This window comes from Clostridium muellerianum, assembly GCF_012926525.1.
Taxonomy (GTDB): domain Bacteria; phylum Bacillota; class Clostridia; order Clostridiales; family Clostridiaceae; genus Clostridium_AM; species Clostridium_AM muellerianum.
On sequence record NZ_JABBNI010000065.1, the window covers coordinates 157,846 to 215,516 of the forward strand.

Here is a 57,671-nt window from a genome sequence, read left to right on the forward strand (position 1 = left end):
TGCTAGACCTAAAGAACTAAATTTAAAGCTGGAAAATATAAATGATATAGTTATGAATGTAAAAAAAGTATTAATTAATGAAACACAATATAATAATATAAAGTTATTTACTGATTTAAGTAAAGTGCCAGATACATTAATGGACAGAGATCAAATATATCAGGTGATACTTAATATAGCACTTAATGGTATTCAATCTATGCCAGATGGTGGAACTTTAATTATGAGCACAGGATACATAAAAATTTCAAAAATAATTTATGTTGACATAAAAGACACAGGAATTGGAATATCAGCTGAAGATTATGATAAAATATTTGAACCATTTTTTACTACTAAAGATAAAGGTGTTGGATTAGGACTTCCTATTTGCTTAAGGATAGTACAAAATCATAATGGATTTATTGAAGTTGGCAAGAATGAAAAAAGTGGTACAAAATTCACTATAAAAATTCCAATATGACATATGTAAGGTAGGGGATTTTATGCTAAAAACTAGTATATTAATAGTAGATGACGAACTAAACGTTACTAAATTGTTAGAAAAAGTTTTTATTAAAGAAGGATATAACACATATATAGCTTCCTCTGGCAAGGAAGCTTTAAGCATTATAGACAGCCATTGTATAGATATAATAATTACTGATATAAAGATGCCAGGAATGACTGGCATAGAGCTTTTAAGTGAAATAAAGTCAATAGATCCTTGTATAGAGGTAATATTAATTACAGCATTTGCTACCATGGAAACTGCCATAGAGGCATTAAAAATAGGAGCCAGAGATTACATAACAAAACCTTTTAGTTTAAAAGAGGTGCTTTTGTCTGTAAAAAAAATATCTAGAGGCAGTGCAAAATTACAACAATTAGAACCAATAGACAATTACTTTTTTAGTGAAAGCAAGATCATGGAAAATGTTCTCCAACTTATAAAACAGGTAGCAGATACTAAAGCTACAATAATGATATATGGAGAAACGGGGACAGGTAAAGGGCTAGCAGCACAGGCATTGCATAATTTAAGTGGTAGAAGAGATAAACCATTTATAAAAGTAAATTGTGCGGCTATACCAGAAACTTTATTAGAAAGCGAATTATTTGGGTATGAAAAGGGTGCATTTACAGGAGCTATTATAAATAAACCAGGAAGATTTGAATTAGCTCATGGAGGAACTATATTTTTAGATGAAATAGGAGATATTACACCTCTTATGCAGGTAAAATTACTAAAAGTAATGCAGGAAAGAGAATTTGAAAGGCTAGGTGGAACAAAAACCATAAAAATAGATGTTAGAATTATAGCTGCTACTAATAAGAACTTAGAAGAGTTAGTAAGAGAAGGAGTTTTTAGGCAAGATTTATATTATAGATTGAATGTAGTACCTATGAAAATACCATCACTTAGAGAAAGAAAAGAAGATATAAATTCCTTAGTAGATTACTTTTTGCTAAAATCTTCTAATATATCTGGCAAAGGCAAAAAAGAAATTACAAAAGAAGCTTTAATGCAGCTTATTAATCATAATTGGCCAGGAAATATAAGAGAATTAGAAAATGTAATTGAAAGATGTGTGGTAATAACTACCTCGAAAGTTATAGATGTAAAAGATCTTCCAGAATACATATGGAAATCACATGAATATGAAGACGATATACAAGGTAAATTAAATGATGCAGTAGATATAGCCGAAAAGAATATTATAATTAAAACTTTAGAAGAATGTGATGGCAATAAGACCAAAACATCTCAAATATTAGGTATAAGTAGAAGATCTTTACATAGGAAAATAAGCAAATATAATATAGAAGATTAGCAAAATGGGACATTTGTGTCACACAGTGACACAAATGTCCCATTTTTAATTTGCAAGAATGTATTAATATACAATGTAAAACATAAAAAAAAATTAATATAAGTGAAAACGGGATAAATACACACGGTAAACATTTTCATAAGGTGTGGCATGAAATTTGCTATAGATAACTGAGTAGCAATAATTAAATTAAAATATTTAAGGAGGAATTTTAAAAATGGCAAACATTAACACAGGGGATACAGCATTAGTGCTTATAAGTGCAGCATTAGTATGTTTAATGACTCCAGGGTTAGCATTTTTTTACGGAGGATTGGTAAGAAAGAAAAATGTTCTAACTATTATGATGCAAAACTTTATATCAATGGGAATAGTAACATTTATATGGGTATTTGGAGGATTTAGCCTGGCATTTTCAGGAGATATTGGAGGAATTATAGGAAATTTTAAGTACTTTGTATTAAATGGGGTTGGAATGGCACCTAATTCTAGCTATGGTCCAACTATACCGTTCCTTGCTTTCTTTGTTTATCAGGAAATGTTCGCAGTAATAACGCCTGCTCTTATTACAGGAGCTTTTGCAGATAGGATTAATTTTAAAAGTTATTTAAAAATATTAGCCTTATGGAGTATGTTTGTATATGTACCAGTAACTCATTGGATATGGGGAGGGGGATTCCTTGCAAAATTAGGTGTAATAGATTTTGCTGGAGGAATTGTTGTTCATGTAACAGCGGGTATAGCAGCATTGGTTTCTGTTATATATGTAGGCAAGAGAAAAATACTTTCAGAGGAAAGTACAGCACCTCATAATATAGCGTATGTGGCTTTAGGAACAGGATTACTATGGTTTGGATGGTTTGGGTTTAATGGTGGAAGTGCTCTGTCAGCAAATGGGATTGCAGCAATAGCATTTGCAAATACAGATATAGCTGGTTCGGTAGCTATGATAATGTGGCTTTTAATATCCTGGGCACATGAAAAGAAGCCAAGTATGATTGGGGCTTTAACTGGTGCAGTAGCAGGTCTCGCAACAATAACACCTTGTGCTGGATATATAGAGCCGTGGGCAGCAGTAATAGTAGGATTGCTTTCAGCAATTGTGTGTTATATGGCAGTGCAATTAAGAGAAAAATTTGATTTAGATGATGCGCTAGATGTTTGGGGAGTACATGGTGTAGGTGGAATCCTTGGTTCAATACTTGTAGGAGTATTTGCAAGTAAATCAGTAAATGGAATCAATGGACTGATATATGGTAATGCACATCAATTCTATGTACAACTAGCAGGAGTTGGTATAGTTGCAATTTATACTTGTGTGGTCACTTTTGCAATATTTAAGATAGTAGATATATTTGACACTGTAAGAGTTGATGAAGAAATAGAAATAAACGGTCTTGACAAAGGTATACTTGGTGAAGTAGCATATGATTTTGATTTAAAATAATTAGATAAAAGCTTCTTAGGTTATTTTGACTTAAGAAGCTTTTGTTGACATCAAATTGGGAAATATATAATATAGAGATATGTTGATATTGTTTACAAGGGGGATTTAGAATGTCAAATATTAATGTTAGTTTACAGGTACTTCCTGTTGTGAAAGAGAAAGATTTATATGGTGTTGTAGATAAAGTTATAGAATATATAGATTCTTGCGGAGTAAAATATGAAGTTGGTCCTATGGAAACTACCATGGAAGGGGAAATGGATGAGCTTTTAGAAATAGTTAAAAAAGCACAGGAAATATGTGTAGAAAATGGTGCTGAAAGAGTTATGTCTATAGTAAAAATAGATTACAAAAGTGAAGGGGTCACTATAGACGAAAAAGTACATAAGTACAGGAAATAAGTATGTAATTATAAGTGGATTTTTTAAATATTTAAGAAAGTCATTATTTTTTATGCACATAAGGCATATTCAAGAAAATAACAAGTCAGTATGTTAGTATATTTTGCGTCATACTGCGTCAACAGAACCCTTTGATAGAACAACTATCAGCGGAACCTGTTTCCTTGTCCATCGCAAAATATACTAACATCTTTGAGTTGCTATTTTCTTGAATATGCCTAATTTAAGTAATATAAATAAAAATACATTGAAAAAAGTAAAATTATAAGTTAAAATCATAATGAAATAATTTATATGGTGGTGAAACCATGGAAAAGATAATTCTAATTAATGATTCTAAGTTTGAAAGTATTATTATGAAGGATATGCTTTCTAATTTAAAATATGAAGTTATTATTACAAATGAATATGGAGCTTTAGCTAAAATAAAAAACGTTAATCCAGATATAGTTATATGTAATTTGATTATGAAGGATATAACAGGAGATAAGCTTATAAAGAATATAAAAGCTATAAATAAAAATATAATTTGTATATTGTCTTCTTCTAATGAAATAAAGCTAGAAGATTATCCTAAAAAGTATATTGATGAAATTATTCATATACCTGTAAAGAAAGAAGAACTAGTAGCTATTTTAAATAAGTTTTTACATGGGAACGACAATGAAAATTCAGAAAATCCAGATAACAGTAGTGATGGATTTGCTTTTTGTCCGTATTGTGGACAAAAGCTGGATAGGATTAATAATAATTTTTTGTTTTGTCCTTTTTGTGGAAAAAAGATAAAATGACGGAATAAAATCCGTCATTATTGTTATGTTAAATTTCCCCATTCTTCATACAAACTGTCCAATTGATTTTGAGAATCTATTAATTGTTTATTTATAGATTCGCTTTTATCAGCATCAGAGTAAATTTCTTCAAGGCAAAGTTGTTTTTGAAGTTGTTCGATCAGAGCTTCCATATCAGCAATTTCATTTTCAATATTTTTAATCTTTAACCCTTTTTCTTTTTGTATTTTTTCAAGTTCTCTTTTTTTCTTTTTTTCATGCTGTAGCTCGGTTTTGCTTTTACCTATGTTTTCCTCTTCTTCTTGAAATCTTAATGGATTTTTTTTCTTTTCAACATAGTAAGTGTAATTGCCTAAGAATTCTTTTGTTCCATCTTCCACCAATTCGTATATTTTGTTTATAACTTTATTTAAGAAATATCTATCATGGGATATAACAAGTACAGTACCATCATATCCTAATATGGCTTCTTCTAAGGCTTCACGAGAAACTATATCTAAATGGTTTGTAGGTTCATCCAGCAATAAAAAATTAGATTTAGAAAGCATTAATTTTAGTAAATTAACCCTGCATTTTTCTCCACCGCTTAAAGAACCTATTTTTTTAAACACATCATCTCCTGTAAAAAGGAAAGCGGCTAATGAATTTCTAATTTCAGTTGTAGTTAATTCAGGAAAGTCATCCCAAACTTCATCTATTATTGTCTTATCGTTATCGAGATTAGATTGCTCCTGGTCATAGTAACCAATAAAAACATTTTTGCCTAATAATGAAAAGCCCGAATCTGCTTTAATAGTATTCATTATTATTTTAAATAAAGTAGTTTTACCTCTTCCATTTTCACCAATAAGAGCTGTTTTTTCACCCTTTTTTATATCTAAGAATAGATTACTAAATAAAGACTTTTCTCCAAAGCTTTTGCTTAAGTTTTCTATGTGAAGAACATCATTACCACTTTTTATTTGGGTTTCAAATTCAACATGACCTAGTTGCTTTTCTTTATCTGGTGCCTTTATTCTTTCAATTTTATCTAATGACTTTTGCCTACTTTCGGCAGCTTTTATGCTTTTTTCTCTATTAAAAGATCTGTATTTTTCTATTATGCTTTCCTGTCTTTTAATTTCAGATTGTTGCAGATTATATGCTTTTAGTTGCACTTCATAATTTTTTTGTTTTAAATCTAAGAAAGTAGTATAGTTTCCATTATAAGAATTTATATGACCATTTATAAGTTCTATAGTTTTAGAAGTTATAGCATCTAAAAAATATCTATCATGGGAAATGACCACAATGGTACCTTTATAACCTTTTAAGTATTCTTCCAGCCATTCTATAGCATCTAAATCTAGATGATTTGTAGGTTCATCTAAAAGTAAAATTTCAGGATTAATTAGTAATAGTTTACAAAGAGCAACCCTAGTTTTTTGGCCTCCACTTAAAATATTTATCGGCTTATCAAAATCATTTTCCATAAAGCCGAGTCCTTTTAAAACTCTTGATACTTCTCCTTTGTAAGTGTATCCACCTCTATTGGTATATAGTTCAGAACATAGCGTATAATCTTTAATTATTTTGTTATGATATTCTTCTTTTTTAGGGTCATAAGGTTCATTCATTAAATTTTCTAATTTTTTTAATTTGTTTTCCAAAGCTAGTAAATCTTTGAAAACTGTAAACATTTCTTCTTGAATAGTATTGCTTGAATCTAAAGATAGATGTTGTGCCAAATAGCCTACAGTTTTATTTTTATCTATAAATAATTCTCCGGAATCTTGTTCTAATTGATTTGTTAGAATTTTAAAAAGTGTGGACTTTCCAGCTCCATTTGGCCCTATAAGTCCAACTTTTTCACTTTCATTTATATTAAAAGTTACATTTTCAAGTATAACATCTATTCCGTAACTTTTATGAATATCTTTACAACTTAAAACAACCATAATCTCACCTTCCTTAATCATTAATATTTTACTATGTTAAATGAATTTTTTGTAGTCTAATTTGAAAAATTGTTATATAACGAATTATTTATTAAAATTGTTAAAGTGAAACAACAAAATTATTCTATGGGTTAAATGCCTAAGTGGTGTTTAACGAACTTGCTCAGGTAATAGGTATTTTTCATAAGCAAAGTCTATCTAAATCTAAGAATTACCTGATAAAAGTTTATGAATTTAAAAATAAACTATTGACATATTATATAAATAAATAATACTATAAAAAGTAGGATTAAAAAATGAACTAAGATTTTAATTGCGTCATTGCATAAAGTTTAGATGCAATAATAAGCAGGAATACTAGAAAATATATAATAAGAGGTGCGGTATGGATAAGAAAAAAAATATATCAATGGCTGTTATAAAAAGATTACCTAAATACCATAGATATTTAGAGCAATTGATGAAAAATGACGTTGATAGAATATCATCAAAGGAGTTAAGTGAAAAGATAGGATTTACTGCTTCACAAATAAGACAGGATTTAAACTGTTTTGGAGATTTTGGTCAGCAGGGACATGGATACAATGTAATTGAATTGTATAACCAAATAAGTAACATACTTGGACTTACAAAACCATATAAAACTGTAGTAGTAGGTGCAGGGAATATAGGTCAGGCTATATCAAATTATACTAGATTCGAAAAGGTTGGTTTTAATTTAGAAGCTATATTTGATATAAATCCTAAATTAATTGGTATAAAAATACGTGATATAGAGATAAAGGATATAGATTATTTAGAAGATTATTTAAAAGAAAATCCCATAGAAATAGGAATTATATGTGTACCAGCTAATAGTGCACAAAAAGTATGTGATATTTTAGTCAAAAATGGAGTAAAGGGAATATGGAATTTTGCACCTGTAGATTTGGTTATACCAGATAATGTAAAAATGGAAAATGTGCATTTAAGTGACAGCCTATTAACATTAACTTGTCTTTTAAATGATACTGAGTAAATTAGCTTTATATTTAGAAAAAAGACAATGACTGAAGTTTTAGCTTCAATTATTGTCTTTTTTATAGTTTAATTATTAACAAAGTTTTATGTAAACGTCTTAAAAATAATTTTAATGGTGTATGTATAATTAATTTTCTACTTAATATTAATTTAGTGGTTGTACATATGAAGATATCAATGAATTTTACCCAATATAGTAAGTACATAAAAATTAGGTATATTTAATGCATTAGTTGCAATGTATAGTGTAAATTAATGTAATGTTAGTTATTTGGTGCACAATTGTGAAATTTATATACTTAATGTGATATAATGGTATATATGAATTTATATATTTAAGAAACATTTACTAATGGGGGGAATAAAATGTATAAAATTATTGACAAGAGGGAGTTAGCTCCCAATATATTTTTAATGGATATAGAGGCACCAAGAGTTGCAAAATCAGCTAAGCCAGGACAGTTTGTAATAGTAAAAATGGATGAAAAGGGTGAAAGAATACCTCTTACTATTTGTGACTATAATGCTGAAAAAGGAACTGTAACTATAGTATTCCAAACAATTGGTGGATCGACACAAAAAATGGCTGATTATAAAGTGGGACAAGCATTTAGAGATTTTGTAGGACCTTTAGGACAACCTACAGATTTAGTAAATGAAAGTATAGAAGAATTAAAGAAGAAAAATATAATATTTGTAGCTGGAGGAGTAGGCGCTGCACCAGTATATCCTCAAGTTAAATGGTTACATGAACATGGTGTTAATGCAGATGTAATAGTTGGATGTAAATCAAAAGAATATTTGTTATTAGAAGAAGAGATGAAAAAGGTTTCAGGAAATTTATATATAGCAACTGATAATGGAACTTATGGATATAAAGGATTCGTTACAGATTTGTTAACAGAACTTATTGAAAAAAAGGGAAAAAAATATGATCGTGTAGTAGCAATAGGTCCAATGATCATGATGAAATTTATATGTAAAGTTACAAAAGGGTTTGGTATTAAAACTATAGTAAGTTTAAATCCAATAATGGTAGATGGTACAGGTATGTGTGGGGCGTGTAGGGTTACTGTTGGTGGAGAAACTAAATTTGCTTGTGTAGATGGACCAGAATTTGATGGACACTTAGTTGATTTTGCAGAAGCCATGAGAAGACAAGGATTATATAAGACACAAGAAGGAAAGGCATTGATGGATGAGCAGGAAAAGAAAGAAGGACATGTATGTCATGTAGGATTGGATGGTGATAAATAATGGATAATGAGAGGATGAAAAAGGTACCAGTAAGGGAACAAGATCCAAAGCTTAGAGCTCATAATTTTGAGGAAGTCTGTTTAGGATACAATAAGGAAGAAGCAGTAAAGGAAGCTTCAAGATGTTTACATTGTAAAAAACCTATGTGTGTATCTAAGTGTCCAGTATCTATAGATATACCAGAGTTTATAGAACATATTAAGAATGAAGAATTTGAAGAAGCTGCTAAGGTTATAGCTAAATCCAGTGCACTTCCTGCAGTTTGTGGAAGAGTATGTCCTCAAGAAAGCCAGTGTGAGGGGAAATGTGTGCTTGGAATAAAAGGTGAAGCAGTATCTATAGGAAAACTTGAAAGGTTTGTAGCAGATTTTTCAAGAGAAAACAATGTAGATTTATCAGAAAAACAGCCTAGTAATGGTAAGAAGGTTGCAGTAATAGGAAGCGGTCCTTCAGGACTTACTTGCGCAGGAGATTTAGCTAAATTAGGTTATGATGTAACTATATTTGAAGCTTTGCATGAAGCTGGCGGAGTTTTAGTTTATGGAATTCCGGAATTCAGACTTCCAAAGGAGACTGTAGTTAAACATGAAGTAGAAAACGTTAAGAAATTAGGCGTTAAGATAGAAACTAATGTAATTATAGGAAGAACTGTAACTATAGATGAACTTGTAAATGAAGAAGGTTTTGATGCTGTATTCATAGGTTCAGGTGCAGGACTACCAAAATTCATGGGAATTCCAGGAGAAAATTTAAATGGAGTATTCTCAGCAAATGAATTCTTAACAAGAAATAACTTAATGAAAGCATTTAAGGAAGATTATGATACACCTATAAAGGCAGGAAAAAAGGTTGCTGTAGTAGGTGGAGGAAATGTTGCTATGGATGCTGCAAGAACAGCATTAAGATTAGGAGCAGAAGTACACATAGTTTACAGAAGATCAGAATCAGAACTTCCAGCTAGAGCAGAGGAAGTACATCATGCAAAAGAAGAAGGTATAATTTTTGATCTTCTTACAAATCCAGTAGAAATCATAGGAGATGAAAATGGCTGGGTTAAAGGAATGAAATGTGTGAAGATGGAACTTGGAGAGCCAGATGCATCAGGAAGAAGAAGACCAGTAGAAATTGCAGGTTCAGAGTTTGTAATGGAAGTAGATACTGTAATAATGTCTCTTGGAACATCACCAAATCCATTAATATCTTCAACTACTAAAGGATTAGAAATTAACAAGAGAAAATGTATAGTAGCACAAGAAGAAACTGGTTTAACTTCAAGGGAAGGAGTATATGCTGGTGGAGATGCCGTAACAGGAGCTGCAACAGTTATACTTGCTATGGGAGCTGGAAAGAAAGCTGCTAATGCTATTCATCAATATTTAAGTGAGTAAACAATTTAACATAAATAAAACAATAAGTTTAAGTAGTAGAAATTGAGTGAATGTACTCAATTTCTACTATTTTTATCTGTAAGTTTTTTTATATGAATTTTAAAATTTTCAAGAAATTAAAAACGAGATGTATATTTTTAAAGTTATTTTATATATTTATACTGTGGCTATTTAGATATAAATGTCTATTATGAAGTATAGGTGGAATGCATAAAATTCTAGAAAAAAAGAATCATAATTACGCAGTGTAAAAGTAGTAAAAAATAAAATAATTTATAAAAAGGCTGCATTAATTTTTATTGATGCAGCTTTTCTAGATGTAGTATAATTTATTATTTAAAAAAGCCAGATTGTAAGTTATAATTAAGGAAAAAAAGAGGTGCTGAAAAATGTTAAAAAATACGGCTAGAAAATATTATTCAGAAAAGTACAATTTGAATTGTGCAGAAACTATAATATATGCTGCTAATGAAGAATACCATATGAAGCTTGATAAAAAAACATTAAAAACTATGGCTGCCTTTGGTGGTGGTATGGGAATTGAAAGTATATGCGGTGTTATAACTGGTTCGCTAGCTGTACTTGGAATACTTTTTACTAAAAAAAGTGCTCATGAAAGTGATAAAATAAAAGAGTTATCACAGGAATTTTTTCAAAAATTTGAGGATAAACTAGGTACTAATGAATGTGAAAGTTTGAAAGAAAGATATAGAAATGATGAAATTAGGTGCAGCATTATGGTTGATACAGCAGCGGATATACTGGAGCAAATTGTAAAAAGAGAAAAAAGAGAAATGAGAAAAAAGAAGTAGAGCAACATTTTTAAGAGGACAGAGGACAATTGACAGAGGACAGTGAAGGAGGATTTTTCTCCGTTACACTACCCAAAATCTTTAATTAAGTTTTCAATTACTTGTTTCACTAAAGTGAAACATTGCTGATTTATATAAGGCTAAAGTTTCTTTTGCATTAGCAAATAAGCTTTAAATTAGTTTTGTGACGTAAGGAAAAAAACTTACCTTCATTGTCCTCTGTTCTCTGTCAATTGTCCTCTAAAAATATTGATAGATTGAATAGGGGTGTAGAAATGGATTTTAGTTCTATAAAGTGTTTTGAAAATGGGGTAATAGTAAAAGATGTTAAAAATTTTGAGCTTACTCATATATTTGATTGTGGACAGTGTTTCAGGTGGCATAAACAAGAAAATGGTAACTATATAGGGGTAGTTTATGGAAGGGTAATAGAAATAGAAAAGAAAGAAAATGATGTTATAATTTACAATACTAATGAAGAAGACTTTAAGAAAATATGGATAGATTATTTTGATTTAAATAGAGACTATTCTAAAATAAAAGATGTATTAAGTAAAGATCCCATTTTAAGTACTTCAGTAAATTTTGGATATGGTATAAGATTATTAAAACAAGATCCTTTTGAAATAATAGTATCTTTTATAATATCTGCAAACAATAGAATACCTATGATAAAAAGAGAAATTGAAAATATAAGTTCTAATTGGGGAGAAAGATTAGAATACAAAGGTAATACGTATTATAGTTTTCCAACTATAGAAAAGTTAAGTTCTGTTTCAGTAGAAGAATTAGAAAACTGTGGTGTTGGATTTAGAGCAAAATATATTAAAAACACAGTTAATAATATTTATATTAAGGGTGATGTAAAAAATCAAGAGTATAATGAAGAATATGATATTAACTGGATAAAAAGTCAAGAAGCAGAAAAGTGTCATAAAGAACTTCAAAATTTTATGGGAATAGGTCCTAAAGTAGCAGATTGTATAATGCTTTTTTCTATGGAAAAGTATTCTGCTTTTCCTGTAGATGTATGGGTAAAAAGAGCAATGCAGTATTTTTATTTAGCACCAGATGTTTCTCTTAAAAAAATAAGAGATTTTGGGGTGTCTAAATTTAATGATTTAGCTGGATTTGCGCAGCAATATTTATTTTATTATGCTAGGGAAAATGGAATTAAATTTGATGGAGATTAGTTAGTAAGGTTATTTCCTTAATTGTTAATTTTATAACGTAAATCCATATATTTCACAAGGATCCATGTAAATAATTTATAGATAATTTTATTTTAAAACCTGTTACATTAAATAAAGAAATCTGTTATAATAATTAAAGACCATGAATACATAGTTTTGACATCTGTAGCAGTTTAAAAAGTATGCGATTTGATTATGTATTCATTTTAATAAATTTAACAATCTGATTAATATAAATAAAATGTAAGTAATATAAGATCTAGTATATTTAGAAGGAGAGAAAGCGAAAATGATAACTTTTGAAACCCAATTAAAAAAACTTAAGCATTTAGTATTAAAAGAAGTAGCGGTTATGACAAAAGAAAACAGACTTACAAAAAGAGAATTAGAAAAAGTTCCTATGAAAGTAATACAGGGTGATAAAGCACAATATAGATGTTGCGTATATAAAGAAAGAGCAGTAGTTTTTGAAAGAGCTCAATTAGCTGCAGGTTTTTTACCTAATGGCGATACTATAAACAATTTATCTATACCTGAAGATGATAAACAGATAATGTATGTATTACCAGCAGCTTGTGATAAATGCCCTATAGATAAATATACAGTTACAGATGCATGTAGAGGGTGTATTCAACACAAGTGTATGGAAGTATGCCCAGCAGGTGCCATAAGTAGGGTAGCAGGAAGTGCATATATAAATCAAGAACTTTGTAAAGAATGTGGAATGTGTAAGAAGTCATGTCCATATGGTGCTATAGCTGAGGTTATGAGACCATGCAAAAGAGTGTGTCCTACAGGTGCGTTAGAAATTAACTCAGAAAATAAAATGGCAATGATCGAAAAAGAAGAATGTATAAATTGTGGAGCCTGTATGGCAGCATGTCCTTTTGGTGCAATATCAGATAAAAGTTATATTACAGATGTAACTAAGTCATTGATTGATAATAAAAAGATTTATGCAGTGGTAGCTCCAGCTATAAGTGGACAGTTTGGACCTAAGGTAACAGTAGGACAAATTAAAAATGCTTTTAAGAAAATAGGATTTGAAGATATGATAGAAGCAGCATGTGGAGCAGATGCTGTAACTGTACATGAAGCCAATGAATTTGTTGAAAGAATGGGACAAGGAGATAAATATATGACAAATTCATGCTGTTCAGGATTTATGAATTATATCGAAACAAAGTTCCCAGATCAAGTTGAAAGAATTTCTGGTACAGTTTCACCTATGGTTGCTACAGCAAGAATGATAAAAAGTCTTGAAAAAGATGCTCTAGTAGTATTTGTAGGGCCATGTACAGCGAAGAAGACAGAAGTTCAAAGAGAAAGTATAAAAGATGCAGTGGATTATGTTATGACTTTTGAAGAAATAGCTGCTTTAATGGGGGCTTTTGAGATAGATCCTGAAAATTGTGAGGATACCATAGTAGAAGATGCTTCATGCTTTGGAAGAGGTTTTGCGCAGGGTGGTGGACTTACATCAGCAATACAGAATTATGTAAATGACAGGGGAATTGAGCAGGAGTTTAAACCTGTAAAAGCTAGTGGTGCAGATGAAATAAAAAGAACAATGACTATGGCAAAAGTAGGCAAGCTTCAAGGAAACTTTATAGAAGGAATGATGTGTGAAGGTGGATGCATAGGTGGCCCAGCGGCTATGGTTTCAATTATGAAATCTAAAATTCAACTTTCAAAATTTAGTGGACAATCTTCTAAGAAATCAGTACTTTCAAATGAAGAATTGAGAAAGTTTAAAAATATAAGTTTAGAAAGATAATTTAATACTCATAGAAAAAGCAGATTTAAACTTTAGTTGTGTTTAAATCTGCTTTTTTAATTGATTTACTTTTTTTAGATCAATTGATAATATATAATAAGTGTTTATTTAATTGATATAGAGAACTGAGGTGAAAATATGTTTAGAAACTTCCGTAAAAATGTTTTTGGTAAAATAAAAAAATATAAATCATATGTTATTTTAATGATAATATTTATGCTTTTAATTTATTCAGCGTATGAATATTACAATAAGTATTTTTATATGTTTAAAGATCCGGATAAAATAAAACATATAATAATGTCATATGGTAAGTATAGTATTTTAGCATTTTTTATTCTTCAGATTATTCAAGTTGTAGCATTTTTTATTCCTGGAGAAATTGTTCAAATTGCAGGTGGATACATATATGGGACCTTAGGTGGAAGTATTATATCCTTACTAGGAATAACTACTGGAAGTATGATTGTATTTGGTATTTCACATTCCTTAGGCAAGCCTTTAATAGACAAAGTAGTGTCCAATAAAGATGCAAATTTTTTTAAAAGAATTTTAAATTTAGGACATATAAATTTTATGGTTTTTTTATTATATCTAATACCAGGTATACCTAAGGATGTATTAGCGTATATATGTGGTGTTTCAAATGTGACATTTAAGAATTTCATTATATATTCTACATTAGGAAGAGTTCCAGGAATATTTATATCTGCATATTTTGGTGCTAAAATTGATTCTGGTAATAAAGCAGTATTAATTTTTATAGCTGTTATAATGACAATGTTATTTTCAATAGGAGTATTTAAAGGAGAAGCTTTAGTAAAAAAAATTATTAAGCATAGCTCCTCAAAGAATAAATAGGAAAAGTTAAGTTACTTTCTATTTTTAACATTTCTTACATAAATCAATTTTAATATTAAACTTCCTACTATTATAATTGAAATTATTAAAACAGCGCAGTGGAAAAAATATTCTTCAGGTAAAATATTGATTACAGGATCTTTTTCGGGATCAAATAGCCAATAATTATTTTTAAAAATTGCTTCGTGAAACAAATTAAAGCTTTTATTAAAGTTTATACAGCAAGGTATAATAGTAAGTGCGCATACAGATAAAAGTAAATTTGAAGCCAAGTTTAAAATAGAAAAACATTTATACTTATATATGTATAGAATACCTACAGCGCTTATTATAGTTGAAATAAGTAGTATTGAATTTAACCTTCTAAATATATTTTTAACTTCTAAGAAATGAACTTTGCCTTCTTCAGAAGATTTAAGTGTTGGTATATTAAAGGCTGCATTACTTGAGCTATCTACGTAGTTTATTAAGTAGTCATAAGTGGAGCGTATTTCTTTATTGCTTAAAGATGTATAGTTTTCTATATTTAAATGTTTTATATCAAAGTAATAGATGTATTTGAAATTCACAGCAACTTTTATAGAGAACAGCAATAGGAAAACAGATATGGAAAAAGAAAATATTATTTTAAAATATGTATTAAGTTTCATAATAAAAATCCTCCTTTAGGGTTTTTATTTAATTTCTAAGTAATTAGGTATCTTCAAAAAAATAATAAGTCCATCTACTAGTCTATTTTGAGTCATGCGGCGTCGGCAGAACCCTTAGATAGTTCAACTATCTGCGGAACCTGCCTCCTTGCCTGACACAAAATATCCTTCGCATCTGGACTTATTATTTTCTTTCAGATGCCTTTTAAAGAAATTTAATTATCAATTTATAATATGGATGAATATTCTTAGTACTTTTTTGTGTTTTTTTGAAAGTAAGCAATAATTATTGTTTTCTATTTGAATATGATCCTGTAATATTCATAATATAATAATGTATTTTTTAGAGAATTTTGTCCAAATGTTGGAATTACTTGATATTGTGTATTATAACCTCATAAATGGTAAATAACAATGATATACAATTAATTTATTTAAAATTATTTTGAATAATTAGTATATTGATGAAATCTTTAGTAAAAGGCAGAAATACGTATCTATATTGTGATTGTTTCGCTATTCTACAGTAAATAATTTAATAACTATGAAATTCAAATTTGAAAATATAAACATTATTCATTATTATAATAATTGTGTTAGCACTCAAATGAAGTGAGTACTAACAAATAAGCTAATAATTATTTTAAATAAATTAAATTAATTTAAGGAGGGGTTTAAATGAATATTAGACCACTTGGAGACAGAGTTGTTATTAAAAGAGTAGAGGCAGAAGAAACCACAAAGAGTGGAATAGTTTTACCAGGAGCAGCAAAGGAAAAGCCACAGGAAGCTGAAATTGTGTCAGTAGGACCTGGTGGATTAGTGAATGGAAAAGAAGTTAAAATGGAAGTTAAAGTTGGAGAAAGAATTTTATTTTCCAAATATGCAGGAAACGAAATTAAAATTGATGGTGTTGAGTACACTATTTTAAAACAAGATGACATATTAGCAGTAATAGAATAATTATATAGGAGGTTTTAATATGGCAAAAAGTATTTTATTTAGCGAAGACGCAAGAAGATCAATGCAGGCAGGGGTAGATAAGCTTGCTAATACTGTAAAAGTTACACTTGGACCAAAAGGAAGAAATGTTATATTAGATAAAAAATTCGGATCACCACTTATAACTAACGATGGTGTTACTATAGCAAAAGAAATAGAATTAGAAGATGCATATGAAAATATGGGAGCACAATTAGTTAAAGAAGTTGCTACAAAGACAAATGATGTAGCAGGAGATGGAACAACTACAGCAACATTGCTTGCACAAGCAATTATAAGAGAAGGATTAAAAAATGTTACAGCTGGAACTAACCCAATACTTATAAGACAGGGTATAAAAATGGCTGTTGATAAGGCTGTTGAAGAAATAAAGAAAAGTTCAAAAACAGTTAATGGAAAAGAAGATATAGCTAGAGTTGCTGCAATATCAGCTGCTGATGAAGAAATAGGTAAGCTTATAGCTGATGCTATGGAAAAGGTAGGCAACGAAGGTGTTATAACTGTTGAAGAATCAAAAACTATGGGAACTGAATTAGACGTTGTTGAAGGTATGCAGTTTGATAGAGGATATGTAAGCCCATACATGGTTACAGATACAGAAAAAATGGAAGCTAACATAGATGATGCATATATATTAATTACAGATAAGAAAATATCAAATATTCAAGATATATTACCAGTGCTTGAGCAAATAGTTCAGCAGGGTAAAAAATTATTAATCCTAGGTGAAGATGTAGAAGGAGAAGCATTAGCAACTTTAGTTGTTAATAAGCTAAGAGGAACATTTACTTGTGTAGCTGTTAAAGCTCCAGGTTTTGGTGACAGAAGAAAGGAAATGCTTCAAGATATAGCTATACTTACTGGTGGAGAAGTAATATCTGAAGAATTAGGAAGAGAATTAAAAGATACTACAGTAGAAATGCTTGGAAGAGCTGAATCAGTTAAAATCACTAAAGAAAATACTACAATAGTAAATGGAAAAGGTGATAAGACTGCTATTCACGATAGAGTATCTCAAATAAAGAAACAAATAGAAGAAACAACATCAGATTTTGATAGAGAAAAATTACAGGAAAGACTTGCAAAACTTGCTGGTGGAGTAGCTGTAATCAAAGTTGGTGCTGCAACTGAAACAGAATTAAAGGAAAGAAAATTAAGAATAGAAGATGCATTAGCAGCAACAAAAGCAGCTGTTGAAGAAGGAATCGTTGCTGGTGGTGGAACAGCATACATTAATGCAATTCCAGAAGTAGCAAAACTTACTTCAGATGTTTATGATATAAAAGTAGGTATTGATATAATAACAAAAGCTCTTGAAGAGCCAGTAAGACAAATAGCTACAAATGCTGGAGTTGAAGGTTCAGTAATAATTGAAAAAGTTAAAGCTAATGAAGCTGGAGTAGGATATGATGCTTTACATGATACTTATGTAAACATGTTAAAAGTAGGTATAGTTGATCCAACTAAGGTTACAAGATCAGCACTTCAAAATGCTGCATCAGTAGCTTCTACTTTCTTAACTACAGAGGCTGCAGTAGCTGATATTCCAGAAAAGAATAGTACACCAATGCCAGGTGGAGCACCAGGAATGGGAATGGATGGAATGTATTAATATAAATACAAAAATAATCGCTGTGAGAAATCATAGCGATTATTTTATTTTCCATAAGTTTTTTTCATCAACGTTACATAAAGAGTGTATAATTTTATCTGCTGCATCATTGTAGTTATCTTCTAAGGCGAATAGTAACTTTTTCATCTCTTCCCTTGTAGTCTTTTTATCTTCAGGGCAAAGACTTTGTATTACAGGTAAGTTTAATTCTTTAACTAGCTTTTGTATTAAAGGTTCTCTTATATATATTATTGGTCTTATTATGTTTATTTTATTATTTTCATGATATATATTAGGATGAAAGGCTCCTAACTTGCCTACTTTTAACACATTCATAAAAAGGGTTTCTATAACATCATCTGTATTATGACCCAGTGCAATTTTATTTATATTATTAGCTTTGGCAACTCTTACTAAAGCACCCTTTCTTAATTTAGAGCATAAAGAGCAGGGATTTTTTTCTTTTCTTTCTTCAAAAATAACTTCAGCAATATTAGTTTTTTCTATGATTATTGGTATTTTATTTTCTTTACAAAAGGTTACTAAAGGAGACATATCCATTCCAAGTCCCATATCTATATTAATTCCTATAAGTTCAAAATCTTTTATAGCAGTTTGCTGTATTAGTTTGAGACAGAAAAGCAAAAATATACTGTCTTTACCTCCAGAAAGTCCCACAGCTACCCTGTCTCCAGATTTAATCATACTAAACTCTTCTAGTGCTTTTCTTACTTTTTTTAAGAACATTCTGTTATATTTTCTTTCAAAGATTATCATGTGTTGGTATAACTCCTTTGTATTAGATTATGTTATTACTATATATAATAAAATAATTCTAGCATAGTTTGAAAACTTTTACTAATAGGTATTAATTATATTATATAAAATAGAGGCATATTAACATAGTATTTGGATATAATTTTAGACTGGAACAATAAAAAGGAAGTAAAGCAAATATGAATTATTCAGGGTTGTGTAAATCATAAGAACTCCTAAATTATTGAAGATTAAGAGTCTTAGTATCTCTGATTTCTGAAAGAAGTGAAGTGTTATGATAAGCAGACATTGGATAGAATTAAAGAATTTTTAGGTAAAAGAGAGGATAAAAATGAATTGTTTTATAGGTTTATTTATGTTTATATTAGGGATTTTAATAGGTAGTTTTTTAAATGTTTGCATATATAGAATACCTAGAGGTGAATCTATTGTTTTTCCACCTTCTCATTGCACTAATTGTAGAAAAGACATAAAGTATTGTGATTTAATTCCAATTTTAAGTTATATTTTTTTAAAAGGTAAGTGTAGAGACTGTGGAGAAAAAATACCTATACATTATATTGTTGTAGAAGCCTTAACAGGAGTGCTATTTTTGTTAGTGTATTTAAAGTATGGAACTCATTTATATACTGTAAAGTATATTACATTCATATCATTGTTAATCGTTATAGCATGTATTGATCTATATACAACATATATATATACTAGTACTATAATAACGGCAGATATTTTTGCTATTATATTTTTAATATGTGAAGGTAATCCAAGCGTGATGAATTACATATGTGGTGGAGCAATAGGAGGAGGAGTAATTTCATTAATAATCATAATTACCAAAAGTATGGGGTGGGGAGATGCTGAAATTTGTTTTTTTAGTGGGTTATTTCTAGGAATAAAATTTACTATAGTTATGTTATTTCTTTCATTTCTATTCGGATCTATTATAAGTTTAATACTAATGCTTCTAAAAAAGAAGTCTAGAAAGGATTACATTCCATTTGGACCATTCATTGCTATTGCATCAATTTTTACAGTTTTCCTTGGAAATAAAATATTATTTTTATATTTTACTTTATGAATTTTGTAGAATTTTAATATGAAAACGTATATATATAGTTTTAAATAGTATAGTTTTGAAATAAAGTAATTGACAAAGGTATAAAAATTGAATAAAATAATGTAAATAGTTTAAATAATATAAATGAATAAGTTGCAACCTTCATTAACATATGAAATAAAAGTTTCATTCGACTCATATATCCCCTGAATATGGCAGGGAGTATCTACCGGAAGCCGTAAATTTCCGACTATGGGTGAGGTTATTGTGTATAAACATATTAATTTCACTCTTTGGTGATTTAATGTGTTTTTTTTTACAAAAAATCTAAAAATATTTAATGATATGTTTATTAATTATTGTTTATAATAAAAAAGGGAGTTGATTTAAAATGGGAAGAATTTTAAAACAAGCATATACTTTTGATGATGTACTTTTAGTTCCAAATAAATCAGAGGTATTGCCAAGAGAGGTTTCTTTAGCTACTAATTTAACTAAAAAAATAAAACTAAATATACCACTTATGAGTGCTGGAATGGATACTGTAACTAACTCTAAAATGGCTATAGCTATGGCAAGAGAAGGCGGAATAGGTATTATACATAAAAACATGAGCATAGAAGAACAGGCTATTGAAGTGGATAGAGTCAAAAGACAGGAGAATGGTGTAATAACTGATCCATTTTCTCTTTCACCAGATAACAATATAAATGATGCATTAGCTCTTATGAGCAAATATAGAATATCAGGTGTTCCAATTACTGTAGGTGGAAAGCTTGTAGGAATAATAACAAATAGGGATATTGTATTTGAAACAGATTATTCTAGAAAAATAAGTGAAGTAATGACGAAAGAAAAGCTAATAACTGCTCCAGAAGATACTACTATAGAAGAAGCAAAGGAATTACTAAAAAATCATAGAATAGAAAAACTTCCGTTAGTAGATAAGGACAATAATTTAAGAGGACTTATAACTATAAAAGATATTGAGAAAGTTAAGAAATTCCCTAATAGTGCAAAGGATCAAAGAGGAAGACTTTTATGTGGAGCATCCGTAGGAGTTACATCTGATATGTTAGAACGTGTTGCAGCTTTAGTTAAAGTTGGAGTAGACGTTGTAAATTTAGATACAGCTCACGGACATTCTAAAGGAGTTATGGATGCTGTTAAACTAATAAAGGAAAACTATCCTGAACTTCAAGTTATTGCAGGAAATGTTGCAACAGCAGAAGCAACAAGAGATCTTATTCTTGCAGGAGCAGATTGTGTGAAAGTTGGTATAGGACCTGGTTCTATATGTACTACAAGAGTTGTAGCTGGTGTTGGAGTACCTCAGCTTACTGCAGTAATGGATTGTGCAGAGGAAGCAAAGAAATATGGAATTCCGGTTATTGCAGACGGCGGTATAAAATATTCAGGAGATGTAGTAAAAGCATTAGCAGCTGGAGCAAAAGTTGCTATGATGGGATCAATGCTTGCTGGATGTGATGAAGCACCAGGAGAAACTGAAATATATCAAGGAAGAAGCTATAAAGTATATAGAGGAATGGGATCATTAGCTGCTATGGCTTGTGGAAGTAAAGATAGATATTTCCAAGAAGGAAATAAGAAATTAGTTCCAGAAGGTGTTGAAGGAAGAGTTCCTTATAAGGGATATGTAGCAGATACTATATTCCAACTTGTAGGTGGAATTCGTTCAGGAATGGGATACTTGGGATCTAAAACTTTAGTAGAATTAGATGAAAGTGCTACATTTGTAGTACAGACATCAGCAGGACTTAGAGAAAGTCATCCACATGATATATCAATAACTAAAGAAGCGCCAAATTATAGTGTTAATCAATAAGATTTAATAGTTTAGAATTAAAGTTAAGAAATATATAAATACTTTCTTAACTTTAATTAAAATATTTGGAGGTAATTATGCAAAGAGAATTAGTCCTTGTAGTTGACTTTGGTGGTCAGTATAATCAAACAATAGCTAGAAGAGTAAGAGAAAATAATGTTTATTGTGAGATAATTCCTTATACATATACAATAGACAAAATAAAAGAAAAAAATCCTAAGGGAATAATTTTTACAGGTGGACCTAATAGTGTTTACGGTGAAGGTGCTCCAAGAATAGATAAAGAAATATTCAACTTAGGAGTTCCTGTACTTGGAATATGTTATGGAGAACAGCTTATAGCATATACATTAGGTGGAAAAGTTGAAAGCCCAGATGTAAGGGAATATGGAAAAGCAAATGTAAAACTAAATAGTAAATCTGCATTATTTGATGGAATGGATGAAGAACAAAGTTGTTGGATGAGCCATACAGATTATGTATCTCATGCTCCAGAAGGATTTAATGTAATAGGTACTACAAGCCAATGTCCTGTAGCAGCTATGGAAAACACTGAGAAGAAAATATATGGAGTTCAATTTCACCCAGAAGTAGAGCATACTCCTTTTGGTAAAAAGATGTTTTCAAATTTCCTATTTAAAGTTTGTAATTTAAAGGGAGATTGGTCAATGAGTTCTTTTGCGGAAGAGCAAATTAAAGCTATAAAAGAGAAAGTTGGAGACAAGAAGGTTATATGTGCTTTATCTGGTGGAGTAGATTCATCTGTTGCAGCTGTGCTTGTACATAAAGCTATTGGAAAACAACTTACATGTATATTTGTAGATCATGGTCTTCTTAGAAAAGATGAAGGTGATCAGGTTGAAACAATATTTAAAAAGCAATTTGACATGAATTTAATAAGAGTAAATGCTAAGGATAGATTTTTAGGAAAACTTAAAGGTGTAAGTGACCCCGAAAGAAAGAGAAAGATTATAGGCGAAGAGTTTATAAGAGTATTTGAAGAAGAAGCAAATAAGCTTGGAGAAATAAGTTTCCTTGTTCAAGGAACTATATATCCAGATGTAGTTGAAAGCGGAACTAATACTTCAGCTACAATAAAGAGTCATCACAATGTTGGTGGACTTCCAGAAGATATGCAATTTAAACTAATAGAGCCTTTAAGAGAACTATTTAAGGACGAAGTAAGAGCTGTTGGAGAAGAACTTGGAATTCCTCATAAATTAGTTTGGAGACAGCCTTTCCCAGGACCTGGACTTGCAATAAGGGTTCTTGGAGAAATAACAGAAGAAAAATTAGAAATAACAAGAGAAGCAGATGCTATTTTCAGAGAAGAAATAGCTAATGCTAAACTTGATGAAAGTATATGGCAGTACTTTGCATGTTTACCTAATATACGTTCAGTAGGAGTTATGGGAGATGAGAGAACTTATTGCCATACAATAGCTTTAAGAGCAGTAACATCTTCTGATGCAATGACTTCAGAATGGGCTAGAATACCTTATGAAGTTTTAGATATAGTTTCAAGAAGAATTGTTAATGAAGTTCATGGAGTAAACAGAATTGTTTATGACGTAACTTCAAAACCACCTGCTACTATTGAGTGGGAATAATGGTGATATGCTTAGACCCTAGATATATCAATAAAACAAGTTAATTAAAAGTGTTTATGAAATATGCTATTAAGGTAGCAATTCATAGGCACTTTTTTGATGTTTTTCAATAAAAAATAAGGGTGGTCATGAAATTGAAAAAAGGTATATCGAAAGGACAACAATTATTCAAAAATGGAAATCAAATTGTTAAAAAAACATATAAAGAAGCATTTGAGGAATATATTGCTATTGCTAAACTTAAAGGATTAGCTGAGGATACTATAAACACTTATCGTCATCATAATAAATATTTTTGTGAATTTTTAGGAAAGAACAAAACTTGTAGTGGCTTAGATGCTAAAATGGTGGAATCATACGTACTTTATTTACAAAGCAAAGGTATAAAAGGTACAACAATAAATAGTTATTTGCAAAATATATCTCCAATATTAAAGTACTGTGTAAAAAAGGGATACATTTCACAAGATTTTAACATTCCGTATGTCAAAGTACAAGAAGAACTTAAAGAGATTCTTACAGAAGAAGAACTTGATATATTATTACAGCCTCCTAAAAATAAAGATTTTGTAAGTGTTAGAGTATACACTTGTATTTGGCTATTAGCTAGTACAGGATTAAGGGCAAGTGAACTAAGAAATTTAAAGGTTAATAATATAAATATGATAGATAGAGTAATAACATGTAATTACACTAAAAATAAGCGTGCAAGATATTTGCCAATAAGTAGTTCTTTATATAAAGTTTTGGAAGATTACTTAAATTTGAGAAAAGGTACAGGAGAAGAATATTTATTTCCTACTGTATATGGAGATATATTAAGTCGAACTTCTTTACAAAAAGGAATTGTTAAGTATTGTCGAGAAAGAGGTATTGAAAAAACTGGAATTCACATATATAGGCATACTTTTATTACTCGTTCGGTTGAAAAAAATGTATCTCTACTTATATTAAAAAATATTACAGGTCACTCAAGTTTTAAACAATTAAATCATTATTATAATGCAAGAATGTCTAGCATGGTTGAAGTTATAGATAGTATTGCTCCAAAATTAAATAAAAAAGAAAGCAATTTTAAAAAAGGGGGTAGACGATAATGTTGAACCTCCCAAAAGAAGTATATGAAAAAATGAATGAACTATGTGATAATCCAGCACAAATTATTTTTCAAAAACATGAAACTACTTCTGAATCTTTAGAAATGTATATAGTTATAGTTAAGATACCAAGTGTTGATATACCTAGATTTAGAATTTACAAGGGATTGCAATATAGCAACAGTATAACTGTAGAATACTTTACTTTAGAAGAAGATATGTATTTAGCTATGACATCAAGGGAGGTGGCATCTAATGAGTAGTAATAAGTTTATAGAAGCCAACTCAAAAGGTAGCACATATATAGAAAATGCTTATCTTTATGATACTCGTTTAACTTCTACCGAAAAGACTGTGTATGCTGTTCTATGTAGTGCTTGTTACGCTGAGAAATATGAAACCACTGTTGGACAGTTAACTATTGCCAAAGCCATAAATAAGAGCCTTAGAACGGTGCAGAGGGCAATAAAAACATTAAAAAAATTTTTATATATCCAATGTAAAAGACGAGGTTCAATATCAAATATCACAGTTATAGTTGCAAAGCAGATGAGAAATGCTGGCAAAAAAGTAGTTGAAACTGTAAAGAAAGTTAGAGAAAAAATAAATTCTAAAAAGGGTAATGCTTATCCTTCAGCTAAAAAAGAGAGCTTATTCAACAATTTTGAAATGAGACCTTATAATTTTCAAAATTTAGAAGATATGCTTTTAGGATATAAAGAATATAACTCAGAAGAGTTATTAGAATAAATTTGACTTAAAAGTAAAAGAACCTAATGGATAGCGACCATTAAGTTCTCACAAGCACATTAAGATTAAATATGCTTAACACTAATATTATTATAACTTATTTTTAAAGATTTATAAATACACTAATCAAAAAAATCTTAAAAATTAAGGTATATTTCTCATACTTTTTTTTAACTTTAAAAACAAGGTTTATTTGTCATATCCAAAATTAATTACAACTCGTCAAAAGCTATTTGTATTAAGTAATTTATGCTGTACCTTAAATTTAAAGGATAGATTATTTAGTAGAAATAGCTTATTTTTTTCGAATTTTATAAGTTATTATAATTTATCCACAATATTCACAGAATATTTGTTTGCAATTTTATTAATACGACATTACTGATATTTTTTATAAGACTTATATAATTTATAAGTTACGTCAGTGGTTATATACAAAGAAATACAAGTAAAGAATTAATCATACTTAATATAAACCTGTAATGATTTATTTATTTTATATAATCCTGTATAATTTTAGTTAACATTATAATAGTTTCATTTAAAAGGATAAATTAAGAAGAAAAAATATAGACAGGTGATTATAATGAATGAAAATAATACTACAATAGATAAAGTATGTACTAATTGTATATATATTAAAGTTAATTCTAAAAGCAAATATAAAAATCCTGATTTACATTGTACAAGACGTGGAAATTGTAAACTAACTTGTAAGGAAGAAGCAAAATGGTGTGATTTATATAAAGCTGAAAAGATGTGAGGTTTTTAATTTATTATGATATATATTACAGGGGATACGCATATCCCAAATGATATAAAAAAATTAGATGAATGTAATTTTAAAGAACAGGTGGAACTCTCTAAAAATGATTCTATAATAATCACAGGTGATTTTGGAGGGGTATGGAGTAATTCTAAGGAAGAGTTATATTGGAGAAAGTGGTTACAGGATAAAAGCTTCACAACCTTGTTTGTGGATGGCAACCATGAAAATTTTGACTTGCTTAATAAATATGAAGTTAAAGAATGGAACGGTGGTAAAGTACACTTTATCAATGATAGTATAATTCATCTAATGCGAGGGCAAGTATTTAATATTGAAGGTAAAAAGTTCTTTACATTTGGTGGAGCTGAAAGCATTGATAAATACAATAGAGTAGAAGGAAAGTCATGGTGGAAGGAAGAGCTTCCCTGTAAAGAAGAGTATGAAGAAGCATTAGACAATTTATATAAGAATAATTGGGAAGTTGATTATGTCATTACTCATACTGCATCCACAGAATTAATGGAACAAATATGTTGGGTTAAAGAAAATAATCCACTTAATAGTTTCTTTAGTATGTTGCAAAGAGATTTAAAATATAAACATTGGTATTTTGGACATTTTCATGATGATATAGAGATAGATGAGAAACATACATTACTTTTTGAAAAAATAATGAACATATGAAAGGGGTATTATAATGGAAAATATGGATATTAAAAGTATAAAACAAAATTTTGTAGAATTATTGGCACAACTTTTAGAAAATAAAATAGATAGAAATACAGCAGCAAAGTTAATGAGAAAGCAAATTTCGCTTGGTTCTATTTTAGAATTACAAGATAAATTACTAACATATTCTCATTTTGCACTTAATGTATTAGATTATGAATACTGTACTACAACAGATTCTGAGTTGCTTTATTTGCTAGAATGCTTAGAAGGAAAACGTGAATATAGTGATGAAGCAAGATGGGAATTTATATTAAACAGCAAAGAGCCTATTACTAAATTAACACCAACTATAAAAGGTCAAAAGTTGAATTTGGAAGATTATGACAGGTATACGCCGGAAAAATTCGAATACTATAATGGTTACGTATTTGGCGATAAGATAACAACATGTAAACTAATTTCTTTATTAATGGTAAATGTTGGAATAGAAGCAGTAATTAAACTAGCACCTAAAGCAATGTGGGAGGAAGCATTAAAGAATTATAAATAATTAAAACTGAGGTATTTACAATGAAGTGGGAAGAAGTAAGAAAATTATATCCTAACCAATTTGTGAAGTTTCAAATAATCGAATCACATATCATTGATGATAAAAAATATGTTGATGAATTGGCTTTTATAAAAGCTATGACAGATGGAGAAGAAGCAATGAAAGAATTTAGGAATTGCAAGGAAGAACAATTTGTTTATAGCACAAAAAATGAACAATTAGTAATTCAATTGGTTAAGAGGTATTCATGGTGAAAAATTTTAGTTTTTTAAAAGATCCAAAAGCAATAAATGTTTTGGAAATTACTGAAAAAAAGTTAATAAATCTATTAGATAATAAATTACAAGATATTATATTATATGGCTCTTATGCAAGAAATGATTACACTAATGAATCTGATATAGATATTTTAGTTTTAGCTAATGATGAACAGCAAAATTTGAAATTATATGAAGATATGGTAACAGATACTATGGTTGACATATCATTAGAATATGATGTTGTATTGTCTATATATTTACAAAGTGTTCAAGAATATAAGAGAAAATTAGAAATACTTCCTTTTTTACAAAATATAGAAAGGGAAGGTGTCAAAATATATGCAAAAGAAAACAGTTAATTTATATTTAGATGACCTGAGGGATTGTCCTGAAGATTTTGTAATTGCTAGAACCGTAGAAGAAGCAATATATTACTTAGAAAACTATGATATAAATATTCTCTCTTTGGATCATGACCTTGGCGAAGATGAGAATGGAAATTTACTTCCAACAGGATATGATCTGGTAAAGTATATGTGTGAGAATGGGTTAAGAGCTAGTAAAGTGTATATTCACACTGATAACCCACCTGGAAGGATAAACATGTATGAAACTTTACTAGGGGCAAGGAGAAGAGGATTCATAGATTCTGATATTTATAACTGTCCATTTGTTAAAAATAAGTATTCTGAAGAATAGTAATATAGACTTGTATATTGATTAATTTTAATATATGTGGTCTATTTTTTATTGGCAAAATGTATTAAAGAATTAGAAAGAAACTGGTGCTTTAAAAGCTACTGTAGGATATAAACAATAATAATATAAATTAACTAAAAAACATTATATCAGAAAATGAAAATAGAAAAGAATTTACTTATACTGAAAGAATGCAATGGGCTAGTCAATTAGAAGAAATTCAAAAAGTTAAAGCTAAAGAAAGAAGTCAAGCTAATTTAATTCAAAACTCCGATGTGGAAACATTACCACCTCGGGAACAAGGTAAAACTAGAGATATAGTAGCAAAAGAATCAGGTTTTGGTTCAGGTAAGCAATATGATAAAGCTAAATACATATATGAAAATGGTTCTGAAGAATTGATAAAACAATTAGATGAAAAACAATTAAGTATAGATGTTTGTATTAATAATTATTTGGATTATAATTAAAATGTAAGCATTTCTTGTAAATAGGTATGTTATAGGAGAGGTGGGCTATTATGAAAATCAACAAAAATTTAAATCTAATTACTGACATATTTTATATCATAACAATGGTTTTATGGTCAACTACTGTAGATTTTAGACATTTAAAGATTATACAAATAGCAATATTAGCCATAACAGCAGCATGGGCTATAGTTAAGGTAAAGACATATCTAATAGTAAGAAAACTATAGTAAACGCAGAGGTAAATCAATTATAAAAATTACTTTGAATGAATAGGTAAAGTGTGCCTATTCTTTTTTATTTATATAAAGAAATATAGTTTAAAATAATAATAATATAAATTAACTAAAAAACAGCAACTAAAAAAGTACAAGAAGGTTTGTTATGGGAAGAGTTAGAAAGAAAAAAAGCAAGTGAAAGACAAGCAATTTCTGGTTCTAAAAATTTAGGTCTAGTTATGGACACAGTTCCACAACTAGAAAAAGGTTCAACTAGAGATATTATAGCGAATAAGATAAAATTAGGAGCAGGGCGTACGTATACAAGAGCAAAAATTGCAGCATTAAAGAATAATATAAAATTTATAAAAATATTTGACTTATAAGAAATAATAATATAAAAATGGTGACATATTTTACGCTTTTAAAAGCGAAAACTTAAATTTTATGATAGTTGATCAAACCGACCACCTTTCTTTTAAACTAAATATTACTATATATAATGCCTTCCTTTAAAGAAAACCTAATATATATAGGTATATTAGATATATTTAATAATATTATTATTTTATTTAAGAATGAAATAATATAAAACTATCTTAATTAAATATAATTATCCATTACGGACAACCGTTGATATTAGAGGTTTTCCCCTTTGAAGTGGTAAACTCTTTTCCCTTCTGTAGGATGTAATATTTTTATCTACTTGTAAAAAAAGGGGTCACCTTTAAAGGGGACGTTGAAAACACTAAGGTTGTAAACTTAACAAAAACAAGAAGAAATAATAATATAAAATATTGATAAAATGTTAATTAAACAATAAAAATAATATAAAATTATTATAAAAAATGGTTTTATTTTAATATATTGACAAAATACAATATGTGTAATAAAATAAATACAGATATTTGTCGAAATAAACCTAAAAAAGCAATTATTTAAAATATTACTAAAGATGGAGGTACAAAAAATGGGATGGAAAGTAGTTGATATTAGAAATAGAAGAAGAAGAGGTGAAGCTTTTGCGACTATAGCTAATAATAGAGTATCTTTAAATACTGATGCTTGTAAGTTAATAGATATTGAAGAATACAGATATATTCAAATTGTAAAGAATGATGATTCAAAAAATTTAAAGTCTATAGGACTAAAATTTATTAAGGAAAGTAATGAAACGAGTTTTTCTTTTCTCATACGAAAATCTAAGAACGATCATGTCAATGGAGCTGACATAAATTCACGTCCATTAATAGTAGAATTATTTGGACAAAGAGGTATACCTAGAACCAGTAAGTATAGTGTAAGTTTAGATAAAAATGATAAAAGTATAATTGTTATAGATTTAAATAAGGAAATGTAAGATAAAATGAAATGAAGATAAAGAATGGAGAATGTATAAATGGAAAATGACTTTGAACTTGAGTTTTTTCAAACAAGTCCAAACGAATTAGATTTAATAGTATTTAATGATTTTATTAAAATTATAAAAGAAGAAACAAAAGGAAAAGATACTGATACATGTAAAATTACATATGATTATACATATTTATTTGATGATTTTTCTATGGAAAAAATATTAAAAAGTATTTACGATTTACGTTTTTGTATGTTTAATATAGAGAATGATGATGATATCATAATTGGAAACATTATTTCTACTATAAAATTTTGCATTATTGTTGCGGAAGATAATAAAAAGATATATAAAGTTTTGATTAATGCAGTTAATATAAAACATTTAAAAGAAAATTTCTTTATTAATAAAAGTAATTAAGTATTAATAAAAAGGCAGTAGGATCATTAACTAATCCTCTGCCTTTTCTTCATTATCTGTATCTTTAACATTCTCTAAAAGTTCTCCAACAGTTATATCTAATTCATTGCATATCTTAGTTAAATTTTCAAATGTAATTGAAATAGTATCTCCAGCACCAAGTTTTTTAATTGCATTATAAGCTATACCAGTATTTTTAGCTAATTTATATTTACTAACTTTTTTATCTTCTAATATTTTATTTAAATTACATTTAATCATTTAATCATTACCTCTTTCATTAATTATATCTATACAAGTATTATACCTTTAAATACAATATGTGTCAATACTATATATAGTTATTTTTACTACATATTTAAAATTATTCAAGAATTTAATTATTAATCTTGACTTATTATATCTCCGGATATATAATAAGATTATAGAAAACAAACACAATTAAAACAAAATTTTCTAATAATGTAATTTATAGCCTTAGCGTTTGGGTTAACCCAAATGCTCAAAGGGTGGCTACCTTAATAATTAAATATTTGGAGGATGGGAATATGAAAGAAGTAACAATAGTATTAAAAAAAGAACAAGAGGAGGTTATAAAAAATTATCCATTTAAAACAGAAAGTTTTGATGAAAATAATAAGGTTGATATAACAATAGCTATTCACAGAATATTAAATGATTATAATAATTTAGTAGATATTGCAGAAAAAGAATTAGTAAGTGTATTCAATAACGATGAAATGAATCAATTATGTAACGCATCTGAAAATATTGTATATACAGGTGAAATACCAGCTAAAAAATTTTTATATGATAGTGTAGTAGACAGTGAGATTGTATCAGCAGATGTTATAGATAAAATAACAAAATTGAGTAATACCCAAGCATATGTTGTTTTAAGAAAGATAGCTAATTTTTGGGAATAATAATTTATTTAAATAAAAAAGCACCTAACACATCCAATAAGATAAATGTTAAGTACTACCTCGCAAGTAATATTATAACATAATTTTTGTGGAAATCAAATAGGGGGAGGTAAAATTTATGTGTTTGGCACTAGAACACACAACAAAAGAGTATATTCCAAAATATGTTAACAACATAATACAAAATAATTTAAATGAAAAGAATCGATTGAATCATATTATAAAAGAATGCGATTTAAAAACAATTGATCTGTTGCATGAGATAGAACTAAATAATATTAAGGGAATGTATCATGCATGGTTAATTATAATAGAATTAAAGAAGGTTCGAGAAATTAGAAGAAAAGCCAAGGATGTCCTTGAAGTTTGGAGAGTGGCTGATAATTTTAAAAAAGCTCCTGAAAAAATGCAATATAAAAATGTAATGAATGTTATAAGAAAAAGAATTTATGAATTGAAACACAGATATTATTATCCAAAAGCTAAAGGAAAAATATAATTAAATTTGAGGAGGAATATATTATGAATAAAAAAGTTCAAAAATTATATAATTTCGGATTAACAAATGGGATGTATGGCTTGGCTTTAAAAAGTGAAATTGATGAAATGGTACAAGACTTAAATACTACAGTTTATAAGCAAAGTTTAGCGACATTTGAGGATGTACAAGATTATATGTGTTTGATGGGTGATGTTTCGGTAGGAGTGTACCAAACAAGTGATGGGGTTATAGAAGTTTGTGGTGAAGATGAAGGATGGGAGATTGTATTAATAAGCAATTTGAAATTAGTTTCGTAAACGCAAATAAACTACTTGACTTAAATTCCAAATAGTAGTAATATAAGATTATGACGTATTTATTACTGCTTAATACAGAGGACAAATCGCACTTGTTCTCTGTACAACAAATTTATATTAATTTTATATCATTCAATATTGTAACCAACAATTTAAAACTTAATCACAACCACGAAGGGAGGAAGAAGTAAATTCTTGTTTATGTACTAAATTATATCACAAAAATTAAAAATGTCAATAGTCTTATTTAAATTTAAATGATTGGGGTCACTCTCTGTGACCTTAAATGAAAGGTGGAATTATTTATATGGAAAATAAAAATGTAAAAGAAATGGAAGCTAAATTGGAGGAATTAAGAGTAGAACTTAAAAGTATTAAAGAAGAAATTGGACAAGGTAAAACTAATGAATTAGTAGATAAATGTATTGCTAAAAGTAAAGAATTTAGAGATATATGCATTTCAATACAAATTGGAAAAGGTGAGTTAGGAAAAGATGAAATACCATTGTAAGAATTTAGGACTCACCTTGTGGTCATTGGGCCATAAGCTGAAAAAGGTAAAACTAGAGATTAATCACTGAAAATATGAAGGGAGATAGGGAAGTATGGCAAAGAAAAAAACTAATGAAGCTAAAAATTTTAAAAAAGGGTATGAAAGTGTTTTTGATGAAATTGATTTTTTATTCAAAAATATCGGGAAGGAGGTAATAGAAATGGAAACTAAAAAAATATTTAAACGAGCAATAGCACTAGAGTTAATAGCTAGTAAGAAACATAACTTTCTCTATACAGAACCTAATAGAAATAAAACTGGATTTTCAGTATTTATTTTTGAAAAAACTCCAGAATTATTAACAGATTTAACTAAGCTTACTCAACATAATTAAATTTATATCAAAATATCAAATAAAAATCGAAAGGTGGAATTATTTATATGGAAAATAAAAATGTGATGATTTTAAATGTACAAGCAAAAGATGTTATAAATGGGGGATATATAGTAGATAAAACTTCTAAGAAAGACATAGATGAATTATATAAAGCTAAAAAGAGGGTGTTTCGTAAGTATCGTGGCAGCATGGATTATAGTCTACTAACAATATATCTACAGAAAAATCATAAAAAATTTGTTAAATATAATAAGAATAAAAATAGGTTATATAGCAATAACATAATTACCGTCAATTTTGATTACAGTTACGAAAGTGAAGATTTGCAGGAGACTAAGACTAAAATATCTGAATTGTATAAAGAGTTAAGAGGTATTAAGAAGAATAAGACTAATACTCCTATTATACAAACTAAAAAAGATGAAATAGCAAATCTTAAAGAACATAAAAAAAGTAGTGAATTATCTACGCAAGAGTTAAGGCAAAAATTATACAAAGATGGTTTTACATTAAATGTTAATGATAAAGAGATTACTTATGTAAGATTATACAGATCCTCTGGAAGTGCCAGAGATGGGAAAATCAACTTTGTAAATAAAGACTATTATAAAGACATAATTACATATGCTATGGCTGGACTAGAGTATAAAGATAAGAATGATTTAGATTTACCGTCAATAGAAGCCTATATTTCCTTAATTGCTAGTTCGATAACCGATACATTTCAAATGTCACCTAAAAATGTTTTGTTTATCGATGATATTACATCAACTTTTACAGATACGGTTATGGGTACAGAATTAACAAATATTATAAAAAATGAAAATGGAAAAATAGTAAAAGGTGATTTAAAAACTGATATTTTAGAAACAAAAATTACTAATAAAATAACAGATGGAGAAGCTCTATTAGATAAATCTATATTTTTAGATACAGGATTAGAAGATAAAGCAGTAATGCAAATAAGAAACAGACATTATAAGGGAACAGGTATAAATACAGATATACAAGCATTTTTCAAAGAACATGGTATTACAGATATAAGCCAATTAAAAGGTAAAACATTAGCAAAAAAAATTGAAGATATTAAATTAATAACAACAAAATCTTCTATTAAATATCTTAAATTTAATAAAACCTTTGAAGATTGGTGCAAAATTGCTGATGATACTTGGGGTATATGTAAAACAGATAAAGGACAACACCATAATTTTAATGAAATGGCATCTACACATTATCAATTATTAAACACACTTGGAATGTCTTATAAAGAGATGGAACAATTTTTAAAACCAACTATTGAATATATTAAATTATTAAAAAATGATGTAACTGTATTTAAACTACACTTAGGCCTATTAGTAGATGGAACTCTTAAGGAAATTCTTATAAATTCTGATGAAAATTTTGATACTACAGAATTAGATGATTTTAAATCAGATAGTGAATTTATACTAAATATGTTAAAGATAAACGAAGATTTTATAAATACTCCTATTTGCAAGAAATTTAGAGAAGAAATTATAACTAACTATAAAAAGAATGTTAAAAAAGGACATGTATTAATAAATGGTACTTATGCAACTGTAATTTCTAATCCATATGAATACTTATTAGCTTCAGTTGGTAAATACAAAAATGTTAGCGAAACATTACAACCTCAACAATGCTACTGCAAAAAATATACTGAAGGTGAGGATATATTGGCTGTAAGAAGTCCTCAACCAACTATGAGCAATGTAACAGTTATGGAAAACACATATTGCAAAGAATTTGATACATATTTTAACTTTACAGATAATGTAATAGTTATTAGTTCAATTGGCTGGAACATAATGGAACAACTAAGCTCTTTAGATTTTGACGGGGATGCTTGTTTAATAACTAATTCTAAATTACTAACACAAAAATGCAAACAACTAGAAGAAGATAAAATAACAGTAAATGGAAAGTTAGTTAAAAGATTTTTAGTATCTACGGATTTCACAACAAAATCTTCTATAGATAGAAGTTATACTCCAGAAAATTTGTGTGATACAGATATAAAATGTGCAGAAGGCAAAATTGGAGAATGTATAAATTTAGTTCAAATGTTAAATTCAGTTTATTGGGATAGAAAATATAAGGGAGAAAAAGAAATAAAAAAAGGAATATTAACAAAAGAAGATTTAGAAGAGGGATTATTAGAACTCTATAAAGATATATCCAACCTTAATGTGTTAAGTTGTATAATAATAGATTCTGCTAAGAAAGAAAGTCCTATTACTGCTAAAACCGAGATGGATAAAATTCGTCAAAAAGGTTATTTAGGTAGAGAAGAAACTAAGATATATAACAAAGAAACTAAAGAATGGGAAGAAAAAGAAGTAGGAATAAGACCTTATTTTTTCAAATTTTTAAATGGTGGAAAAAAATATAAATTTAATAAATATGATACTGGTATGGATTATTTAGTAAAAATAATGAATAAAGGTAATGATAGAAAAGCTGAAAATGACAAAACAATTCCTCTTAAAAATATACTTGTTAAACAAAAAATAAATAAAGCTAATAGGAAGAAAATACAACGATTTATTAATCTAGTAGAAAAAGAACGTGAAAAGATAAAAGCAGTATTTACTAAAAGCGAAGAAAATGCTCAAAAATCTGATGAAGAAAAATATAAAAAATATAAGGAAATTAAGGATGAATATAAGCAGAAAATAGAAGAAGGAATAGAACTAACTAGTATAACAGTTTATGCAATAATTAAACGACTAGATAAAGCAACTGCAATATTAGAAGATAATAGAAAAATCCTTAATCAAAAACTAAAAGATACAAAAAAATCTGGTGTGAGTAAAGAAGAAATAAAAGATTCTATAGAATTACTTAAGAACAAATTTGTTATAGATAATGAAGAATATATAACATATAAAAGAATAGGAAGATTAATACTAAGGCATCTACATAATATAGATTCTGTTCAATTTCTAAGTTGCTTTATAGTTAAGCCTAATGCAACTACTACTATATACAGGTCTAAAGATGGAGATATAGAAATTTATGGAGTCAAGTATAAAAAGTTATAGCACATATTAAGGTTTGACAGGTAATTTAATTACCTGTCATCCTTAACTAACTAATATAAGAAAGGATGATAATTAATGAAAAGATATATATACAACCCATTTCAAGCTTATTTTTATATACAAAATGGAGTATTACCAATAAAACCTCCTGAAGTAAATCCTAGTACAGACCGAATATTTTATACTTTTACTGATGAAGAAACGAAAGAAGTATATCAATTATGGTGTAACAGGAAACATTAATATGTTTAGTAAATTATACATAACTATGTTACGTCTAATAGACGTAAGAAAGACAGTATACCTGCTTAGTAAAATGTACGTAAGAAAGACACATATTATGACTATATTACGTCTATTTTACTAAGCACCTAAACTATGTTACGTCTATTTTCCGTAATAATGGAGTGCATAAAAAGAAAATAGGATAAAGAGAAAATAATATATAAAAAGAGAATAATGGTGCGGAACTTTCGTTCCTTACCATACAACACACATACATATATTTTTTGGATAGATTGGTTAGAACAATAATTAAATTTTTTTAAGTTGAAAGGATGATAAGTATGAGTATAAATGTAAAAGAAATGAATGATAAGAAAATATATTTAAAAGTAGATAATAGTTGGTATATTAATAATAAAATAACCAATGAAGGTTTAACAGTATATTGTTTATTGCAAAAGACCTTTAATGTAGCACGAAATATAGGTACAAGTAGTATTAATCTTATAAGAGAATATCTTATGGTAAATAAAAAAAATGATAAAATTATTCTTAAAATAAGAGAAGGTATAACAAATCTATTAGATAATAAAATTCTATATAATTGGACAGGATTGCATGATGAAGAAATAAAATTAGAAGATTTAAAAAATGATACTTTCTTTACATATAGCTTAGATGTACCCGAAACATATTTTAAAGTAAATGATTATAATTTAGATAAAATATTTAAGTATTTAGCAGATACTAAAAGTAATATCAGTAAATTTGATATAACAAGATATTTTATTGCTATATGCAGAGTTCTTAATAGTCAAGCTGATTTTGGTTGGTTAACTCAAACATCTGCAAAAGCCATTATAGTTAAAAGTGAAACAATACAAAGATATAATAAAATATTACAAGATAAACTTAAAATAGTACAATACAATAATAGCTTTGTTACAGAAGAAAAACATTATTGTACTACATTTTTTGGGTGGTATGGAGATGATGTTAATTTTAATAGTCAATTGAAAAATGAAGTAAATAGTCAAGGATTAATCCAAATAACTAAAGAACAAAAAGCTAAGAGTAATAATAGAAGAAGTATAACTCAAAAGATTAATATAACACAAAAGAAACTAGATTTAGATAACTTAGATACAAACCAATTAGCAGAATTACAGGAGCAAATTAAAAAATTACAAGAACAAAAATCTAATGATAATAATAAGATAGTCACAGAAAGTGATGATTCCAGTACAGTTACAGAAACAAAGAAAACACAAGAACAGATTGACAAGGAATATGAGCAGCAAGAGGAAAAATTTGATACTGAAGAAGATATTGATATTGAGGAACATAATAATACTTGGGAAGATGAAGTTTTGAAAGAAGATCCATTATCACAATATCTTAATGAGCAAGATAAACAAAAAAGAAAAGCATTTGATAGTATGTTTACAAAGGATTATACTGTTAATCCATTCTAATATATTTTCCACTTTAACGAATGCAATGGGCTAGTCAATTAGAAGAAATTCAAAAAGTCAAAGCTAAAGAAAGACAAGCATTAGTAGGTTCTCAAAATTTAGGTCTAGATGTGGAAACATTACCACCTTTAGAACAAGGTAAAACTAGAGATATAGTTGCAAAAGAATCTAAATCGTTTCGAAACGAAAAACATGGGGTCGTGAAATACGAGGTGTCGTTATCTGCGACACGTTAAAGAATACATATAAAACAGGTCGGTTCAAACGGGGTGTTTAAATTACCCTGTTTTTTATTTATGCACAAAATTGCACGACTTTTTTATAAGAGGTTTTTAAAACCATGTAATATCAATGCTTAAGCAAATAGCATTTTCACTTATTATGGAGAGGGATGTTTTGAAGTATTTATTTCTCTAATCTGAATAGATTTAAAACTAAGTTATGAGTAATAATATCTAATACTTATAAGACAGAGAAAATAGTGGGTGGATGAGAAGTAACCCACATTATTATTTTTTTTATTAAAACTTTATAAAAAAAGCCTATGTTCTCATAAAATATCCTTATCGTCAAGTATATTCTATCACTGGCTTAATTATATGTCAATAGTTTTTTTAAAATATTTAAAATAAAAATATGAAAGGTGTGTTTTTAATGGAAAACTTAGAAAGTAAATTGGAAAAGCTTAATGAGTACATAATTGAAAGTTTAGGTATGGAATTGATGGACAATAGGATTACAACCGTAAAAGATGAAGTAGAAGCCTGGGAAAAAGCTATTACAAGTGATGAATTCAAGAATAATGACCATACTGGAGATTTAGAAATAATTGAAGAACTAAAAAAATTCATTGAATATGATTGTTTATATAGCATTAATTCTGAATATGGTGGTACATGGGGTCAGGGTTTTATTATAGTGAACAAGGATATAAAGTATGTTGAATTTGTTAGGACAATTTAGGATTTGAAAAAAACAAAAGAACGCCGATGCATCCAAACAAAAGCGTTCTTAGTTCCATAGAGGAAGGAGACTTGGAAGAGTCTCCAACCTTTAAATCTATTATAACACTTCCATAATTAAATATGAAGAAGAATTTATATATTGTAATGGGACTCCACATCCCAATATTTTTGAGTATATAGAGGGCATTAACTTAATTGTTAGTGCCTTTTATTATGTTCAAAAATATGTGGAATCTGATTAGAGTATATAAGAGATTATTACTCAAAAATATAAAAGTGGAGGTGTTGCATATGGCAACAAGTATTAATGTATTAACAAAAATAAGTGAGAGAGGATTAAAGATTAAATCTACAAAACTGGTAGATATTATTAATCAGTTTAGAGAATTAGAAGATGGAAAAGCAAAACTAAGACACAATGATTTCATGGCTAAAATTAAAAAAGAAGTAAAAACATTGAAAGAATTAGGTTTAGAAGGTGAGCGAAATTTTTCGCAGGCCTATTATTCTGATGAACAAGGAAAAAAACAACCTTGTTTTGAACTAACTAGAGATGGTATGCTTCAAATGCTTAATAGTGAGTCTACTTTAGTAAGATATAAGACTATTGAATACATAAATAAGTTGGAAGATGAAAATAAACAATTTAATTCTGACAATAAAGAATTATATAACATTGCCACAAGTGATGAAGATTTAGAGAAAAGACAATACGAAGCTGATAGAATTAAATATGCTATTAATAATATTGAAAAAATATTATTGGAGTGTGATTATACTAATATAGTTCAAGTTGTAGATAAAATTGTTGAGGTACATAGAAATTTATATGTAAAAGATAGATATGTGCCACATCAAAATACTGTAAAGTATGGTTATAGAGGTGATGATTTATATATTAATCATATTAAAGGAATTATTGTAAGTAAGCTAGATAAAATAAGACCAATTATGACACTGAAGGATTGTAATATAAATGCAATAATTGGTGATAAAGCTAGAGTGCTGGAAAGTGAAATAGAAACTTCTAAAAACATATCTACTGGCAAAGAAATTAATCAATTAAAACGTACATATTCAAAACAGGCGATTTAAAGTTGCCTGTTTTTCACTTGCTAGAAATAACTCAACGGTATGTAAAATTAAATTATGAAAGGTGATTGATGATATGAAAAAGTTAACTAAAAAATTGAGAGATGAATTAAAGGTAAACTTAAAATTAATAGAGGATACTATTAATGATCGCGAAGAGTGGGAATGGGAAAACGGATGCTATGCATATAAATTAAGCTTAGTTAAAAATAATATAAAATTTGTAGTTCATGATGATTGCAATGAAGTGTTTTATAGCTTTTATGTTGGAATAGAGTATATAGAAAATATCAATATTAAAACTATTTTGAAGATTATTATTAACTATTTGTATGAGACAGAAATTAACTACAGGAGTAATTATATTAGAAGGACTGCAAATACATATAAGACTAAAGCAAAAAGTATTACATTATGGCTGGATAGGGGAAACACCGACAGAGTTAATAAAATAAATAGTGAAATTGCAGAAAGATATAAGCAAGATTTAATTTATAAGAGAGAAGTAGAAGAATATAAAGAAGTTGTTAGGGATTTATATAACTGCTTAAATGAACTTGTTAAAGGTTGGAAGGTAAAAGATATAAGTACATATTGCAAAGAGAAATTTGAAAAATTTAATGTTAATGATGTTGAACTCTTTACAGAAGAAAATAAGATTATTATTGATTATGCTGGTAATTTCAAAAGTTATAAAGCTGATGCTGATGTTGATAGTTTTAGTAGAAATGATGAAGTATTTAGAGAGTTATTTTTTAAAATAAAAATGATACAAAAATTAGAAGAAGCTGTGTGTTAACATTCAGCTTTTTTATAATAAAAAAATTTTAGGAGGAATTTATAAATGGAAGAAAATAAAAAAATAAATGATTTAAAAAGTCAATTAGCTATAGTAAAGTCAGATCGAGACATAAAAGGTCAAATAGCTCTTGCAGTTATTGCTACGTGCATTAAGATAACCCATCTTGGAAAAGATAACACGTTAGAAGATGCTAAAGACATAATACACAAAGATTTTAAAGAATTAACAAAATCTTTATGTATAGCTAATCATCCTATGGAAGAGATTGTTAAAGGCTTAGTCTAATTAAATTAATTAATGAAAGGTGGAATTTTAATAATGAAAATGAAGGTAGTAGGAATATACGGAGTAGAAGATGTGTCAACAGGTAACATATATGTGGGACAAAGTAAGGATATTGCGAAGAGATGGAGTAATCATGCAGCGTTCTTGAAAAATAACAAACATATATATAAAGAATTACAAAATGCTTATAACTTAGATTGCAAAAGAATTAAATATACAATTTTAGAAGAATGTAATAAAAATGAAATAAAAGAAAGAGAAGATTTTTGGATTAAATACGTTGATAAAATCGATGGTTGGACATTAATTAATAAACAAAAGCATGGTGGAGCAAGCAAAACTGTAAAAGATACAAGTAAAATGAAAACAGCACAAACTGGAGAAAACAATGGACATGCTGTAAAATTAAATGCTAAAAAGGTAAAAGAAATTAAAATGTATCAAAAGAATAATACATATAAAGATGAAGAATTAGCTGAATTGTACAGTGTCTCTCTTACACATATAAGAAATATTAGGTATGGAGAAAGATGGGCAAGTGTTCAAATATAAAAAATAAGACTACTAATAAAAGTAGCCAACAAACTGTACACCAATACAGTTCAATTTATTACGGTAGTTAGATTATATACATAAAAAAGATAGAAATCAAGGAATATTTTCATGGAGGTGTTCATTTCTTTGATTTCTTATATCTAATTTAAATTTAAGAAAGGTGTTGTGAATAAATGATCTTAATGGAAAGCTTGAATAAGGCAGGATATATTTATTATGAAACAGGGTATTTACCAAGCATAGTAGATAAAAATGGTAGATATATGTTTGCACATAAAGACAAAGAAGAAATACAGAAAATAATAAAAAATTATAATGATTGTGTTGCTGGAAATAAGAAGATATATGTAAATTTGCCCATATATAATAAATGTATATTTGAACTCAAAAACCTTGTTAAGTCTTATAAGGTTAAAAAGGCTCAAGATATAATTTTTAATGATAGAGAGTTTAAATTTATATGGAAGAAAAGAGAAGAATGTCTAAATAGAGTAGATGAAATTTGTGACAATATATTAGAAAAATTGGAAAAATAGAAGGAATTCGGATATAAGTGAAGAATGGTAATATTATGAAGGGAGATGTTGTCTATGGGAGATTTAAAAGAAATTAAAGAACTATTTAAACAAGGGTATAAAATTATGGAAGTTGAAAAAGATATTTACGCTGTTCCAGGCAAAAACGGTGGAGTTGTCACTTTAAAAAAAGAAAATGAAGAGAAAAAAATTCAAATAAAAGGTAAAGATATAGATATAATTTTTGATAAATTTATGAAAGAATAAAAATAAGAATAGGATGATTGAATTATGAGTTTTGATGAAAAGGTTCAGGAAATAGTTAAATTAATATCTTCAAAAACCAAAATGGATTATGAAGAAGGATTAAATTTCAATAATAATAAACATTGTAAGTTGATAATTTTAGATGAAAATAAGATAATTATTAAATCTTTTGAATTTTTTGGAGAAGATGTTAGTAAAGCATTTAAATTTTATCATGACTACTTATCAAGAAGTATATAAAATTAATTTAGAGTATCTGAAAAGGTACTCTTTTTATTTTGCTATAAATTTGGAGGTTGATTAATGAAGGGATTTCTAAAAATTAAGGTTAATAATCAAATTCAAAATATATTTTTTGAAGCTGATGGAATGCAGTTAACCAGCGAATATATAGAATTTTACAATACAACATTTACTGAAACTATAGGAAACAAAAGTATTACAAAATATTTTATAAGTGGTAAAAAGTTTAAGCAGCATTCTTTTAGCCTAGAAAATGTAATAGAGCTTAAAGGATATTAAATGCCAATTTACAGAAAGTGTACAGAGTGTGGAAAGAAAGTATTAGAAGGTACTCTATGCCAATGTGAACAAGATAAGAAAAGAAAGAGTTATTTAGATTATAAACGTAGAAGAATGAAGGATAAGGAAGAGAAGGAAAGACAGAAGTTTTATAGTAGTAATAGTTGGTTGAGGTGTAGAGATAGTGTAATTGCACATCAATTAGGATTAGATTTAGTGGAATGGTCTAAGGGTAACATTGTACAAGCTGAAACATACCATCATTGTATTCCAATTAAAGAGGATTGGAATAAGAGAGTAGATAGTAATAATATTATTGGACTGACTCAAGAGAATCATATTAGAGTTCATAAGATGATGGATAAGAGTAATAAGGATAAGGAAAATATACAGAAAGCTTTAAGTGATTTGATTAGAAAGTTTGAGGATGAGTATTATTAAATAATTGATAATTGTTATTGATTAGAGAATATTTTTTATTAAACTTTTTTATTTTTTATTATGGGGGGAGGGGTGTGAAAATTTTTGATAAAGTTAAAAAGTCCATGGTCGCCTCTCAGTCACATATATTTCCCAAAATGAAAATTTTATTATGTGATAATCATTATCGATAAGAAAGGTAGGTGATATTTTATGTGTGCTAGACCTTGTAAAAGTGTAGCAACTATGAGTAAACATTTTACTAAAGAAGAATTACAAACAAGACAAGAGCAAGAGAAAAGGCTTAAGGGTTTAGCCGATAATATTAAACCTCCTGCATATTTAAGTAAAACACAAAAGAAAATATTTAAGTATATAGTACAAGAATTAAAAGTTAGTGGTATTCTATGCAATTTGGATATTTATGTTTTAACTACATGTAGTATAGCTATTGATAGATTACAGGATATAGAAACATTAATAAATAAGGACATTAATAATTTATATAACAAAGATTTGATGGCATCTAAAGATAAATATACTAAAGATTTATTTAGGTGTACTTCAGAATTATCCTTATCTCCACAATCTCGTGCGAAATTAGGAAATTTAAATTTACAAGTTAAGAAAGACGAAGAAGATCCTGTTAAAAAAGCGTTGCGTGGTGATACTGAATGATACTTTTAGATAAAGCTTTAAAATACTGTAAAGATGTAGAAAATGACATTGAAATTACTACAGATGAGGTAAAACAACAATGTAAAATATTCTTAGAAGATTATAATATAAACCAGTATAAAAATGAATTTGAATTTTGTTTTAGTGAAAGTAAATTGAAAATCATAAATAATTTATTAAAATTATTTAACTATGCAACAGGATTTGTAGCAGGTAAAAATATATTAGAAGGTTTGGCAGGATTCCAAGCCTTATTTTTATGTGCAATTTTTGGGTGGAGATATAAAAATGATTTAGATAAATTTAGGTATAGAGACGTAGTCTTATTTATTCCTAGGAAAAATGCTAAAACTTTTATAACTGCAATAGTGTTTATATTATTAATGTTAACAGAGCAGAACTTTAGTGAATTTTATTCTATATGTATAGATAGAGATTTAGCTAAAGAACTTAGAAAAGCTATGGCACAAATTATTGGAGCAAGTCCATCGATTGCCAAACATTTTTTGGTTTCTGAAAGTGAAATAGGAATAATTAAATGTAAATTAACTAATAGTTATTATTATCCAAGGACAAGTAAAGCAAATAAGAATAATTCAATTCGACCTACATGTGTGTGCTGTGATGAAGTTGGAGCGTTTACGGATAATGACAATATACAAGCAATGAGAAAAGGTCAACTTAGTGTAAAAAACCCTTTAATGGTAAAAACAACTACTGCATATGCTGAAAGTGATTCAGTAATGCTAGAGGAATTAGAATATGATAGAGCTGTTTTAAATGGTACTGTGACTAATCCAAGATTATTCTGCTTAATATATTATGCAAACAGGGAAGAAGCATGGGAAGATAAAGCTATTTATAGAGCAAATCCTTTAAGAGTACTAGAAAATTACAAAGAAATTAAAGATGATAGAGAAACTGCAAAAATAAAGACAAAAGAGCAGGAAGAGTTTTTAACAAAAAATCTTAATATATTTATAGATAGTGATGAGTTGGATAAGTATATAGATATAGCATATTGGAAGAAATGTAGAATAAATAATATAGATTTTTCGGGTAAAAATGTAGTTGTTGGAGTAGACTTGTCTCTTACAACAGATTTGACTGCAATTTCAATACTTTATAAAGAAAATAATATAATTTACTGCATGTCACATGGATTTTTGCCTGAAGGTTCTTTAAAAAAACGTAGGGAAAATATAGATTACAGAGATTATGCAAGAAAAGGTTATTGTGATTTACATAAAGGAATGACTGTAAATTATACACTTATAGAACAATATATAAGAAACATAGAAAGTAAATATAATTGTAAAATTGAAACTATAGTAACCGACCCCGCATATGCTCGAGAAATGATGGATAGATTGGAAAATGATTATGATATTGTAAAACTAAAACAGACATATACTAATTTAAGTGCAGCAACTAAAGAGTTTAGAAAGAAAATTTATGATAAAGAAGTTAAGTATTTAAAAAATGAACTTTTAGATTGGAATATGAACAATGCTATAACTAAGCATGGAACTAGTGATGATGAAATGCTACAAAAAGAAGATAAAAACAAGCAGAGAATTGATATGGCAGCAGTATTAGTATTTGGATACACAGAATTAGTTGGTGAAGATTGCAGCTATAATGCACTAGAAGAATTGGATAAAATGAACTGGTAAAGAGGTGATAAAAGATTGAAAGAAAAAATTAATAGATTACTTAAAAATACTATTTTTAATGACTTGTTTGTGATGGAAATAGCCTTTTTTATTGGTATTTTTATCATTATTTTTACTAATTTTTGTATAAATATATACTTTGGATTATATTTTTTAGGTTTAATTTTAATAGCTTACAGTATATTTTTATTCAAATTTAGAACAGAAAAGAGGTGAAAATAAGTGATATTTAATAAGATACAAGAAAAAAGAGAAGTAAGTGTTAATGATTGGAAAACAGTATATTCTTTTGAGAATGGTTATGAAATAACTCCATTTGAAATGGAAATGAAAGAAAGTACATATTTTAGTTGTATAAATGATATATCTCAGGATATTGCTAAATGTACCTTACAAGTTAAGAGAGAAACTCAAAAAGGTGAAGTATTAGCAAAAGATCATTATTTGTATGATAAGTTGCGTCTAAGACCTAACCCTTATATGAGTGCTATAGATTGTTATAAATCTTTTGTAGCACTAGCTAAACATAATGGATATGCTGGATTACTTATAAATAGAAAAGGTAGTAAAATTGAGGGATTATATCCTGTAAAAATAACAAATTGTGTAATTGATGATGCTGGATTAATAAAAAGTGTTATGAATAATAAGATTTTATGGGATTATGAAAGTGTTAATTGTGAAACAGGTAGTTGTTTTGATAAGGATATAATAGTTCTAAGAGATTTTACTATGGATGGAATAAAAGGTAAGGCAAATAAAAATATATTAAATGAAAGTTTAGATACATCTTTAAAGAGTCAGAATTATTTAAATACCTTATTTAGTAATGGATTAACTAATAAAATAGTAGTGCAATTAACTTCGGATATTAAGGAAGAAAAAGAAATAAAAAAGATACAAGATAAATTTAGTAGGATTTATAGTAGTAATGGAAAAGTTTTTACCGTCCCAGCAGGATATTTTGCAAGTTCATTAAATTTATCTTTAGCTGATGCCCAATACGAACAATTACGTAGATTGTCTAAGGAAGAAATAGCTATGTCTTTTAGAGTACCATTAACGAAACTAGGATTTGTAAAAGAAAATGCTAGATCAGAAGAACAGGACAATTTAAAGTATTTAGGTGAATGTTTACTAGTAATTTTCGAACAGATAGAACAAGAAATGGACTATAAATTACTTACAGAAAAGGAAAGAAGACAGGGATATAAAGTAAGATTTAATGTGAATGTATTGTTAAGAACAGATAGTAAAACACAGGCTGATGTAATAAATTCTTATGTAAGTAATGGCGTTTACGATTTAGATTATGCTAAAGATATTTTAGGTGTACCAAAATTAGGAGGAGAGCCTATAATTACTTTACCTTCAGGACAAGTTTTATTGAAAGATTTGTTAGCTGGAAAAGTTAGTTATTTAAAAGATAATAAATCTACTAGTAGGGGAGGTGATGGAGAAGATGAAGAAACAGAAGGAAATTAGAAGTATAGATAAGTTTGAAATAAGAGAAGTAAAAGATAATTCTAATACTATTGAATTAGAAGGATATATTGCTAAGTTTGATACTTATACCGAACTTTGGGAGGGATTCTTTGAAAAAATAGATAGAGATGCTTTTAATGATACTATTTCAAATGGACATAATGTATTTTTAGTTTACCATCATGATATGAGTAAAGTGCTTTCTTCTACAAGAAATAACACATTAGTATTATCTACAGATGATATAGGTTTGAAATTCAAAGCTACTATCAATAAAAATCTAACATACGCTAACGATGTTTATGAACTTGTAAAGAGTGGCGAATGTAGAGGTTGCAGTTTTGGTTTTTATGTATTGGAAGATGATATACAATACAATAATGAAAAAGATGAAATCAAGAGAACACTTTTAAAAATTGAACTTCTAGAGGGTACTATAACACCTATTCCTGCATATGAAAACACAGAAGTATATGCTAGATGTAAAGATATAATAGCAAATGAAAGACAAAAATTGCAACAAGCTAAAGAACTTGAACAATTAAAAACAGATTTAGAATTGATAAAAATTGAGAATGAATTACTTTTTAAGTAGTTCTTTTTTTATACCTAAAATTTAATTAAAAAAATGAAAGTGAGGAAATGTAAATGAAAATAGAAGAATTAAGACAAGAAATAGCAACAAAAACTGAGGAATTAGGAAAGAAAATTGAATCTAGAGATGTTGAAGGAGCTAAAACATTAAAAGAAGAAATAAGACAAGCTAAAGAATTATTAAAACTTGCAGAAGAGCAGGAGGTAGAAGAAAAAAGAGAATTGGACAAACAAAAAAATGCAGAAAAGAGAGGTAATAAGAATATGGAAAAAGTAAGTGAATTTAGAAGTGTGGTTAAACATGTAATGGGAAAAGAAAAATTAACAGAAGAAGAAAGAGCAATGATAAAAACTAGCGACCATAGTGCAGTAATACCGAAACAATTTATAAATGATATAATTGAGTTAGAAAAAGGTTATGGTTCTTTAGAAGGATTATGTGATGTAATTCCAGTAACAAAAAATGATGGAACAATTCCGGTTATAGATTTAGAACAAGGCGAAGATTTAAAGGAAGTAGTAGAAGGGGATGCAATAACAGATGGTACTCTTGTAACAACAGATATTCCTTTTAAATGTTCTAAGGTTGGATTATTACAAAAAATCACAAGTGAAACAATAGATGATGCTGAAGTTGAAATAGAAAATTTAGTAAGAAAGAATTTTGTAATAAAAACAGTAGCAAATAAAAATGCTAGAATTATGAAGGTTTTAAATGATAATGCAACAGTAATTCCAGGTACTTCTTATGAAGATGTACATAAAGAAATAGATAAGTCTTTACCATCTGTAAAAAATGGATTAATTAATATAACAAATGTAACAACATACGCAGAATTAAAAAATATGAAAGATAAGCAAGGTCGAAATTTAGATTTAATAACTGTTATAGGTGGACAAGAATATTTTGGTGGAAAGCCTTTATATGTTGTAGAAGATACTTCTTTAGCACCTACAACAAAGGATAAGAAGTTTGTAGTTTTAATTGCAAATGCTAAAGAAGCAGTAAAATTCCCAAAAAGAAACGAAATAACAGTTGCGAAAAGTCAAGAGGCTGGATTTACAACAGATTCTGTATATTTAAGAATATTAGGTAGATTCGGAGTAGTAAAAGGTGTTACTAGAAGTATTAAAAAAATAGAATTTTAATAATTGGGTGGTGTAATGCTACCCTTTTTTATTATTAAAAAAGTAGGTGATAACGTGACTTTAGAAGAGATAAAAGATTATTTAAGAATAGCTGATAATTATGAAGATAATTTTATTAATGAATTAGTAGAAACATCTAAAATTTACATAGATTCTATGGTAGGAGAAGCTTATAAAGCAGATGATAAAGCAGTAAAATTATCTGCTTTACTACAGAAAAAACTTATAATTGATATGTATGAAAATAGGAGTACTGAGATACCACAAAATACTAAACAAGATAGAATAGTTACAAGCATTTTGGAGAAGTTAAGTAATTATACTGAGGTGGTCTAAATGGCAGATTTTAAAATTAACATAGGAGATTTAAGAAATAGAATAACTATACAAAAATTTGCTACAGTTCAAAACGACAATGGATTTGATGTAGAGGAATGGCAAGACTATAAGACTATTTGGGCAAATATGAATAATCTTTATGGTAAAGAATTTTATGCAGCCAAAGCAGTACAATCTGAAAATACAGTAGAGTTTGTAGTTAGATACAGTAAAGATTTAATATGTTTAGATAGTAAAAATTATAGGATTAAAGTTATAAAAAATAAAGAAGCTGAAAAGGAAGAAGATAAATATAGATTCTTTAATACAACATTTATAGATAATATACAATATAAAAACAAATGGCTTAAAATAAAAACTATAGAAACAACATAAACACTTCTTTTTGTTTCCATTATGTAATATAATAGAATATATGATAAATTTTGCAAGGGAGTGCTTTATATGAATAAAAGATTAACAATATTCTTATTGCCATTAATTGCAATTTGGATGTTCTTTTTAGCCAAAATAGGTATGAATGGATTTACTGTGTTTTTGGGTATAGTATTTAGTATTATTTATGTATGTATTGCAGCAGGTATAGTAGATGGAGTTACAAAAGCTAAAGGTGAAATGTATTTGGCAAATAAATATGACGAAGAGAAGAATAAAAGTAATTAAGGTGGTATTATACCATCTTTTTTGTTGAGGTGATTTATGAATGGTATAGCAATAGAAGGATTAGAAGAATTGGAAATGCTAGTACAGAACATGACAATAGACGAAAGTGATGAAAAAAGGGCAGTAAAAAAAGCTATTGATATTGTAGCAGATGAAATTGAAAAAAATACACCTGAAGGTAAAACAAGAAAACTTAAAAGATTAAAGAAAAGTGTTAAAAAAGAAGGATTTGCTACAGTAGGAACTATTAAATTAGGAGCTTTTTACGATATATTCCAAGAATTTGGTACAAGTCAGCAAAAACATCATCTTGGATTCTTTGAAAGAAGTGTAAAAAGTAGTGAAAATGAAGCAATAGATGTACTTGCAAAAGAATTATTAGAAAAGGCAAAGTAGGTGATGATATGTGAATATAAAAAAGTATTTAAAGGATACCTTGAGTAATAAAGAGATTATAGACTTATTACCCAATAGTAAAATATTTTTTCTTCATGCTAATAATCCAAATAAAAAATTGTATTTGGAATATGAGATTGTAAATGAATTTGGTACAGAGTTTAGCGAAGGAAATGAAGAGTATACAGAATATACAGTACAAATAGATATATTTAGTACCGGAGATTATACGCAGTTAGAAAATATAGTTAAAAAACATATGATAAATAGTGGCTTTAGTAGGGATATGGCAGCAGATTTATATGAAGAAGAAACAGGTCTTAATCACAAAGCTATGAGATTTAACATAAGTTTGAGAGCAGATTAATGAAAGTTAATCTATTTTTATGCAAAAAATTAAAAATAATATTAAGAAAGAAGGATGATTTTTTATGGGACAACAAATAGTACCAGTAATTTCTTTAGAGAAGTTATATATAGCAAAAATTTTACAGGACGATAACACAGGGGTTAAATTTGATACACCAAAATACTTAGCTGGAGTAAAAGAAATTTCTGTAAAACCTAAAGTTGCAGTTGACGAATTTTATGCAGAAGGAATGTTGTGGTTAAGTGATACTACACTTGCAAACATAGATGTAGAAGTAAATATTACAGATTTAACCGACGAAGATGAAGCGTTTTTATTAGGTCACAAATTAGCTGAGGGTGGAGGAATAATATATGGTGCAAACGATGTAGCACCAGATGTTGCAATTCTCTTTAAAGCTAGAAAAGGGAATGGAAAAGCAAGATATGTAATTCTCTATAATGGTAAGTTTTCTATAAGTGATGAGGATTATAAAGGAAAAGAGGGTAAATCTAATTTCCAAGCTAAAAAGTTAAAAGCAGGTTTTGCACCATTACATAACAATGAAAAGTGGAAATATAAAATTGACGAAGATAGTACAGATGCACCTGTTGATATAGATACTAAATTCTTTACTAGTGTAATTGTTCCAAAAGAAAAAGTACTGAAAACAGAACAACATGCTTAATTTGGGTAGGATTAATTTCCTATCCTTTTTAAAATAAAAAATTTTAAGAAAGAAGGTATATATATATGTTAGATAAAATTGAAAAAATGAAAATAGGTGACAAAGAGTATTCTTTTAAAATGACTAATAAAACAGTGCTAAAAATAGACGAAAAGTATGGAAATTATGGAACTGTTTTAGCTGGAATTATGGAAGCAAAACAATTTTATACAAATGCTTTAAAAATATTAAGTTGTAGTTGTATAGAGAAAGAATGGGAATTTGATGAATTAGTAGAAGAAATGACAGGAGAACAATTACAAAGTACATCTAATTTTGTGGTTCAACTCTATTTTAATTATATAGGTGTTGAAAAGAAGAAAACGGATAAAGAAGATAAAAATAAAATTGAAAAAAACTAGATGACCAGTCAAAAAATCCGTATGAGATTGATTTTGACTGGCTTTTTTATATAGCAAAAGTACATTTAAATTATTCCAAAACAGAATTTTTGGAAAGTAGTTTTAGAGAAATAGTAGATATGTGGAAAGCACATGTTAAATTTAATGGTTGGGAAGTAAAGAATGATGACGAAGGAAATAACACCAATCAAGGTGATACATATAAACATGTAAATATAGAGGATATTTCATTTTTATAAGAGAGGAGGTAGACTAAGTGGCAGGAGATACAGAAAAAAGAGTAACTGCAAAATTTATACTTGATTCTAGTGGATTTAATGATGGTCTTAAAGGTGTAAATGCAGGTCTTAAAAATGCACAAAGTGAATTAAAATTAGCTAGTAGTGGTATACAGGCATTTGGTAAGGATTCTGAAAAACTTAAAGGTGTACAAGAAGCATTATCTAAACAAGTAGAATTACATGCTAAAAAAGTAGATATATATAAACAATCTATAGAAAAAGCAACTAATAAATTACAGGATAATATTAAGGAAAGAGATAAATTAAAAGCTAGTTTAGATAATGCTAATAATGCTTACGAAAAAGCTATTAAAGAGTATGGTAAAGAATCTGAAGAAGCACAGAAAGCAAAAGAATCTGTAAATAAATTAACAGAAGAGTATAAGAAAAAAGAAAAAGCTGTAGAAAGTAATGCTAAACAAATAAATACATATACCACAAATATGAATAAAGCTAACGCAGAGTTAAACAAAACTAAAGGTGAGCTTAATAAAGTAACCAGTGAATTATCTACTCAAAATAATAAATGGATAAGTGCTAGTAAAGGTATAAAAGAACATTCAGAACATCTTAAAAATGTAGGTACAAGTGCTAGTAATGCAGGAGATAAAATTTTAAGAATGACAGCACCACTTGCAGCAGTTGGTATTGCAGCAGTAAAAACAGGAATGGATTTTGAATCCCAAATGTCTAGAGTTCAGGCGATAAGTGGAGCTACAGGCGAAGAATTTAAGCAATTAGAAGATGCAGCATTAGATTTGGGAGCAAAGACAACTTTTAGTGCAAGTCAAGTTGGCGAAGCTCAAGAAAATATGGCTAGTGCTGGTTTTAAAGTTAATGAAATTTTAGCAGCTACACCTGGAGTTTTAGATTTAGCAGCAAGTTCAGGTGAAAGTTTAGCAAGTTCGTCTTCAATTGCGGCAAGTGCAATAAGAGGTTTTGGATTAGATGCAAGCCAAGCTGGTCATGTTGCAGATGTATTGGCAAAATCTGCTGCTGATACTAATGCAAATGTACAAACTATGGGAGAAGCATTTAAATATGTAGCTCCAATTGCAAGAGGTACAGGACTTTCTATAGAAGAAGTTACAGCAGCAGTAGGAGAAATGGCAGATGCAGGAATTGATGGTAGTACAGCAGGTACAACACTTCGAGGGGCTATAAGTAGATTAGCAAATCCATCAAAAGAAGCAGCAACAGCTATGGAACGATTAGGGTTTAATGCCTTTGACAGCAATGAAAAAATGAAAAGTCTTGCAACGATTTCTGATGAATTAAATGAAAAAATGAAAGGCTTAACAGATCAACAAAGACAAGAAGCAATAGCTACAATATTTGGTCAAGAAGCCATGAGTGGTATGTTGGTGTTAGCACAAAATGGTGGTACAAAATTAAATGCCTTAACAGAGGGGTTAAAGAAGAGTGATGGTGCGGCTAAACAAATGGCTACAACTATGCAAAATAATACTAAAGCAAGTATTGAACAGATGATGGGCAGTTTAGAAACAGCAGCTATAAAACTAGAAAAGACACTTGCGCCAACTATAAAAAAAGTAGCTGATACAGTTGGAAATTTAGCAGACAAATTTTCTCAGTTAAGTCCTAAAACACAAGAAACTATTTTAAAAGCAGTTGGCTTAACAGTTGCTTTAGGTGGAATTTTAAAAATAAGTGGAAGTGTTATAGGAAGCATAGGATCTATAGCAGGAGGAGTTGGAAAACTTGCAAGTATAATAGGTAAGACTAAAGTAGCAACACAAGGGGTAGGTGTAGCTACTGGAGTAGCAAGTAAAGGAATTGGAGCATTAGGAATTGCTAGTAAATTAGGTGCTTTAGCATTAAATCCTTGGGTTTTAGGAATAGGAGCAGCAGGTGTGGGACTATATGCTTTGTATAAGCATACACAACAAGAAGCAGTTCCAGCAGTAGATTTATTTGCAAATAAAGTTAATACTACTAGTGCAAGTGTAAAAACATGTCATGGTGCAATGACAACGCAAATTGAAACAGATACTATTAAAATTAGTGAGTCTACAAAAAAAGCAGTTGGTGCTTATATTAAAATGGATGATAATGCTAAAAAAGCGTTAACAGATTTATACGTAAACGGAACTAAGATAACAGCTGATACATCTAAAAGTTTGATAGATACATATAACAGTATGGGTCAACAAATAAAGGATGGAATGGATAAACATTATCAGGAAGATTATAGTATTATGGATGATTTCTTTAAGAAAAGTAGTACTCTAACTGAAGATGAAGAAAAGAAAGCATTGTCTAGCTTACAGAAAAACAATGAAGATAAGAAAAAGGAAGTAGATAATTATACAAAGAAAATACAAGATATATTGAAGAAAGCTAGTAATGAAAAACGTGCTTTAACCAAGGATGAACAGGAAAAAATAAATGAAATACAAGAAAAGATGAGAACTAATGCAGTAAAAACATTAAGCAGTCAGGAAGTTGAAAGTAAAGTTATTTTAGAAAGACTTAAGGAATATGGAACTAGAATTACTGCGGAACAAGCTTCTAACATAATACAAAATGCAAATAAACAGCGTGATGGTGCAGTAAAAGCAGCCAATGAACAGTACGATAAAACTGTAAAAGAGATTATAAAAATGAGAGATGAAAGCCATTCTATAACTAAGGATCAGGCTGATAAATTAATAAAAGAAGCACAAAGGCAGAAGACTGATTCTATAAAACATGCAGGAGAACTAAGAGATGGTGTAGTAAATAAAGTAAAAAGCATGAATAAGGATGTAGAAGAAAATGTTGATACGTCTAGTGGAAGAATATTAACTAAATGGGATAAGTTAAAAAGTTGGTGGGATAACTGGCATCCAATGAAAAAGATATTTGAGTTTGAATTTAATCAAGCAAAAGGTGGAGGATTAGATCCAGGTAAAATTTGGACTGGTACTAATTATTGGAAGGGTGGAGTAGCAGCTCTACATGATCGTCCAGGAACACAAACAAGTTACGAATTATATGACTTACCTCGTGGTACTAGAGTATACAATCATGACGCCAGTGCAGATTTAGTAGAAAAAACAGCAGAAAATGTTGCAACTAAAGTAGCTAACAGTGTTCTAAGTAGTTCTAATGGTGGTAAAAATGGTATAAATGTAACACAAAATATTTATACTCCAGTTGGTAGTCCATCTGAAATAGCACGACAAACAAAGAATAATCTTAGAGAATTAGCATTAAGTTGGTAGAAATGAGGTGGTTCATATGGCAAGAAAAGATTTTAAATTAATATATGAGAATGGAAAAGGACAAAGTATAGAATTTTCTATATGGAGTTCTTTTTTTCTTGAAGACTTTGATGGATTAGATGGATTAAAAAATAATATTTATACTAACAAAGGTATGCTTCAGGATGGAGAAACCTTTGTTAGCAGTAATTTAGATATGAGAAATATAGTTATACAAGGTACGATTCACGATAATGTACAATATAACAAACCTAGAATGATAAGTGCATTAAATCCAAAATTGAAAGGCAAATTAACTGTTATTGATGGAGAAGTTACAAAATATATTAGGTGTTATATAGAAAAATCACCTACTTTAAGTAATGATAATAAGCCTAAATTTGTATTAAGTTTAATTTGTCCTAACCCATTTTTCTATGACAAAGAAGTTAAAACGGATGTTGCTTTATGGCGAGGTGATTTTGAATTCCCTTTAGAAATATTGGAGACTGGAATTTTATTAGGACATAGAGAACCTAGTTTAATTGTTAATGTAATAAATGAATCTGATTTAAAATGTCCATTAAAAATTGAATTCAAAGCACTTGGAACATTAAAAAATCCTTCTCTCTTTAATGTAAATACAAGAGAATATTTTAAAATAAATAAAGAAATGAAAGCAGGAGAAAAAATTGTAACTACTACTGGTATTGGAGATAAAAAAGTTATTGAAGAATACAATGGAATAGTTAATAATGCATTTAATTATATGGATATCAATAGTACGTTTTTACAACTAGATACAGGGGATAATTTATTTAGATATGATGCAGAAAAAAATGTAGATAATCTAGAAGTTAGCATTTATTATTATCCACAGTATCTTGGAGTTTAGGAGTGTGATGTCTATTGGAATTATATATATTTGATAGAGAATTAAATTTTAAAGGAATTTTAGAAAGTTATTCTAATTTAAGATGGGTTAGAAAGTATCATAAAGCAGGAGAATTTGAGTTGCATTGTGCATTAACTCCAGAAATTTTAGAATTACTAAAAAGAGAGAATATATTATGGAAAAAAGCTGATGATGAAGCTGGATTTATAGAATATAGAAATCTTAAACAAGATAAAAATGGACAAGAAATTTTAGTTGTTAAGGGTAGATTTTTAACTAAATATTTAGATAGACGTATTATATGGGGTAGTGAATTATTGCAAACTACAGTAGAAAATGCTATGCGAACATTAGTGAATAATAATTGTATTAATCCAATAGATAAAAATAGGATAATTCCTAACTTAATTATAGAAGAAAATAAAGGTTATATACAAAATATAAATTATCATATTAGTTATAAAAATTTATTAGAGGAATTAGAAAGTATAAGTAACGTAAGTAATTTAGGTTATAAAATTAAGTTTAATGTTAATGATAAAAAATTAGTATTTGATGTTTATGAGGGTAAGGATTTAACTGTAAACCAAGCAATAAATCCTATATGCATTTTTAGCAAAGAGTTTGAAAATATTTTAGAACAAGAATATACAGACAGTATTAATAACTATAGAAATGTAAGTTTAGTTGCAGGAGCAGGTGAGGGAAAAGAAAGAATATTTACCACTATAGGACAAGCGAATGGGCTTGATAGATTTGAATTGTTTACAGATGCGAGAGATTTACAAGATAAAAAAACGGTTGGGGAACAGGAAAACCAGCATGAAGAAGATATACCCATTCAGGAATATATGAAAATGTTAGAGCAAAGAGGGATAGAAAAACTTGCAGAATGTAAGGAAATAACAACATTTGATAGTAAAGTGAATGTAAATTCTAGTTTAAAATATAAGGATGATTTTAATTTAGGAGATGTTGTTACATGTATGTCTAAAAAATGGGGATTAATGATAGATGCTAGAATAACAGAAATAGAAGAAGTATATGATGAAAAAGGATTAAGTATTAATATTACTTTTGGTAATACTGTACCTACTGTATTAGATAAGATTAAAAGTTTAGCGAAACAGCAAATTGGTGGATCAATAGTTACTAGCATTACAAATGTGAATGTAAATAATATTGACGGTGGAAGTTTTGTATAGAAAGGATGTGAGGATATCTTGGAGAAATCAAGTTTTTTTAATAGTGTAAATGGTGATAGAAAGTATAAAGCAAGTGATTTTGCAGAATTTTTTAACTCTTTAGTAACTAATGGTGTTTTTCCTAACTCAAATACAAATTTACAAGTAGTTACAAATAGCAACAATATGACAGTAACCGTTAAACCAGGTAAGGCTTGGATTAACGGTTATGTTTATATTAACACGGATGATTTAATCCTTAACATAGATGTAGCTGATGGTGTTTTAAATAGAATAGATAGAGTAGTTTTGAAATTAGATTTTCTTAATAGGCAAATAAAAGCTGAAGTTAAGAAAGGCAATTTTGA

General features: G+C 28.3%; 71 protein-coding genes and 1 riboswitch (1 of these 72 running past the window's edge). Of the genes, 67 read left to right on the forward strand and 4 right to left on the reverse strand.

Translation table 11 applies throughout. The features are described 5' to 3' along the window. From HBE96_RS22910 to HBE96_RS22930, 5 genes are all read left to right on the forward strand, one after another. Positions 1-463: ATP-binding protein (locus HBE96_RS22910; RefSeq protein ID WP_243187042.1), on the forward strand; the 463-nt coding region annotated here is incomplete at its 5' end. A 22-nt stretch (positions 464-485) separates the two neighbouring features. Continuing rightward, complete coding sequence (locus tag HBE96_RS22915; protein WP_169300016.1) at positions 486-1,814, forward strand: sigma-54-dependent transcriptional regulator; 1,329 nt, start codon at positions 486-488, stop codon at positions 1,812-1,814. A gap of 217 nt (positions 1,815-2,031) precedes the next feature. Beyond that, positions 2,032-3,261 carry an ammonium transporter gene (locus HBE96_RS22920; RefSeq protein WP_169300017.1) on the forward strand — a complete coding sequence of 410 codons (1,230 nt, stop codon included), beginning with the start codon at positions 2,032-2,034 and terminating at the stop codon, positions 3,259-3,261. 110 nt (positions 3,262-3,371) lie between these two features. Then, positions 3,372-3,662: a thiamine-binding protein gene (locus HBE96_RS22925; RefSeq protein ID WP_169300018.1), complete on the forward strand. Its 291-nt coding sequence runs from the start codon at positions 3,372-3,374 to the stop codon at positions 3,660-3,662. Positions 3,663-3,970: 308 nt separating this feature from the next. Continuing rightward, positions 3,971-4,453: a response regulator gene (locus HBE96_RS22930; protein ID WP_169300019.1), complete on the forward strand. Its 483-nt coding sequence runs from the start codon at positions 3,971-3,973 to the stop codon at positions 4,451-4,453. A gap of 23 nt (positions 4,454-4,476) precedes the next feature. Here the strand turns inward: HBE96_RS22930 and HBE96_RS22935 are convergent, their stop codons facing one another. After that, positions 4,477-6,390, reverse strand: coding sequence for an ABC-F family ATP-binding cassette domain-containing protein (locus HBE96_RS22935; RefSeq protein WP_169300020.1), 1,914 nt, complete (start codon positions 6,388-6,390; stop codon positions 4,477-4,479). 385 nt (positions 6,391-6,775) lie between these two features. On the opposite strand from HBE96_RS22935, the gene HBE96_RS22940 reads away from it, so the two are divergent. From HBE96_RS22940 to HBE96_RS22970, 7 genes are all read left to right on the forward strand, one after another. Beyond that, positions 6,776-7,408 (forward strand): redox-sensing transcriptional repressor Rex, encoded by a 633-nt coding sequence (locus HBE96_RS22940; protein ID WP_169300021.1) that lies wholly within the window; start codon positions 6,776-6,778, stop codon positions 7,406-7,408. 368 nt (positions 7,409-7,776) lie between these two features. Continuing rightward, a complete protein-coding gene (locus HBE96_RS22945) occupies positions 7,777-8,667 on the forward strand; it encodes a sulfide/dihydroorotate dehydrogenase-like FAD/NAD-binding protein (RefSeq protein ID WP_169300022.1) in 891 nt (296 codons plus the stop codon). Further along, positions 8,667-10,055, forward strand: coding sequence for an NADPH-dependent glutamate synthase (gene gltA / locus HBE96_RS22950; RefSeq protein WP_169300023.1), 1,389 nt, complete (start codon positions 8,667-8,669; stop codon positions 10,053-10,055). The genes HBE96_RS22945 and gltA overlap by 1 nt, the downstream gene beginning before the upstream one ends. 389 nt (positions 10,056-10,444) lie before the next feature. Further along, positions 10,445-10,867 (forward strand): C-GCAxxG-C-C family (seleno)protein, encoded by a 423-nt coding sequence (locus HBE96_RS22955; RefSeq protein WP_169300024.1) that lies wholly within the window; start codon positions 10,445-10,447, stop codon positions 10,865-10,867. A gap of 275 nt (positions 10,868-11,142) precedes the next feature. Next, positions 11,143-12,060, forward strand: a complete 918-nt coding sequence (locus HBE96_RS22960; protein ID WP_169300025.1) for a DNA-3-methyladenine glycosylase family protein — start codon at positions 11,143-11,145, stop codon at positions 12,058-12,060. Between the two features lie 289 nt (positions 12,061-12,349). Next, complete coding sequence (locus HBE96_RS22965; protein ID WP_169300026.1) at positions 12,350-13,837, forward strand: 4Fe-4S dicluster domain-containing protein; 1,488 nt, start codon at positions 12,350-12,352, stop codon at positions 13,835-13,837. Positions 13,838-13,975: 138 nt separating this feature from the next. Continuing rightward, a complete protein-coding gene (locus tag HBE96_RS22970; RefSeq protein ID WP_169300027.1) occupies positions 13,976-14,698 on the forward strand; it encodes a TVP38/TMEM64 family protein in 723 nt (240 codons plus the stop codon). An 11-nt stretch (positions 14,699-14,709) separates the two neighbouring features. Here HBE96_RS22970 and HBE96_RS22975 read toward each other — a convergent pair whose 3' ends face one another. Further along, on the reverse strand, positions 14,710-15,348 hold the full coding sequence (locus tag HBE96_RS22975) for a TIGR01906 family membrane protein (RefSeq protein WP_169300028.1): 639 nt from the start codon (positions 15,346-15,348) through the stop codon (positions 14,710-14,712). Between the two features lie 678 nt (positions 15,349-16,026). On the opposite strand from HBE96_RS22975, the gene groES reads away from it, so the two are divergent. Both groES and groL read left to right on the forward strand, forming a co-directional pair. Beyond that, the gene (gene groES, locus HBE96_RS22980; protein WP_169300029.1) at positions 16,027-16,311 is read left to right on the forward strand and encodes a co-chaperone GroES; all 285 of its coding nucleotides are present in this window, start codon (positions 16,027-16,029) and stop codon (positions 16,309-16,311) included. A 19-nt stretch (positions 16,312-16,330) separates the two neighbouring features. After that, the gene (gene groL, locus HBE96_RS22985; RefSeq protein ID WP_169300030.1) at positions 16,331-17,962 is read left to right on the forward strand and encodes a chaperonin GroEL; all 1,632 of its coding nucleotides are present in this window, start codon (positions 16,331-16,333) and stop codon (positions 17,960-17,962) included. 39 nt (positions 17,963-18,001) lie between these two features. Here groL and HBE96_RS22990 read toward each other — a convergent pair whose 3' ends face one another. Then, positions 18,002-18,739: a tRNA 2-thiocytidine biosynthesis TtcA family protein gene (locus HBE96_RS22990; RefSeq protein ID WP_169300031.1), complete on the reverse strand. Its 738-nt coding sequence runs from the start codon at positions 18,737-18,739 to the stop codon at positions 18,002-18,004. A gap of 331 nt (positions 18,740-19,070) precedes the next feature. Here HBE96_RS22990 and HBE96_RS22995 point away from each other — a divergent pair, with 331 nt between their 5' ends. The 17 genes from HBE96_RS22995 (at position 19,071) to HBE96_RS23075 (ending at position 30,511) form a co-directional block, all read left to right on the forward strand. After that, on the forward strand, positions 19,071-19,817 hold the full coding sequence (locus HBE96_RS22995) for a prepilin peptidase (protein WP_169300032.1): 747 nt from the start codon (positions 19,071-19,073) through the stop codon (positions 19,815-19,817). A gap of 154 nt (positions 19,818-19,971) precedes the next feature. After that, positions 19,972-20,069, forward strand: a riboswitch (purine riboswitch). A 118-nt stretch (positions 20,070-20,187) separates the two neighbouring features. Further along, positions 20,188-21,642 (forward strand): IMP dehydrogenase, encoded by a 1,455-nt coding sequence (gene guaB, locus HBE96_RS23000; RefSeq protein ID WP_169300033.1) that lies wholly within the window; start codon positions 20,188-20,190, stop codon positions 21,640-21,642. Positions 21,643-21,719: 77 nt separating this feature from the next. After that, complete coding sequence (gene guaA, locus HBE96_RS23005) at positions 21,720-23,252, forward strand: glutamine-hydrolyzing GMP synthase (protein ID WP_169300034.1); 1,533 nt, start codon at positions 21,720-21,722, stop codon at positions 23,250-23,252. A gap of 128 nt (positions 23,253-23,380) precedes the next feature. Then, positions 23,381-24,349 carry a tyrosine-type recombinase/integrase gene (locus HBE96_RS23010; protein ID WP_169300035.1) on the forward strand — a complete coding sequence of 323 codons (969 nt, stop codon included), beginning with the start codon at positions 23,381-23,383 and terminating at the stop codon, positions 24,347-24,349. Beyond that, positions 24,349-24,612, forward strand: coding sequence for a hypothetical protein (locus tag HBE96_RS23015; protein ID WP_169300036.1), 264 nt, complete (start codon positions 24,349-24,351; stop codon positions 24,610-24,612). The genes HBE96_RS23010 and HBE96_RS23015 overlap by 1 nt, the downstream gene beginning before the upstream one ends. Then, positions 24,605-25,099 (forward strand): helix-turn-helix domain-containing protein, encoded by a 495-nt coding sequence (locus HBE96_RS23020; protein ID WP_169300037.1) that lies wholly within the window; start codon positions 24,605-24,607, stop codon positions 25,097-25,099. Before HBE96_RS23015 ends, HBE96_RS23020 begins: the two co-directional genes overlap by 8 nt. A gap of 586 nt (positions 25,100-25,685) precedes the next feature. Next, the gene (locus HBE96_RS23025; protein WP_169300038.1) at positions 25,686-25,862 is read left to right on the forward strand and encodes a hypothetical protein; all 177 of its coding nucleotides are present in this window, start codon (positions 25,686-25,688) and stop codon (positions 25,860-25,862) included. Between the two features lie 15 nt (positions 25,863-25,877). Further along, positions 25,878-26,552, forward strand: coding sequence for a metallophosphoesterase family protein (locus tag HBE96_RS23030; RefSeq protein ID WP_169300039.1), 675 nt, complete (start codon positions 25,878-25,880; stop codon positions 26,550-26,552). Positions 26,553-26,565: 13 nt separating this feature from the next. Continuing rightward, positions 26,566-27,090 (forward strand): hypothetical protein, encoded by a 525-nt coding sequence (locus HBE96_RS23035; RefSeq protein ID WP_169300040.1) that lies wholly within the window; start codon positions 26,566-26,568, stop codon positions 27,088-27,090. A gap of 20 nt (positions 27,091-27,110) precedes the next feature. Continuing rightward, the gene (locus tag HBE96_RS23040; RefSeq protein ID WP_169300041.1) at positions 27,111-27,344 is read left to right on the forward strand and encodes a hypothetical protein; all 234 of its coding nucleotides are present in this window, start codon (positions 27,111-27,113) and stop codon (positions 27,342-27,344) included. Continuing rightward, positions 27,341-27,709, forward strand: a complete 369-nt coding sequence (locus HBE96_RS23045) for a nucleotidyltransferase domain-containing protein (RefSeq protein WP_169300042.1) — start codon at positions 27,341-27,343, stop codon at positions 27,707-27,709. Before HBE96_RS23040 ends, HBE96_RS23045 begins: the two co-directional genes overlap by 4 nt. Beyond that, a complete protein-coding gene (locus HBE96_RS23050) occupies positions 27,690-28,049 on the forward strand; it encodes a cyclic-phosphate processing receiver domain-containing protein (protein ID WP_169300043.1) in 360 nt (119 codons plus the stop codon). The genes HBE96_RS23045 and HBE96_RS23050 overlap by 20 nt, the downstream gene beginning before the upstream one ends. Before the next feature lie 191 nt (positions 28,050-28,240). Further along, positions 28,241-28,519 (forward strand): hypothetical protein, encoded by a 279-nt coding sequence (locus HBE96_RS23055; RefSeq protein WP_169300044.1) that lies wholly within the window; start codon positions 28,241-28,243, stop codon positions 28,517-28,519. Between the two features lie 50 nt (positions 28,520-28,569). Beyond that, positions 28,570-28,749: a hypothetical protein gene (locus HBE96_RS23060; RefSeq protein ID WP_169300045.1), complete on the forward strand. Its 180-nt coding sequence runs from the start codon at positions 28,570-28,572 to the stop codon at positions 28,747-28,749. A 149-nt stretch (positions 28,750-28,898) separates the two neighbouring features. After that, a complete protein-coding gene (locus tag HBE96_RS23065; protein WP_169300046.1) occupies positions 28,899-29,123 on the forward strand; it encodes a hypothetical protein in 225 nt (74 codons plus the stop codon). 584 nt (positions 29,124-29,707) lie between these two features. Further along, positions 29,708-30,097 (forward strand): hypothetical protein, encoded by a 390-nt coding sequence (locus tag HBE96_RS23070; protein ID WP_169300047.1) that lies wholly within the window; start codon positions 29,708-29,710, stop codon positions 30,095-30,097. A gap of 39 nt (positions 30,098-30,136) precedes the next feature. Continuing rightward, the gene (locus tag HBE96_RS23075; protein ID WP_169300048.1) at positions 30,137-30,511 is read left to right on the forward strand and encodes a hypothetical protein; all 375 of its coding nucleotides are present in this window, start codon (positions 30,137-30,139) and stop codon (positions 30,509-30,511) included. Between the two features lie 30 nt (positions 30,512-30,541). On the opposite strand, the gene HBE96_RS23080 is transcribed toward HBE96_RS23075, so the two are convergent. Then, entirely contained in the window at positions 30,542-30,772 is a 231-nt protein-coding gene (locus HBE96_RS23080; protein ID WP_169300049.1) for a helix-turn-helix domain-containing protein, read from the reverse strand. 287 nt (positions 30,773-31,059) lie between these two features. Between HBE96_RS23080 and HBE96_RS23085 the strand changes: the two genes are divergently transcribed. The 36 genes from HBE96_RS23085 to HBE96_RS23260 all read left to right on the forward strand — a co-directional run. After that, entirely contained in the window at positions 31,060-31,437 is a 378-nt protein-coding gene (locus tag HBE96_RS23085; protein ID WP_169300050.1) for a hypothetical protein, read from the forward strand. A 118-nt stretch (positions 31,438-31,555) separates the two neighbouring features. Then, positions 31,556-31,936, forward strand: coding sequence for a hypothetical protein (locus HBE96_RS23090; RefSeq protein WP_169300051.1), 381 nt, complete (start codon positions 31,556-31,558; stop codon positions 31,934-31,936). A 23-nt stretch (positions 31,937-31,959) separates the two neighbouring features. Then, positions 31,960-32,235, forward strand: coding sequence for a hypothetical protein (locus HBE96_RS23095; RefSeq protein ID WP_169300052.1), 276 nt, complete (start codon positions 31,960-31,962; stop codon positions 32,233-32,235). Positions 32,236-32,542: 307 nt separating this feature from the next. After that, the gene (locus HBE96_RS23100) at positions 32,543-32,746 is read left to right on the forward strand and encodes a hypothetical protein (RefSeq protein ID WP_169300053.1); all 204 of its coding nucleotides are present in this window, start codon (positions 32,543-32,545) and stop codon (positions 32,744-32,746) included. Positions 32,747-32,840: 94 nt separating this feature from the next. Beyond that, the gene (locus HBE96_RS23105) at positions 32,841-33,122 is read left to right on the forward strand and encodes a hypothetical protein (protein ID WP_169299891.1); all 282 of its coding nucleotides are present in this window, start codon (positions 32,841-32,843) and stop codon (positions 33,120-33,122) included. Between the two features lie 47 nt (positions 33,123-33,169). Next, complete coding sequence (locus HBE96_RS23110; RefSeq protein WP_169300054.1) at positions 33,170-36,196, forward strand: hypothetical protein; 3,027 nt, start codon at positions 33,170-33,172, stop codon at positions 36,194-36,196. Between the two features lie 75 nt (positions 36,197-36,271). Continuing rightward, positions 36,272-36,439 (forward strand): hypothetical protein, encoded by a 168-nt coding sequence (locus HBE96_RS23115; RefSeq protein WP_169300055.1) that lies wholly within the window; start codon positions 36,272-36,274, stop codon positions 36,437-36,439. Positions 36,440-36,762: 323 nt separating this feature from the next. Beyond that, a complete protein-coding gene (locus HBE96_RS23120) occupies positions 36,763-37,896 on the forward strand; it encodes a hypothetical protein (protein ID WP_169300056.1) in 1,134 nt (377 codons plus the stop codon). A 20-nt stretch (positions 37,897-37,916) separates the two neighbouring features. Continuing rightward, the gene (locus HBE96_RS23125) at positions 37,917-38,132 is read left to right on the forward strand and encodes a hypothetical protein (RefSeq protein ID WP_169300057.1); all 216 of its coding nucleotides are present in this window, start codon (positions 37,917-37,919) and stop codon (positions 38,130-38,132) included. 418 nt (positions 38,133-38,550) lie between these two features. Beyond that, on the forward strand, positions 38,551-38,859 hold the full coding sequence (locus HBE96_RS23130; RefSeq protein WP_169300058.1) for a hypothetical protein: 309 nt from the start codon (positions 38,551-38,553) through the stop codon (positions 38,857-38,859). 293 nt (positions 38,860-39,152) lie between these two features. Next, a complete protein-coding gene (locus HBE96_RS23135; RefSeq protein ID WP_169300059.1) occupies positions 39,153-39,956 on the forward strand; it encodes a Rha family transcriptional regulator in 804 nt (267 codons plus the stop codon). Positions 39,957-40,029: 73 nt separating this feature from the next. Beyond that, positions 40,030-40,752, forward strand: coding sequence for a hypothetical protein (locus tag HBE96_RS23140; protein WP_169300060.1), 723 nt, complete (start codon positions 40,030-40,032; stop codon positions 40,750-40,752). A gap of 45 nt (positions 40,753-40,797) precedes the next feature. Then, the gene (locus tag HBE96_RS23145; protein ID WP_169300061.1) at positions 40,798-41,040 is read left to right on the forward strand and encodes a hypothetical protein; all 243 of its coding nucleotides are present in this window, start codon (positions 40,798-40,800) and stop codon (positions 41,038-41,040) included. Between the two features lie 33 nt (positions 41,041-41,073). Beyond that, positions 41,074-41,592: a GIY-YIG nuclease family protein gene (locus HBE96_RS23150; RefSeq protein WP_169300062.1), complete on the forward strand. Its 519-nt coding sequence runs from the start codon at positions 41,074-41,076 to the stop codon at positions 41,590-41,592. Between the two features lie 176 nt (positions 41,593-41,768). After that, a complete protein-coding gene (locus HBE96_RS23155; RefSeq protein ID WP_169300063.1) occupies positions 41,769-42,131 on the forward strand; it encodes a hypothetical protein in 363 nt (120 codons plus the stop codon). A gap of 54 nt (positions 42,132-42,185) precedes the next feature. Continuing rightward, positions 42,186-42,377 (forward strand): hypothetical protein, encoded by a 192-nt coding sequence (locus tag HBE96_RS23160; protein WP_169300064.1) that lies wholly within the window; start codon positions 42,186-42,188, stop codon positions 42,375-42,377. Positions 42,378-42,401: 24 nt separating this feature from the next. After that, a complete protein-coding gene (locus tag HBE96_RS23165) occupies positions 42,402-42,617 on the forward strand; it encodes a hypothetical protein (RefSeq protein WP_169300065.1) in 216 nt (71 codons plus the stop codon). 63 nt (positions 42,618-42,680) lie between these two features. After that, positions 42,681-42,899 carry a hypothetical protein gene (locus HBE96_RS23170; RefSeq protein ID WP_169300066.1) on the forward strand — a complete coding sequence of 73 codons (219 nt, stop codon included), beginning with the start codon at positions 42,681-42,683 and terminating at the stop codon, positions 42,897-42,899. Further along, positions 42,900-43,340, forward strand: coding sequence for a hypothetical protein (locus HBE96_RS23175; protein ID WP_169300067.1), 441 nt, complete (start codon positions 42,900-42,902; stop codon positions 43,338-43,340). It begins immediately after the preceding gene. Positions 43,341-43,532: 192 nt separating this feature from the next. Next, complete coding sequence (locus HBE96_RS23180; protein ID WP_169300068.1) at positions 43,533-43,997, forward strand: phage terminase small subunit P27 family; 465 nt, start codon at positions 43,533-43,535, stop codon at positions 43,995-43,997. Then, positions 43,994-45,673, forward strand: a complete 1,680-nt coding sequence (locus tag HBE96_RS23185) for a terminase large subunit (protein ID WP_169300069.1) — start codon at positions 43,994-43,996, stop codon at positions 45,671-45,673. The genes HBE96_RS23180 and HBE96_RS23185 overlap by 4 nt, the downstream gene beginning before the upstream one ends. 222 nt (positions 45,674-45,895) lie before the next feature. After that, a complete protein-coding gene (locus HBE96_RS23190) occupies positions 45,896-47,158 on the forward strand; it encodes a phage portal protein (protein ID WP_169300070.1) in 1,263 nt (420 codons plus the stop codon). Next, positions 47,136-47,753 (forward strand): HK97 family phage prohead protease, encoded by a 618-nt coding sequence (locus HBE96_RS23195; protein WP_169300071.1) that lies wholly within the window; start codon positions 47,136-47,138, stop codon positions 47,751-47,753. Before HBE96_RS23190 ends, HBE96_RS23195 begins: the two co-directional genes overlap by 23 nt. Positions 47,754-47,806: 53 nt before the next feature. Next, positions 47,807-48,901, forward strand: coding sequence for a phage major capsid protein (locus HBE96_RS23200; protein ID WP_169300072.1), 1,095 nt, complete (start codon positions 47,807-47,809; stop codon positions 48,899-48,901). A gap of 15 nt (positions 48,902-48,916) precedes the next feature. Then, a complete protein-coding gene (locus tag HBE96_RS23205) occupies positions 48,917-49,237 on the forward strand; it encodes a head-tail connector protein (RefSeq protein ID WP_206155042.1) in 321 nt (106 codons plus the stop codon). Beyond that, a complete protein-coding gene (locus HBE96_RS23210; RefSeq protein ID WP_169300073.1) occupies positions 49,238-49,615 on the forward strand; it encodes a phage head closure protein in 378 nt (125 codons plus the stop codon). Between the two features lie 69 nt (positions 49,616-49,684). Continuing rightward, positions 49,685-49,903 carry a hypothetical protein gene (locus HBE96_RS23215; RefSeq protein ID WP_169300074.1) on the forward strand — a complete coding sequence of 73 codons (219 nt, stop codon included), beginning with the start codon at positions 49,685-49,687 and terminating at the stop codon, positions 49,901-49,903. 36 nt (positions 49,904-49,939) lie between these two features. Further along, positions 49,940-50,299: an HK97-gp10 family putative phage morphogenesis protein gene (locus tag HBE96_RS23220; RefSeq protein ID WP_169300075.1), complete on the forward strand. Its 360-nt coding sequence runs from the start codon at positions 49,940-49,942 to the stop codon at positions 50,297-50,299. 10 nt (positions 50,300-50,309) lie between these two features. Further along, a complete protein-coding gene (locus HBE96_RS23225; RefSeq protein ID WP_169300076.1) occupies positions 50,310-50,666 on the forward strand; it encodes a prohead protease in 357 nt (118 codons plus the stop codon). Between the two features lie 64 nt (positions 50,667-50,730). Further along, positions 50,731-51,336 (forward strand): major tail protein, encoded by a 606-nt coding sequence (locus HBE96_RS23230; protein ID WP_169300077.1) that lies wholly within the window; start codon positions 50,731-50,733, stop codon positions 51,334-51,336. 65 nt (positions 51,337-51,401) lie between these two features. Continuing rightward, the gene (locus tag HBE96_RS23235) at positions 51,402-51,737 is read left to right on the forward strand and encodes an RNA polymerase subunit sigma (protein WP_169300078.1); all 336 of its coding nucleotides are present in this window, start codon (positions 51,402-51,404) and stop codon (positions 51,735-51,737) included. Between the two features lie 89 nt (positions 51,738-51,826). After that, positions 51,827-51,976, forward strand: a complete 150-nt coding sequence (locus HBE96_RS26050; protein ID WP_243187044.1) for a hemolysin — start codon at positions 51,827-51,829, stop codon at positions 51,974-51,976. Between the two features lie 17 nt (positions 51,977-51,993). After that, positions 51,994-55,245, forward strand: a complete 3,252-nt coding sequence (locus HBE96_RS23245; protein WP_169300079.1) for a phage tail tape measure protein — start codon at positions 51,994-51,996, stop codon at positions 55,243-55,245. Positions 55,246-55,261: 16 nt separating this feature from the next. Then, positions 55,262-56,119, forward strand: a complete 858-nt coding sequence (locus HBE96_RS23250) for a phage tail family protein (protein WP_169300080.1) — start codon at positions 55,262-55,264, stop codon at positions 56,117-56,119. Positions 56,120-56,133: 14 nt separating this feature from the next. After that, positions 56,134-57,324: a siphovirus ReqiPepy6 Gp37-like family protein gene (locus HBE96_RS23255; protein ID WP_169300081.1), complete on the forward strand. Its 1,191-nt coding sequence runs from the start codon at positions 56,134-56,136 to the stop codon at positions 57,322-57,324. 18 nt (positions 57,325-57,342) lie between these two features. Continuing rightward, a protein-coding gene (locus tag HBE96_RS23260) for a hypothetical protein (RefSeq protein ID WP_169300082.1) crosses the window boundary here: on the forward strand, positions 57,343-57,671 show its 5' end (the start). It continues 454 nt past the right edge of the window; only the first 329 of its 783 coding nucleotides appear in the window; the start codon lies at positions 57,343-57,345; its stop codon lies off the right edge, out of view.

Excerpts from the sequence above, each read along its gene's own strand:
- HBE96_RS22930 (WP_169300019.1), top strand. The coding sequence starts at position 3,971 with ATGGAAAAGATAATTCTAATTAATGATTCTAAGTTTGAAAGTATTATT.
- HBE96_RS23080 (WP_169300049.1), bottom strand. The coding sequence starts at position 30,772 with ATGATTAAATGTAATTTAAATAAAATATTAGAAGATAAAAAAGTTAGT.
- HBE96_RS23210 (WP_169300073.1), top strand. The coding sequence starts at position 49,238 with ATGGCAGATTTTAAAATTAACATAGGAGATTTAAGAAATAGAATAACT.
- HBE96_RS23015 (WP_169300036.1), top strand. The coding sequence starts at position 24,349 with ATGTTGAACCTCCCAAAAGAAGTATATGAAAAAATGAATGAACTATGT.
- groES (WP_169300029.1), top strand. The coding sequence starts at position 16,027 with ATGAATATTAGACCACTTGGAGACAGAGTTGTTATTAAAAGAGTAGAG.
- HBE96_RS23100 (WP_169300053.1), top strand. The coding sequence starts at position 32,543 with ATGGAAAATAAAAATGTAAAAGAAATGGAAGCTAAATTGGAGGAATTA.
- HBE96_RS23125 (WP_169300057.1), top strand. The coding sequence starts at position 37,917 with ATGCAATGGGCTAGTCAATTAGAAGAAATTCAAAAAGTCAAAGCTAAA.
- HBE96_RS23180 (WP_169300068.1), top strand. The coding sequence starts at position 43,533 with ATGTGTGCTAGACCTTGTAAAAGTGTAGCAACTATGAGTAAACATTTT.
- HBE96_RS23060 (WP_169300045.1), top strand. The coding sequence starts at position 28,570 with ATGAAAATCAACAAAAATTTAAATCTAATTACTGACATATTTTATATC.
- HBE96_RS23120 (WP_169300056.1), top strand. The coding sequence starts at position 36,763 with ATGAGTATAAATGTAAAAGAAATGAATGATAAGAAAATATATTTAAAA.
- gltA (WP_169300023.1), top strand. The coding sequence starts at position 8,667 with ATGGATAATGAGAGGATGAAAAAGGTACCAGTAAGGGAACAAGATCCA.
- guaA (WP_169300034.1), top strand. The coding sequence starts at position 21,720 with ATGCAAAGAGAATTAGTCCTTGTAGTTGACTTTGGTGGTCAGTATAAT.
- HBE96_RS23010 (WP_169300035.1), top strand. The coding sequence starts at position 23,381 with ATGAAATTGAAAAAAGGTATATCGAAAGGACAACAATTATTCAAAAAT.
- HBE96_RS23160 (WP_169300064.1), top strand. The coding sequence starts at position 42,186 with ATGGGAGATTTAAAAGAAATTAAAGAACTATTTAAACAAGGGTATAAA.
- HBE96_RS23235 (WP_169300078.1), top strand. The coding sequence starts at position 51,402 with ATGTTAGATAAAATTGAAAAAATGAAAATAGGTGACAAAGAGTATTCT.
- HBE96_RS23025 (WP_169300038.1), top strand. The coding sequence starts at position 25,686 with ATGAATGAAAATAATACTACAATAGATAAAGTATGTACTAATTGTATA.
- HBE96_RS23030 (WP_169300039.1), top strand. The coding sequence starts at position 25,878 with ATGATATATATTACAGGGGATACGCATATCCCAAATGATATAAAAAAA.
- HBE96_RS22965 (WP_169300026.1), top strand. The coding sequence starts at position 12,350 with ATGATAACTTTTGAAACCCAATTAAAAAAACTTAAGCATTTAGTATTA.
- HBE96_RS23040 (WP_169300041.1), top strand. The coding sequence starts at position 27,111 with ATGAAGTGGGAAGAAGTAAGAAAATTATATCCTAACCAATTTGTGAAG.
- HBE96_RS23105 (WP_169299891.1), top strand. The coding sequence starts at position 32,841 with ATGGCAAAGAAAAAAACTAATGAAGCTAAAAATTTTAAAAAAGGGTAT.
- groL (WP_169300030.1), top strand. The coding sequence starts at position 16,331 with ATGGCAAAAAGTATTTTATTTAGCGAAGACGCAAGAAGATCAATGCAG.
- HBE96_RS22935 (WP_169300020.1), bottom strand. The coding sequence starts at position 6,390 with ATGGTTGTTTTAAGTTGTAAAGATATTCATAAAAGTTACGGAATAGAT.
- HBE96_RS23035 (WP_169300040.1), top strand. The coding sequence starts at position 26,566 with ATGGAAAATATGGATATTAAAAGTATAAAACAAAATTTTGTAGAATTA.
- HBE96_RS23070 (WP_169300047.1), top strand. The coding sequence starts at position 29,708 with ATGGGATGGAAAGTAGTTGATATTAGAAATAGAAGAAGAAGAGGTGAA.
- HBE96_RS23215 (WP_169300074.1), top strand. The coding sequence starts at position 49,685 with ATGAATAAAAGATTAACAATATTCTTATTGCCATTAATTGCAATTTGG.
- HBE96_RS23085 (WP_169300050.1), top strand. The coding sequence starts at position 31,060 with ATGAAAGAAGTAACAATAGTATTAAAAAAAGAACAAGAGGAGGTTATA.
- HBE96_RS23150 (WP_169300062.1), top strand. The coding sequence starts at position 41,074 with ATGAAAATGAAGGTAGTAGGAATATACGGAGTAGAAGATGTGTCAACA.
- HBE96_RS22925 (WP_169300018.1), top strand. The coding sequence starts at position 3,372 with ATGTCAAATATTAATGTTAGTTTACAGGTACTTCCTGTTGTGAAAGAG.
- HBE96_RS23110 (WP_169300054.1), top strand. The coding sequence starts at position 33,170 with ATGGAAAATAAAAATGTGATGATTTTAAATGTACAAGCAAAAGATGTT.
- HBE96_RS23140 (WP_169300060.1), top strand. The coding sequence starts at position 40,030 with ATGAAAAAGTTAACTAAAAAATTGAGAGATGAATTAAAGGTAAACTTA.
- HBE96_RS22995 (WP_169300032.1), top strand. The coding sequence starts at position 19,071 with ATGAATTGTTTTATAGGTTTATTTATGTTTATATTAGGGATTTTAATA.
- HBE96_RS22920 (WP_169300017.1), top strand. The coding sequence starts at position 2,032 with ATGGCAAACATTAACACAGGGGATACAGCATTAGTGCTTATAAGTGCA.
- HBE96_RS23230 (WP_169300077.1), top strand. The coding sequence starts at position 50,731 with ATGGGACAACAAATAGTACCAGTAATTTCTTTAGAGAAGTTATATATA.
- HBE96_RS23155 (WP_169300063.1), top strand. The coding sequence starts at position 41,769 with ATGATCTTAATGGAAAGCTTGAATAAGGCAGGATATATTTATTATGAA.
- HBE96_RS22960 (WP_169300025.1), top strand. The coding sequence starts at position 11,143 with ATGGATTTTAGTTCTATAAAGTGTTTTGAAAATGGGGTAATAGTAAAA.
- HBE96_RS22955 (WP_169300024.1), top strand. The coding sequence starts at position 10,445 with ATGTTAAAAAATACGGCTAGAAAATATTATTCAGAAAAGTACAATTTG.
- guaB (WP_169300033.1), top strand. The coding sequence starts at position 20,188 with ATGGGAAGAATTTTAAAACAAGCATATACTTTTGATGATGTACTTTTA.
- HBE96_RS23055 (WP_169300044.1), top strand. The coding sequence starts at position 28,241 with ATGCAATGGGCTAGTCAATTAGAAGAAATTCAAAAAGTTAAAGCTAAA.
- HBE96_RS22970 (WP_169300027.1), top strand. The coding sequence starts at position 13,976 with ATGTTTAGAAACTTCCGTAAAAATGTTTTTGGTAAAATAAAAAAATAT.
- HBE96_RS23165 (WP_169300065.1), top strand. The coding sequence starts at position 42,402 with ATGAGTTTTGATGAAAAGGTTCAGGAAATAGTTAAATTAATATCTTCA.
- HBE96_RS23195 (WP_169300071.1), top strand. The coding sequence starts at position 47,136 with ATGAAGAAACAGAAGGAAATTAGAAGTATAGATAAGTTTGAAATAAGA.
- HBE96_RS23145 (WP_169300061.1), top strand. The coding sequence starts at position 40,798 with ATGGAAGAAAATAAAAAAATAAATGATTTAAAAAGTCAATTAGCTATA.
- HBE96_RS23020 (WP_169300037.1), top strand. The coding sequence starts at position 24,605 with ATGAGTAGTAATAAGTTTATAGAAGCCAACTCAAAAGGTAGCACATAT.
- HBE96_RS23095 (WP_169300052.1), top strand. The coding sequence starts at position 31,960 with ATGAATAAAAAAGTTCAAAAATTATATAATTTCGGATTAACAAATGGG.
- HBE96_RS23075 (WP_169300048.1), top strand. The coding sequence starts at position 30,137 with ATGGAAAATGACTTTGAACTTGAGTTTTTTCAAACAAGTCCAAACGAA.
- HBE96_RS22940 (WP_169300021.1), top strand. The coding sequence starts at position 6,776 with ATGGATAAGAAAAAAAATATATCAATGGCTGTTATAAAAAGATTACCT.
- HBE96_RS23205 (WP_206155042.1), top strand. The coding sequence starts at position 48,917 with ATGCTACCCTTTTTTATTATTAAAAAAGTAGGTGATAACGTGACTTTA.
- HBE96_RS23175 (WP_169300067.1), top strand. The coding sequence starts at position 42,900 with ATGCCAATTTACAGAAAGTGTACAGAGTGTGGAAAGAAAGTATTAGAA.
- HBE96_RS23135 (WP_169300059.1), top strand. The coding sequence starts at position 39,153 with ATGGCAACAAGTATTAATGTATTAACAAAAATAAGTGAGAGAGGATTA.
- HBE96_RS22915 (WP_169300016.1), top strand. The coding sequence starts at position 486 with ATGCTAAAAACTAGTATATTAATAGTAGATGACGAACTAAACGTTACT.
- HBE96_RS23130 (WP_169300058.1), top strand. The coding sequence starts at position 38,551 with ATGGAAAACTTAGAAAGTAAATTGGAAAAGCTTAATGAGTACATAATT.
- HBE96_RS22945 (WP_169300022.1), top strand. The coding sequence starts at position 7,777 with ATGTATAAAATTATTGACAAGAGGGAGTTAGCTCCCAATATATTTTTA.
- HBE96_RS22975 (WP_169300028.1), bottom strand. The coding sequence starts at position 15,348 with ATGAAACTTAATACATATTTTAAAATAATATTTTCTTTTTCCATATCT.
- HBE96_RS23050 (WP_169300043.1), top strand. The coding sequence starts at position 27,690 with ATGCAAAAGAAAACAGTTAATTTATATTTAGATGACCTGAGGGATTGT.
- HBE96_RS23220 (WP_169300075.1), top strand. The coding sequence starts at position 49,940 with ATGAATGGTATAGCAATAGAAGGATTAGAAGAATTGGAAATGCTAGTA.
- HBE96_RS23250 (WP_169300080.1), top strand. The coding sequence starts at position 55,262 with ATGGCAAGAAAAGATTTTAAATTAATATATGAGAATGGAAAAGGACAA.
- HBE96_RS23200 (WP_169300072.1), top strand. The coding sequence starts at position 47,807 with ATGAAAATAGAAGAATTAAGACAAGAAATAGCAACAAAAACTGAGGAA.
- HBE96_RS23170 (WP_169300066.1), top strand. The coding sequence starts at position 42,681 with ATGAAGGGATTTCTAAAAATTAAGGTTAATAATCAAATTCAAAATATA.
- HBE96_RS23185 (WP_169300069.1), top strand. The coding sequence starts at position 43,994 with ATGATACTTTTAGATAAAGCTTTAAAATACTGTAAAGATGTAGAAAAT.
- HBE96_RS23115 (WP_169300055.1), top strand. The coding sequence starts at position 36,272 with ATGAAAAGATATATATACAACCCATTTCAAGCTTATTTTTATATACAA.
- HBE96_RS23090 (WP_169300051.1), top strand. The coding sequence starts at position 31,556 with ATGTGTTTGGCACTAGAACACACAACAAAAGAGTATATTCCAAAATAT.
- HBE96_RS22990 (WP_169300031.1), bottom strand. The coding sequence starts at position 18,739 with ATGATAATCTTTGAAAGAAAATATAACAGAATGTTCTTAAAAAAAGTA.